The organism is Atlantibacter subterraneus (assembly GCF_007570865.1).
GTDB classification, from domain to species: domain Bacteria; phylum Pseudomonadota; class Gammaproteobacteria; order Enterobacterales; family Enterobacteriaceae; genus Atlantibacter; species Atlantibacter subterraneus.
Genome location: NZ_VLPS01000001.1, coordinates 1 through 57,671, shown reverse-complemented (window position 1 = coordinate 57,671; position 57,671 = coordinate 1). Strand labels below are relative to the sequence as shown.

Here is a 57,671-nt window from a genome sequence, read left to right as displayed (position 1 = left end):
GTAGTTTTCGATGTCGACGGTATCCAGCACCTGGCCGCCGAAGCGCTCGCCCATCAAACCGGTGCGAATGCCTTTACGGGCAGAATAGACCGCTGCCGCCGCGCCCGCCGGGCCGGAGCCGACAATCAGCACATCGTAGGCGTCACGTTTGTTCAGCGCATCCGCCGCGCGTTTTTCTGCGCCGCTGTCAACTTTGGCGACGATTTCCGTCAGCGTCATACGGCCCTGGCCAAACTCTTTCCCGTTTACGAATACTGCCGGAACGCCCATCACGCCGCGATCGGCGATTTCATTCTGGAACGCCCCGCCGTCAATCGAAGTATGTTTGATGCGCGGGTTCAGCACCGCCATCAGGTTCAGCGCCTGCACCACGTCCGGACAGTTGTGGCAGGACAGCGAGTAATAGGTTTCGAATTCAAAATCGCCGTCCAGATCGCGGATCTGCTCCAGCAGCTCCTGCGCTTCTTTCGCCGGATGACCACCGGTCCACAACAGCGCTAACACCAGCGAAGTGAACTCGTGGCCCAGCGGCGAACCGGCGAAGCGCGGTCCCTGGCTGGAGCCAGGCGTGGTAATCAGAAAAGAGGGTTTACGTACCGGCAGCGTATTGTCTTCGCGGTAGGAAACTTTGTCTGACAGTTGTTCGATTTCAGCCAACAGTTCCTTGATCTCTGCCGATTTCGCGCTGTCGTCCAGCGTGGCAAGTAACTCAACAGGCTTGGTCAGTCGCTCAAGGTAAGCCTTGAGCTGGGTTTTCATATTGGTGTCGAGCATGAGTAAATCTCCTGGGCTTTACGCTTCCTCATTTAAGCCGCCTCTTTGTTGGCTGCCTTCACTCACCCCGGTCGCTTACATCAGTAAGCTCCCGGGGATTCGCTCAGTTGCCGCCGCGATGCGACTTAAATGAGATTGCGTAAACTGTGGTTAAAACATCGGGTGCCTGAGCACCCGTTTATCTAGGGGTAATTTCCTAAGGATTTCGCGTCAGAGCAAGGCGGCTAGCCTGTGAATCCCCGGGAGCTTACATTAGTAAGTGACCGGGGTGAGCAGGCGACGCCAACGCCGCTATGGCGCGAAAGACGACGGAAATTTAAATCTTGCCAACCAGGTCTAAAGACGGAGCTAAAGTCGCATCGCCTTCTTTCCATTTAGCCGGGCACACTTCGCCTGGGTGAGAAGCAACGTACTGAGCAGCTTTCACTTTACGCAGCAGGTCAGATGCGTCACGGCCGATGCCTTCAGCGGTAACTTCAACCGCCTGGATGATGCCCTGCGGGTCAACGATGAACGTACCGCGGTCAGCCAGACCCTGGTCTTCACGCATGTTGTCGAAGTTACGGGTCAGGGCGCCAGTCGGGTCGCCGATCATCGCGTATTTGATTTTAGCGATGGTGTCGGAGCTGCTGTGCCATGCTTTGTGAGTGAAGTGGGTGTCGGTAGACACAGAGTAGATATCTACGCCCAGCTTCTGGAACTCTTCGTAATGGTCAGCCACGTCGCCCAGTTCAGTCGGGCAAACGAAGGTGAAGTCTGCCGGATAGAAGAAGAACACACTCCAGCGGCCTTCGGTATCTTTCTCGGTAACTTCTACGAATTCACCGTTTTTGAACGCCTGGTTTTTAAAAGGTTTAATTTTGGTATTAATTAAAGACATCTGTACTTCCTCCGTGTTTTCGTTGAGGTGTAAGTTAACGAATCTGAACCATCATCGCTAATGGGTTGGCGTTATCAAATCAATAAGCAATAACTAACAACCCGGCTTAGACCTTTTTGTGCTGAGCATGTGCGACACGCGTCTTTACGACCCGCCATATAAAAAGGCCACCCAATCGGGTGGCCTCCTTACCTGAAGCGCCCGGAGGCGGTTCAGCGCCAGTAGACTGGCAATGCGTTGCGCTTTACTTTACCTTAACAAGGTCGTATCAGCGCCCTGATTAGACCATTGCCAATCCATAACGGCAATCCATTGAACCACCCCTCTTTCCGATGGTTGCGATAGGTTTTATCGAACATCCGACAATTTCAGGATCAGACATGACGAAACGCTTACTTCTGCTGGCCCTCGCGCCCTTCTTTCTCCACGCCAGCGACCTCCCTGCCCCGGTAAAGGCACTTGAGCAGCAAGGCATCACCATTATCAAATCGTTTCCCGGTCCCAACGGAATGACCGGCTACCTGGGCAAATTCCAGGAGATGGGCGTCACCATTTACGTGACGCCTGACGGTAAACACGCCATTTCCGGCTATCTGTACGATGAGCAGGGTACCAACCTGAGCGAAAAACTGATCGCCCAGGAAATTTATGCTCCCGCAGGCCGGGAGCTGTGGAAGCAAATGGAAAAAGCCAGCTGGATCCAGGATGGCAAGGCCGACGCGCCGCGCACCATTTATGTGTTTGCCGATCCGTTCTGCCCGTATTGCCATCAGTTCTGGCAGCAATCGCGCCCCTGGATTGATGCAGGCAAAGTACAGATCCGCACCCTGATGGTTGGCGTGATCAAACCAGAAAGCCGCGCCACCGCAGCGGCGATCATGGGCGCGAAGGATCCGGCAAAAACCTGGCGCGACTTTGAGCAGTCCGGTGGGAAAATGGCGCTGGATATACCCGCCGCCATCGCGCCCGAACAGGCGAAAGCATTAAATATTAATCAAAAATTAATGGATGAACTGGGCGCTAACGCTACTCCGGCGATTTATTACATGAATGACGCTAATGAATTACAGCAGGTGGTCGGCTTACCCGACGCCGAAAAGCTGGCGGTAATGATGGGCGGAGAGATTAAGAAAAACTAAAATTGTCTTTAAATAATTGTCATGGCAGTCATAAAAATGGCTGCTATTTTATTTGCCCCGTCTATTATTTAATTTAATATCATAATCATGACCTATTAGGGTGACGGGGTTAATGATGGCCAATCTTCAGGATCTGAAAAAATTCGATCTTAATCTGCTGGTTATTTTCGAATGCGTTTATTTACATCGTAGCGTGAGTAAAGCCGCCGAGGCGCTGTTCCTGACGCCTTCCGCCATCAGCCAGTCCATCCAACGTCTACGCAACCAGTTGAACGACCCGCTGTTTCTGCGTGAGGGGAAAGGCATCACGCCCACCACCGTCGCCGATAATTTGCACATTTATCTTGAAGATAACCTTCAACAGCTCGAACAGACGATACGGGTCGTTCAGGGCGCGCCGCAGCGCAAAAATTTTATTATTTATTGCACTTCATTAATCGGTCTGGAATTTTTATCGCCGCTGGCGGAACAGTTTTGTCGACAGCAGGGTTTCGAACTGGTGCATTACGATATGTCTGTTTCCGCGCAGTCGGCAGAAGAACTGTTAACTTTCCGCAAAGCAGATTTAATTATTGGCAATACGCCTGTGATCGGCCATTCCGTGGTATGTACGCCGCTGTTTAATACCGATCCCATTCTGGTATGCAGTAAAGATCATCCGCGCATCGGCGACAACACCACGCTGGCAGCGTTAAAGCATGAGAAGTTTGCCAGAATTACCGGGCTTGAAGAGGGCATCAGGCAGTATGACGTTAAATTAGCGCAGGAGTTTCCTGACCGAAAAATCGTTTTTTATAGCGATTCCGCCGTTACCGTATTATCCGCCGTCGGGCAAAGCGAATTACTCTGTTTTATCGGCACCAGAGGCTATGAGCGCTTTAAAGATGTATTCAATCTCAAACGGGTCGCGCTGGCGGATGAACTTCCCGCGCTCGAATTTCATATGATGTACAACCGTTTCGCGCTGCAAAGCAGCGCGTTCAAGTTACTGCTGGATGCAATTAACCAGCGCGTAATGGCTCTGGAATAACCTTACAGGGCGGCTAACCGTGCCGCCGCCGCATCCAGCGTCGCGTCCTGTTTGGCAAAGCACAGCCGGATCAATGTGTGCGGGAACGGCGCGGCGCAAAATACCGACAGCGGGATCGCGGCGACGCCCACTTCTTCAGTCAGCCACTGGCAAAAACTTACGTCGTCTCTGTCGCTAATCGCGCGGTAATCCGCCAGTAAGAAATAAGTGCCCTCACAGGGCAGTAGCTTCAGGCGGCTGGCGGAGAGCGCATCCACAAAGCGATCGCGTTTGGCGCGGTAAAATTCCGGCAACTGCTGATAGTGGGCCGGCTCTTCCCGCAGCATATCCGCTAACGCCAGTTGGGCAGGCGTATTGACTGAAAAGGTCAAATACTGGTGCACTTTGCGCAGTTCCGCGCTAATGGGCGCAGGCGCAACGCAATACCCTACTTTCCAGCCGGTCATATGATAGGTTTTGCCGAATGACGATACCGCCACCGCCCGCTCGCGCAGTTGGGGATGCGCCAGCACGCTGGCGTGGCCGTCGGCGGCGAAACAGATATGTTCGTACACCTCATCGCTAATCACATAAATTTCCCGATCGGCAATAGCCTGCCACAGCGCGTCAAAATCGCTTTTTTGCCAGACCGTGGCGGTAGGGTTATGCGGCGTGTTCAGGATCACCAGCCGGGTGCGCGGCGACAGCGCGTCGGCGAACTGCTGCCAGTCGACGCGAAAATGCGGCGGCTGGAGCGCCAGCCGTTTTGAGACGCCCCCGCTTAACGTGATGGCCGGGGCATAGCTGTCATAGCTCGGGTCAAAACAGATGACTTCATCGCCGGGGCGCACCAGCGCGGTAATGGCGGCGTACAACGCTTCCGTCGCGCCCGCCGTGACGGTGATATCGCTGTTGGCGTCAGGACGATAACCATAAAGCGCGGCGGTTTTATCGGCAATCGCCTCGCGCAGCGGCTGCGCGCCGGTCATCGGGGCGTATTGATTGGCTCCGGCGGCAACATGAAACCCCAGCCGTTGCTGCAAAAAGCGCGGCCCGTCAAAATCCGGGAACCCCTGGGAGAGATTGATGGCCTGGTGCTGCTGCGCCAGCGCGCTCATCCGGGTGAAAATAGTGGTGCCCAGTGAAGGAAGTTTACTCTCAGGAATCAAAGGATTATTGCTCATCGTGCCGTGCCCTGCGGGAAAAATATCGCTCCACTATAGCACGACGACTCACTTTGGCAATCAAGACGTTTAGACGGCTAAATGCGCTTCCCTGCGCATGATATGCGTTAGCCCATCACCATGGTGCTTAACCGGCTGGTGCAGCAGCGCCGCCCGTCGGCATCATAAATGACGATTTCCCAGCACTGGCTTTGCCGCCCCGGATGGATGGCCCGGCAAACGCCGCGCACTTTGCCTTCGAAGATGGGCCGATGGTGAGTGGCGTTGAGCTCGGTACCCACCACGCTCTGGCCCTCTTTGGTGGTCAGAAACCCGGCCATCGAGCCGAGAGTTTCCGCCAGCGCCGCCGACGCGCCGCCGTGCAGCAGGCCAAACGGCTGAAGCGTGCGGCTGTCCACCGGCATTTCCGCCGTCAGCGACTCTGCGCCGATTTCGGTAAACACAATGCCCAGGTGAGCCACCAGGGTGCCCTCGCCCATGGCATTCAGTTCATCCAGTGTGATGTTACGTTTCCAGATCATTCAGGCTCCCAGGGTCGATCCGCCATCAATCACAATATCCTGCAAAGTGATATGGCTGGCCTGATCGGAGGCAAGAAACAGAATGGTGCTGGCGATTTCCTGCGGTTTGGCGATTTTGCCCAGCGGAATGCCGAGCTTAAACTGTTCGGCGAACCCGGCGATGCGCCGCTGTTCGGCATCATCCGTGGTCCACAGGGTGCGTTGCATATCGGTATCGGTAGATCCAGGCGACACCAGATTGACCCGCACGCCGAACGGCGCCAGCTCCAGCCCGACGGTGAGGGTCAGGCTTTTCAGCGCCGCTTTGGACGCGCCGTATGCCGACATGCCAATGCGCGGCGTATGCGCCGCGTCGGACGCCACGGTCACTATCGCCCCGCCCCGTTGCGTGCGGAATACCGGCATCAGCCGCTGATACAGATTGAACGCGCCGCCCACGTTGACCGCAAAGGTCTGCTGCCAGTCGGCCAGCGATAGCGCATCGGTCGGGCCCATGCGCAAAATCCCCGCCGCGTTGACCAGTACATCGAGGCGCGGTTGCGCGGCCAGTAACCGCTCACACACCTCGGCCACCTGACCGGCATCGGCGATATCCAACTGTTCGGTCGCGAACGGGTAATCGCCGTTAAATGCCCGATCTAAGCCGATGACCGTCGCACCCTGTTGCTGGAACGCCAGTGCGGCGGCATAGCCGATGCCTTTGCCCGCGCCGGTGACCCACACCGTTTTGCCGTCAAACATCCCGGCCATTAGCGCGCGTCCCGGGACAGCAGCGCCCACCACGCGTCAATGGTCGGCTTTTTCGCCAGCATCACGAAATCAATGTCCGGATAAACCTGCCGCCAGCGCGAAGCCAGCGCCATCATGCGCACCGAATCCAGACCGTAGTCGATCAGGTTTTCGTCATCTTCCGGCTCGTCGGATTCATCCAGCAGCGGCAGCACCAGCGCGCGCAGCTGTTGCTTGCTTTGCGGCGTCGGCAGCAAATCTGCGGTCATCACCACGCGTCCGGCGCGGCCCGCCACGTATTTCAGCGCCATCAGGTGCTCTTCGCGGCTGAAATCCGCCAGCGCATCGGCCACCATAAACGGTTGAATATCACGCATAAACGCGTCGGTGGCGGTAGTCATGCAGCCGATATGAGCGTAAACGCCGCAAATCAACAGCTGATCGCGCCCCGACGCTTTCAGCGCCTGCTCAAGCGGCGAGCGGTGAAACGCGCTGTAGCGCCACTTCACCAGCACCGTGTCGTCGCTGTCGGGGGCCAGTTCCGCCACCACGTGCTGCTGTTCCGGATAATTGTTCAGCCCCGGTCCCCACATATCGTTGAGCAGTGCGCGATCTTCCGGGCTCTGGTTGTCCGGCTGCGCGGTGTAATAGACCGGGATGCCCTGCTGTTTGCAGTAGCGGCGCAGCGCGGCGATATTAGCAATAACCTGCGCCATCATCGGGCAGTTCTCGCCCCAGAAATTGACGAAATAATCCTGCATATCGTGGATTAACAGCGCGGCGCGCGCCGGTTCAAAAGCCCACTGCACTTTGTTGTCTGGGATATCTGCCGCGCCCGGCAGGCTGTACGCGTTAAGTTTTGGGATCGCCACGGTGTTCTCCTTCATGATGCCGACTGGCGTTCCGCCAGCCGTTGACGCAACTGTTTTTTATCGACTTTGCCCACCGGCGTGAGCGGCAACTCGGCCACGCTTTCCACCCGGTCCGGCAGTTTGAAATCGGCGACGCCGAGCTCGCGCAGGTAGCGGCGGATCTCCACCGCTTTCACCGCCCGGCGGGTGACCAGGAACGCACAGCTCTTCTCGCCCATCAGGCTGTCTTCCATCGACACCAGCGCCGCCTGAATAATCGCCTCGTGGCGCAGCAGCAGGTTTTCGATCTCTTCGGCGGCGATCTTCTCACCGCCCCGATTGATCTGATCCTTCTCGCGGCCCTGAACGGTGATGTAGCCGTCCTCGTCGATGGCGATCAGATCGCCGGAGCAGTAAAAACCGTCGGCATCGAATGCCTGGGCATTGTGCTCCGGGCTCTGGTAGTAACCGCGGAAGGTGTACGGGCCGCGCGTCATCAGGCGTCCAACCTGCCCGGCAGGCAGCACGTTACCGTTTTCATCCGCCACCCAGACTTCATCGTCCGGGCACATCGGACAGCCCTGGGTATTGAAAATGCGCTCATCGCTGTCGTCCAGGCGGGTGTAGTTCACCAGCCCTTCCGCCATCCCAAAAACCTGCTGCAACTGGCAGCCGAGTTCAGCGGGAATACGCGCGGCCAGCGAATTTGACAGCCGCGCGCCGCCGACCTGCAACAGCTTGAGGGTAGCCAGCTGCGCGCGATCTTCGCCCTCCTGCAGCGCCTGTAGCCACAGGCTGACCGCCGGCGGCACCAGCGCGGTAACGTTAATCTGATGCCGGGCGATCAGCGGGAAGCAGTGGCTGGCGCTGGGATCGTTAGCCAGCACCACCGTGCCGCCCGCCAGATAAACTCCCAGCGCGCCCGGCGAACTCATCGGGTAGTTGTGGGCCGCTGGCAGGGCGCACAGATAGCGGGTATCGGCATCAAACTGGCAGATTTCGTTACTGCGGCGGATGCTGTAGTAGTAATCGTTATGGGTGCGCGGGATCAGCTTCGGCGTGCCGGTACTGCCGCCGGAAAGCTGGAAAAAGGCCACTTCATCGGCAGGCGTCGGCGTGGCGATAAAGCCCTCGGCAGGTTGTTCTAACAGCCACGCCAGACCCTGCTCGCCGCCATCGCGGTTCAGCAAGACGTGGCGGATCGACGGGGTCGCTTCACGCAGTTGCGCCAGGTAATCATCGTTGGCGAATAAGCCATGAGCGCGATCGGCAATCAACAGCGCCGGTTCGATTTGCCGGGCGTAGGCTTCCAGCTCGGTGCGCTGGTGGCTGAACAGGGCATTCACCGGTGCGACGCCAATTTTCAGCAGGGCAAAAAAAACGATATAAAACTCGGCGACGTTGCCCAACTGCACCAGCGCGGTTTCGCCACGGCGTAAACCGCGCCGCGACAGCGCCGCCGCCAGGCGGTTGGCGGCCTGGTCAAGCTCGCGGTAAGTGAGCGTGCGATCGCCGTCGATCAGTGCCACCGCGTCGTTGTCGGCGTGGCGCTGCAAAATGTCGCTTAGCGGCAAGTCGAGCCAGTAGCCTTTCTCGCGGTAGCGGGCGGCGAAATCATCCGGCCAGCGGGTATAGGGAATAATCATGACGCGCTCCTGTCGTTCAGGCCAAATACGTTGAGCATGGTGGAGAGCTTGACGCCCGTTTCATGCCATTCCGATTCCGCTACCGACGCCGGAACGATCCCCGCACCGGCGAAACAGCGGATCTGCTTGTCGTTTAACTGCGCGCAGCGGATCGCCACCGCCCACTCGCCGTTGCCCTGGTCATCGCACCAGCCGACGATCCCGCCGAACAGTTCGCGATCGAACGGCTCCAGCTCGGCGATCAGTTGACGGGCGACGGTATGCGGGAAGCCACTCAACGCAGGTGTCGGATGCAGCAGGCAGGCCAGCGACAGCGCGTTTTCCTGTTCAGCACAGGTTTCGCCACTGATGGCGGTAGCCAGATGCCACAGCGTCGGGGTGGTGATCAGCTCGGGGGTTTCCGGCACCCGCAGGCGCTGGCTGCGGGCATTGAGGATCTGGCGCATCGCCTGGGTGACCAGCTGGTGTTCGTGGCGATCTTTGCGGGAATTCAGCAGCCGATCCCCCACCAGCTTATCTTCGGTGCTGTTAGGGTGACGGCGCGCGGAGCCCGCCAGCGGCAGCGAGTAAAACTGGTTTTGCTGTTTACGCAGCAGCAGCTCCGGGCTGGCACCGACCAGCGCGCCGCCGTCCGCCAGCGGAACGTGGAAGTTGTAGCTGGCGGGGTTAAGCGCCACCAGCCGGTTCAACAGCTGATTGCGATCCAGCGCGTCGGCGGTGGTGATATCGATCAGGCGCGACAGCACCACCTTGCTGACTTCCGGCGTGGCGGTCAGCGCGGCGGCGCGTTCCACCATCGCCATAAACTGCGGTTTTTCCGGGATGGCCTGCTGCGCTATCAGCCGCAGCTGCGGCGGCGCGGCGGTACGGGCGCGGGCTAACATCGCGCGGTGGGAAAACGCCTGATAGTCGCGCGGCACAAACAGCGCCGAGGGTTTACGGGTATCGAACGGAATTGCGCCGACCACAATCGGCCTGGCACAGCCCTTGTCACGGGCGGCGGCGAACGTTGCGCGCAGCTGCTGTTGAAATTCGCCGTTAAGATCTTCGCCATCAGCGGCGGGGGTGGTCAGCCGGGACAGGCAGCCGGATGTCACCAGATTGCGATGCGGCGACATAAAGAAAAAGCTGTCAGATGAAAGGGTGACAGCGTGCTGTTGGGATTCCTCTGCCAAAGACGCCTCCATACGCTCCTCCATAAAATGATAAGGTGTTTAATAATTATTATCATTTGCGTTTGGTGGCGTAACCTAAGGGCAAAGCGCCCGATTGTCAATCCAGCGCGAGCGATTTCGGGCACAAAGCCAGCGGCAATTGTTGTTCACAGCGCTTGCAACCGGACCAGGCAATGTTGAAAATGAGAAGCATTACTAACCTTTACCGTGGGACTCTACGCCGTGAAATCACGCTTCACCTTTGGGCTGCTGCTCTCCCTGCTCGCTTTCGGATTTTCCTCACTCACTCAGGCCGCCGACTGGCCGCGCCAGATCCAGGACAGCCGGGGCACGCACACGCTTGAGCAGATGCCCCAGCGCATTGTCTCCACCAGCGTCACGCTGACCGGCTCGCTGCTGGCGATTGACGCGCCGGTGATCGCCAGCGGCGCAACTTCGCCGGGCAACCGGGTGGCGGATGGTCAGGGCTTTCTGAAACAGTGGGGCGAGGTGGCGAAGCAGCGTAACGTGCAGCGGCTGTATATCGGCGAAGCCAATGCCGAAGCGGTCGCGGCTCAGATGCCGGATCTGATTTTGATCAGCGCTACCGGCGGCGATTCGGCGTTACCGCTTTACGATCAGCTTTCCGCTATTGCCCCGACATTAATCATTAATTACGACGATAAAAGCTGGCAGCAGCTGTTAACCCAGCTTGGGGAAATCACCGGCCACGAAAAGCAGGCCGCCGAGCGCATCGCCAGTTTCGATAAGCAGTTAGCCGAAGTCAAAGCGCAGATCGTCCTGCCGCCGCAGCCGGTGAGCGCGCTGGTGTACAACCCGGCGGCGCACGGCGCGAATCTCTGGACGCCGGAGTCGGCGCAGGGGAAATTGTTACAGCAACTCGGTTTTACACAGGCCGCCCTGCCCGCTAATCTGCAAACCAGCCAGTCGCAGGGCAAACGCCATGACATCATTCAGCTCGGCGGGGAGGATCTTGCAGCGGGATTGAATGGCGAGACGCTGTTTCTGTTCGCCGGGGATGAGCGGGACGCCAAAGCACTGGCGGACAATCCGCTGTTAAAACATCTGCCTGCGGTACAGCAGCAGCGCGTTTACCCGCTGGGCACCGAAACTTTTCGTCTCGATTACTACAGCGCCAGCCAGCTGTTGACCCGGCTGACGCAGCTGTTTAAATCATGATGACTGCGCCGCTTGCGGCGCAGGTTGACGGAAGCGGCGCAGTTCATTGAGCAGCAGCGCCAGCAATACCCCCATCACCGCCAGCCCCAGACCGCTGACGCTTGCCGAGGCGGCTGGCGTCAGCAGCGTCCCGAAGGCCCCCAGCAGCGCCGCGCCGATGGCATCCCCGGTGACGTTCTGCGCCGTCCACAGCCCGTTGATGCGCCCCAGCATGTCGTCCGGCGTTTGGGTTTGAATCAGGGTGTACTGCAACAGCGAGCTGATGGCGCTGAGATAGCCGAACAGCGCAAGGCACACCACCGCCAGCCCCCACAGCGGCATTACGCCAAACGCGCCCACTGCCAGGAAGGCCGCCACGGTGGTCGCGAGCATCACTCTGCCCGGCATCGCGGTATGCGCGATGCGTCCGCTGGTCAGCGCCCCCAGCGCCGCGCCGAGCGGCACGGCGGCGTATAAAAACCCAATCTGGCTGGCGGACATCTGCCAGTGATTGGCCAGCGCCGGATACAGCACCCGCACCGCGCTCGCCATGGTCAATAATGCCCCCACCAGCGCCACGCCGCCGATCAGCGGATTACTCAACAGAAAGCGAAACGCCTGCAACAGCGCGCGCAGCGGGTGTTCGCGCTGCATCTGCGGGGCGGGCATACGCGGCAGGCTGAACAGCGGGATCAGCGTGATAAAGGTGCCCATCGCCGCCAGCCCAAAGTTCCACGCCACGCCGCCGCTTGCCAACAGCAGCCCGCCAATCATCGGGGCGATGACCGAACCGAGGCGCACTGTCAGCATGGTGATGGCCCCCGCCTGCATCACGTTCTCGCGCCCCACCAGGCCCGGCGTGGCAGCCAGCAGCGCCGTGACGCCAATCGCGCCGAAAAAGCCATCCCACAGTCCCAGCAGATAAATCGCCATTAAAGAGGGTTCCGGCAGCAGGGCGTTAATAAACAGCCCGATAAACCCCAGGCCGCAGGTGGAGCGGGCGATCAGGATCAGCCGCTTGCGCTCGTGACGGTCCGCCAGCACGCCGCCGGAAATCAATCCGATAAACATCGCTCCACCGGTCAGGGTGACCGCCAGCCCCACCAGCCACGGCGAGCCGGTCAGGGTTTGGATCTGCACCGGTACGGCCACGCCCAGTAGTCCCAGCGAAACAATGGAAATAAAGCGCGCCAAAAACACCGCCCGGAAAGCCGGATTGGTTTTGAGCAGGGAAAGATTGAGCAGCAGAGAATGTGGGTTCATTACATGGCCTTAGAGCGGAATTTTTTCTTACCGAATAACGGGGGCGTCATGCTAACATAGCCCCAATAAGAGTGATAATAACTATCATTACCAATTGTGGAATATTTGTGATGTCGCTTTTCCGGTTACCAGGGCGCACGGCTGCGCTGTTGGGCCTTATCATTTTGCTGCTACTGATGGCGGCGTTAAGCCTGTCGATTGGCGCAAAGCCGATTGAATTCTCCGTTGTGCTGGACGCGCTAAGCGGCCAGTGTCAAAGCCCCGACTGCACCATCGTGCGCGATGTGCGCCTGCCTCGCACCCTGGCGGGATTACTGGCGGGCTGCGCGCTGGGCGTAGCGGGCGCGCTGATGCAAACGCTGACCCGCAATCCCCTCGCCGACCCCGGCCTGCTGGGCGTTAATTCCGGTGCCAGTTTCGCTATCGTGGTCGGCACCGCGCTGTTAGGCCTCTCTTCCCCGATGATGCTGCTGGCCCTCGCCTTTGGCGGCGCGATGGCGGCCTCGCTGGTGGTGGCATTTACCGGCAGCGCGGGCGGCGGGCAGCTTAGCCCGGTGCGCCTGACGCTGGCAGGCGTGGCGCTGGCGGCGGTGCTGGAGGGGCTGTCCAGCGGGATCGCGCTGCTAAATCCGGTGGTATATGACCAGCTGCGTTTCTGGCAGTCCGGCTCGCTGGATATCCGCACCCTGATGACCCTGAAAGTGGTGCTGGCCCCGGTGCTCATCGGCCTGTTAATTGCGCTACTGCTGGCCCGGTCGTTAAACAGCCTGAGCATGGGCAGCGATACCGCTACCGCGCTGGGCAACCGCGTCGCGCGGACTCAACTGTCTGGACTGGTGGCGATTACCCTGCTGTGCGGCAGCGCGACCGCACTGGTCGGTCCGATCGCCTTTATCGGCCTGATGATGCCCCACCTGTCGCGCTGGCTGGTGGGCCAGGATCACCGCTGGTCGCTGCCCGCTACGCTGCTGGCAACGCCGCTGTTACTGCTGCTGGCGGATATTATTGGCCGCGTCATCGTACCGGGCGAAATCCGCGTCTCGGTAGTAAGCGCGTTTATCGGCGCGCCGGTACTGATTTATCTGGTGCGCCGTCGGCGTAATGGAGTGACGCTATGAGCCTCTCCCCTCGCCTGTTAATTGTGCTGGCGCTGTTTTGCCTGGCGGCGGCGGCGATGTCGGTATGGAGTTTATCCAGCGGCGCGCTGCCGCTTTCCGCTTCGCAGGTGATGAGCGCGCTGCTGGGCGACGGCCCGCGCCAGATTTCGCTCGTGGTGGTGGAATGGCGGTTGCCGCGGGTATTAATGGCGCTGGTGATTGGCGCGGCGCTCGGCGTCAGCGGCGCAATCTTCCAGTCACTGATGCGCAACCCGCTGGGCAGCCCGGACGTAATGGGCTTTAACATGGGCGCGTGGAGCGGGGTGTTGATTGCCATGGTGCTGTTCGGCCAGAGCTTAAGCGCCATCACCCTGGCGGCGCTCGGCGGCGGTATCGTGACCTCGCTGCTGGTGTGGGCGCTGGCCTGGCGCAACGGCATCGACACCTTCCGGCTGATTATTATCGGTATCGGCATGCGCGCCATGCTGGTGGCGTTCAATACCTGGCTGCTGTTGCAGGCGTCGCTGGAGACCGCGCTGTCCGCCGAGATGTGGAACGCCGGGTCGCTCAACGGCCTGACCTGGGGCAAAACTTTCCCGGCGGTGCCGCTGATTGCCATCGCCCTGCTGGCGGCAGCCCTGCTGGTGCGCCGGATGCGGCTGCTGGAGATGGGTGATGACAGCGCCTGCGCGCTGGGTGTGGCGGTGGAGCGTTCACGTCTGCTGCTGATGCTCACCGCCGTCACGCTCACCGCCGCCGCGACCGCGCTGGCCGGCCCGATTTCGTTTATCGCGCTGGTCGCGCCGCATATCGCCCGGCGCTTAAGCCTGACCTCGCGCTTTGGTTTATTGCAGTCGGCGCTGTGCGGCGGCACCTTGTTACTGGCCGCCGATTTATGCGCCCAGCGCCTGTTTACCCCCTACCAGCTTCCCGTAGGCGTTGTCACCGTCAGTATTGGCGGTATTTACCTCATCGCCTTGTTGATTCAGGAGTCCCGCAAGAGATGACCCAGTCCCGCCTGCATGGCGCAACGCTGACGCTCGGCTACGGCAAAAAAATCATTGCCGAGTCGCTTAACGTGTCGATTCCCGATGGCAAATTTACCGCCATTATCGGCCCGAACGGCTGCGGCAAATCGACGCTGCTGCGTACTTTAAGCCGCCTGATGAAGCCGCTAAACGGCCAGGTGTGGCTCGACGGCGAGCAAATCGAACGGTACGCCACCAAAGAGGTGGCGCGGCGCATCGGCTTACTGCCGCAAAACGCCAGCGCGCCCGGCGATATCACGGTGCAGGAACTGGTCAGCCGTGGCCGTTACCCGCATCAGCCGCTGTTTACCCGCTGGCGCGAAGAGGACGAGCGCGCCGTGAGCCGCGCCATGAAAGCCACCGGGATTGAAGCCCTCGCCAGCCAGAGCGTGGATACCCTGTCCGGCGGCCAGCGCCAGCGCGCCTGGATCGCCATGGTGCTGGCGCAGGAAACCTCGATCCTGCTGCTGGATGAACCCACCACCTGGCTGGATATCAGCCATCAAATCGATCTGCTGGAGCTGCTGAGCGCGCTGAATGAACAGCAGGGCTTTACCCTGGCGGCGGTGCTGCACGATCTCAACCAGGCGTGCCGCTATGCGAACCATATTATCGCCCTGCGTGAAGGGGTGATTGTGGCGCAAGGCGATCCGAAAGAGATTGTCACGGCGGAACTGATCGAACGCATCTACGGGATGCGCTGCATGATTATTGACGATCCGGTGGCGGGCACGCCGCTGGTGGTGCCGCTGGGACGGCGCGCATAGCCTGGTTTGGCCCTCTGGGTCAGAGGGCCATCGATTACACGATCCGCACGCCTGCGGGCATCAGGCGCTCCGGCGTCAGCAGTACGCTTTCGCTGCCGTCGTCAGTTTCCGCGCACAGCAGCATGCACTCCGAGGTTTCCCCGCGCATTTTTGCTTTCGCCAGGTTGCACAGCACTACCACCGTTTTGCCCAGCAGTTCCTGCTCGCTGTAGTACGGCACCAGGCTGGTCACCGTTTGCAGCGTGCGCTCGCCCACGTCAATCTGCGCAATGTACAGCTTGTCGGCATTGGCGTGGCGTTTCACCTCAACCACTGTGCCGGTACGCATCTCCAGCTTTGCGAAATCATCATAAGCTACCGTATCCATCATTCCTCCTTAGTAAATATTTAGTAAAATATACCAGCAAAATTTTTCCAGACCGCGCTTTGCCGATAAAATTGTTAGTCGGGTCACGGTTTGGACTCTCCTGCGGTGATGAATAACCGCGCGGTTATTTACTGGCGGTTATTTACTGAAAATAGATGCAGGAATGGCGGCTTGCTTTACAATGAGCGGGCGAAAAGGGGCAACGTCAGATAAGGAAAATGATGGCCACACTGAAAGATATCGCTGCCGAAGCGGGCGTCTCACTGGCGACGGTTTCACGGGTTTTAAACGACGATCCCTCGTTAAACGTCAAAGAAGAGACCAAGCACCGCATCCTCGAGATTGCGGAAAAGCTGGAATACAAGAGCACGACGTCGCGCAAAACCCAGACGCCTGCCGTAGGCCATCACCATATTCTGGCGCTGTACAGCTACCAGCAGGACCTGGAAATCAATGACCCTTACTATCTGGCGATCCGCCACGGGGTCGAGACCCAGTGCGAAAAGCTGGGCATTGAGCTGACCAACTGCTACCTCAATAACACCCTGCCGGATTTGAAGAAAATCACCGGGGTGCTGATCGTTGGTAAGCCCACTCGTGCCCTGCGTGAAACCATCACGGCGCACACTGATAACATCTGCTTTATTGATTTTCACGAGCCGGGCAGCAGCTATGATGCGGTAGATATCGACCTGGTGCGTATCGCTAAAGAAGTGGTCGATTTCTTTATCAGCCAGGGCGCGTCGCGGATCGGCTTTATCGGCGGCCAGGATGAGCCGGGCAAAGCCGATATCCGCGAGCGGGCGTTTGTCGAATACGGTCAGTTGAAGGGCGTAGTGTCGCCGGATGATATCTGGCGCGGCGGTTTTTCCAGCTCCTCCGGCTATGAACTGGCAAAGACCATGCTGGCGAAAGAAGATTTTCCCCCTGCGCTGTTTGTGGCCTCAGACTCCATTGCCATCGGCGTGCTGCGCGCGATCCACGAGCGCGGGCTGGCTATCCCGCAGGATATCTCCTTGATTAGCGTCAACGATATCCCCACCGCGCGGTTTACCTTCCCGCCGCTGTCCACGGTGCGCATCCATTCAGAAATGATGGGCAGCCAGGGCGTCAACCTGCTGGTGGAAAAAGCCCGCGACGGTCGCGCGCTGCCGCTGAACGTCTTTGTGCCGAGCGTCCTGAAACTGCGCGGTACCACGCGCTAGTCCTGATTTCCCGCCGGATAGCACCCGCGATTCCGGCTTCTTTGCTATTCCTCCCGCCAACGCATTCTGTGATCGAGTTAAAGTAAATCATTCCCGACGGTTTTATTTAGTAAAACTTTTACTAAAATGCTAGGCAATTACTTAGGCCGTTCAGGGAGGCGATATGAATCGCTGGGAAAATCTTCAACTGACTCATGAAAACCGGCTGCCGCCGCGCGCGTATTTTTTCTCGTACGATTCGCTGGCACAGGCTCGCACCTTCGCACGTGAAACCAGCAGCCGCTTTTTGTCGCTCAGCGGGCAGTGGAACTTCCGTTTTTTCACCCATCCGCTGCGGGTGCCGGAAAACTTTACCGCTGAATACCTCAGCGACTGGGGCTCCATTACCGTGCCGGGCATGTGGCAGATGGAAGGCCACGGAAAATTACAGTACACCGATGAAGGTTTCCCGTTCCCGATTGACGTGCCGTTCGTGCCGACCGACAACCCCACCGGGGCCTATCAGCGCACCTTCACCCTGGGTGAAAACTGGCAGGGTAAACAGACGATTATTAAATTCGACGGCGTCGAAACCTACTTTGAAGTGTATGTTAACGGCCAATACATCGGTTTTAGTAAAGGCAGCCGCTTAACGGCGGAGTTCGATATCAGCGCGGCGGTTAAAACCGGCGAAAACCTGCTGTGCGTGCGGGTGATGCAGTGGGCGGATTCCACTTACATTGAAGACCAGGACATGTGGTGGTCGGCCGGGATTTTCCGCGATGTTTACCTGGTGGGTAAACATCCGCTTCACGTGCAGGATTTCACCCTGCGCACCGACTTTAACGACGACTACATCGACGCCACCCTCTCCTGCCAGCTGGTGCTGGAAAACCTCGCCGGGCAACCTGCTGATGTTAGCGTGGACTATGCCCTGTTCGATGGCGACAAGGCGCTGTATCACGGCACCACCGGTTCCCTGACCGTCAGCCAGATCCTGGAGAGCGGTTTTAGCCTGGACGTCAACGCCCCGCAGCAGTGGTCGGCGGAAAATCCGTACCTCTACCATCTGGTGATGACGGTGAAAAACGCCGCTGGCGAGATCCTTGAAGTCATCCCCCAGCGCGTCGGCTTTCGCGATATCAAAGTGCGCGATGGCCTGTTCTACATCAACAACCATTACGTGATGCTGCACGGCGTTAACCGCCACGATAACGATCATCTCAAGGGGCGCGCCGTCGGGATGGATCGCGTGGAGAGAGATCTCCAGCTGATGAAGCAGCACAACATCAACTCGGTGCGTACCGCCCACTACCCGAACGATCCGCGCTTTTACGAGCTGTGCGATATCTACGGCCTGTTTGTGATGGCGGAAACCGACGTTGAATCCCACGGTTTCGCCAACGTCGGCAACCTGAGCCGCATCACCGACGATCCGGCCTGGGAGCACGTTTACGTCGAGCGCATCGTGCGCCACGTTCATGCTCAGAAAAACCATCCGTCGATTATCATCTGGTCGCTGGGCAATGAATCCGGCTACGGCTGTAATATTCGCGCCATGTACCGCGCCACCAAAGCGCTGGATGACACCCGGCTGGTGCATTACGAAGAGGATCGCGACGCCGAAGTGGTGGACATCATCTCGACCATGTACACCCGCGTGCCGCTGATGAACGAATTCGGCGAACATCCGCACCCGAAACCGCGCATTATCTGCGAATACGCCCATGCGATGGGCAACGGACCGGGCGGCCTGACCGAGTATCAGAACGTGTTCTATCAGCACGACTGTATTCAGGGCCATTACGTCTGGGAGTGGTGCGATCACGGCATCCAGGCCACCGATGAAAACGGCGCGGTGTGGTACAAATTCGGCGGCGACTACGGTGACTATCCCAACAACTACAACTTCTGCCTTGATGGGCTGATCTACTCCGACCAAACCCCGGGGCCGGGCCTGCGCGAGTACAAGCAGGTGATTGCGCCGGTGAAAGTGCTGGCGACGGATGCCCCGAGCGGCAAACTGCGCGTTGAAAACAAACTGTGGTTCTCGACCCTTGACGACTACACCCTGCGTATCGAAGTGCGCGCCGAAGGGGAAACGCTCTCCAGCCAGCGCCTGAAAGTGCGTGATTTAGCGCCGAACAGCGGTCGCGATATCACTCTCGATCTGCCTGAGCTGGACGCGCGTGAAACCTTCATCAACGTGATGGTCACCAAAGACTCGCGCACCCTGTACAGCGACGCCAATCACGACATCGCCGTTTACCAGTTCCCACTTAAAGCGCGCACGGCGGCACAGCCCGCGCCGTATTGCGCCAGCGCCACGCCGTTGCAGATTGCCGACGATCGCCTGAGCTATACCGTTAGCGGGCACAATTTCCGGGTGGTGTTCTCAAGGCTGAGCGGCAAGCTGACACACTGGCAGGTCAACGGCATAGATCAGATCACCCGCGAGCCGAAGATCAATTTCTTCAAACCGATGATCGACAACCATAAGCAGGAGTACGAGGGCTTATGGCAGCCCAGCCATCTGCAAATCATGCAGGAGCACCTGCGCGGATTTAGCGCAGAGCAGCGCGGCGATACGGTCGTGATCACCACCAATACGATTATCGCGCCGCCGGTGTTCGACTTTGGGATGCGCTGCACCTACCGCTGGCAAATTACCCCGCAGGGCCATATCAACGTCGAGCTACAGGGCGAGCGCTACGGCGACTATCCGCATATCGTGCCGTGCATCGGCTTTATGCTGGGCATCAACGGCCAGTTTGAGCAGGTGAATTACTACGGTCGCGGGCCGGGCGAGAACTACCCCGACAGCCAGCAGAGCAACATTATTGACGTCTGGCGCAGCACCGTTGATGAGATGTTCGAGAACTACCCGTTCCCACAGAACAACGGCAACCGCCAGCACGTACGCTGGGCCGCGTTCGCCGACCGCCACGGCAGCGGGCTGATGGTGGTGCCGCGCGCGCCGCTGAATATCAGCGCCTGGCACTACAGCGCGGAAAATCTGCACGCCGCCCAGCACTGCAATGAACTGCGCCGCAGCGATGACATCACGCTGAATATCGACGCCCAGGTCCTGGGCCTCGGCTCCAACTCCTGGGGCAGTGAAGTGCTGGACAGCTGGCGCGTGTGGCTTAACGCCTTCAGCTACGGCTTTACGCTGCTGCCGCTGGAGGGCGGCGTCGGCTCCTCGCAGGTGTTGGCGAACCAGGCGTTCGGCGACGGTTTCTTTTCCCCGGTTTCACACAGCGAGGCTGAACAATGAGAGTTCTCGATAATTTAGCGCAGTTTTCCCAGGTTTATCACAGCGGTCGGAAATGGCAGCGCTGCCTGGAAGCCATCAACAATATCGATGCGATCCGCCCCGGCGTGGCCCATTCGATTGGCGATTCGCTCAGCTATCGCGTGGAAACCAGCACCACCACCGATGCGCTGTTTATGGGCCGCCGCCGCTACTTCGAAGTGCATTACTACCTGCAGGGCCAGCAAAAAATCGAAGTCGCGCCGAAGAGCGCGTTAAAAACCGTCGCCTGCTATCGCGATGAAACTGACCGGGAATACCTGAAAGGCATCGGCGAAATCGTCCAGGTCCACGAGGGGCAGATGATCGTCTGCGATAACAGCGAGGCGTACCGCTTTATCTGCGATGCCCCGGTCAAAAAAGTGGTGCTGCTGGTGACGATTGAAGACGGTTATTTCCTGAATAAGTGATGACGCGTTATGCAACGCCGGGGGGCATCCCCCGGTTACCGCCCTTAACCGGGCGCTCTCTATCCTACAAACAACACAACCCCCTTCAGCGGTAACCGAAGGATAATGTGTGGAGATGTGTCATGTCTGATACTAAACGCAATACCATCGGCAAGTTCGGCCTGCTCTCGCTGACCTTTGCCGCCGTGTTCAGCTTCAATAACGTCATTAACAACAACATCGAACTGGGCCTGGCGTCAGCCCCGATGTTCTTCCTGGCGACGCTGTTTTACTTTATCCCGTTCTGTCTGATCATTGCCGAATTTGTATCGCTGAATAAAAACTCAGAAGCGGGCGTGTATGCGTGGGTAAAAAGCTCGCTGGGCGGTCGTTGGGCGTTTATCACCGCCTACACCTACTGGTTTGTGAACCTGTTCTTTTTTACCTCGCTGCTACCGCGCGTTATCGCCTACGCCTCCTATGCCTTTCTGGGCTATGAGTACATGTTTACGCCGATCACCACCACGGTGCTGAGCATGGTGCTGTTTGCCTTCTCTACCTGGGTTTCTACCAACGGGGCGAAAATGCTCGGGCCGATCACCTCGGTCACGTCGTCGCTGATGCTGCTGCTGACCCTCTCCTATATTTTGCTGGCCGGCGCGGCGCTGGTGGGCGGCGTCCAGCCGGCGGATCCGATTACCGTTGACGCGATGATCCCCAACTTCAACTGGGCGTTCCTCGGCATTACGACGTGGATCTTTATGGCGGCAGGCGGCGCGGAGTCGGTCGCGGTATACGTAAACGACGTCAAGGGCGGCTCGAAGTCCTTTGTTAAGGTCATCATCCTGGCCGGGATTGTGATTGGCGTGCTGTATTCGATCTCCTCGGTGCTGATTAACGTATTTATCAGCAGCAAAGAGCTGAAATTTACCGGCGGCTCGGTGCAAGTATTCCACGGTCTGGCGGCGTATTTTGGCCTGCCGGAAATCATGATGAACCGCTTTGTCGGCCTGGTGTCCTTTACCGCGATGTTCGGCTCGCTGCTGATGTGGACCGCCACCCCGGTGAAAATTTTCTTCTCGGAGATCCCGGCGGGTATTTTCGGTAAAAAGACCGTCGAGCTTAACCAGAACGGCGTACCGGCGCGTGCCGCCTGGATCCAGTTCTTAATCGTGATCCCGTTAATGATTATCCCGATGCTGGGCTCCAACACCGTTCAGGAATTGATGAACACCATTATTAATATGACCGCCGCCGCCTCGATGCTGCCGCCGCTGTTTATTATGCTGGCCTACCTGAATTTGCGCCGTAAGCTCGACCATCTGCCGCGCGATTTTAAAATGGGCTCGCGCACTACCGGAATAACGGTGGTCTCGATGCTGATCGTTATTTTCGCTATCGGTTTTGTTGCCTCCACCTTCCCTACCGGCGGCAATATTCTGACCATTATTTTCTATAACGTCGGCGGTATTGTTATTTTCCTCGGCTTTGCCTGGTGGAAGTACAGCAAATATATTAAGGGACTGACGCAGGAAGAGAAGAATATCGAGGCCGCGCCCGCCTCAAACGTTCAATAACGGATTGTTTTCCAAAAAATAATAAACGGACACACCGATGAAAAATATGCACCACTTATACGGGGCACTCGTTGCCCTGTCTTTTTGCTGCCCTGCGCTTGCTGCGGAAACGGCAAAACCGGCGGAACATGATGATACCCAAACCCCGGAAATTGCCGCTGCGTCATACCGCTTTTATGGCGAAATGGGCATTGGCGGATATATGGATCTGGAAAATGAATACAAGCATAAATATAGCGACGGGACCTATATCGAGGGCGGGCTGGAAATAAAAAACGGCCACTGGTTCGGGCTTATTTACGGCGAGGGCTGGACGGTGCAGGCTGATCATCAGGGCAACGCCTGGGTGCCCGATCACAGCTGGGGTGGTTTTGAAGGCGGGCTTAACCGTCTTTACGGCGGCTATAAAACTGATGACAGCACTGAAATTATGCTCAGCCTGCGCCAGGACTCGTCACTGGACGATCTGCAATGGTGGGGCGACTTTACTCCGGATCTGGGCTACGTGATCCCCAACACTCGCGACATCATGTACGCCCTGAAGGTGCAAAACCTGGCGGGGAAATTCCGCTACAGCGTGACCGCCACGCCCGCCGGGCATCATGACGAAGGCAAAGCCTGGCTGCACTTCGGCAAGTACGATCGCTATGACGATAAATATACCTACCCGGCGATGGTGAACGGCTATATCCAGTACGACATCGCCAAAGACGTTACCTGGATGAACGGCCTGGAAGTCACCGACGGCACCGGCCAGCTGTTTCTGACCGGCATTCTGTCGCCCAACCTGGCGGCCCGCGCGTGGCATCACACCGGACGCGCCAACGGCCAGCACGTCCCCGGCACGGAAACCGGCTTTATGGCCAGCGCCATGGTCGAAGCGCTAAAGGGCGTTTACCTCTCTACCGCTTACAGCTACGCCAGACACCGCCCGGATAATGCCGCCGAAGAAACCACCTCCTTTATGCAGTTCGGCATCTGGTACGAGTACGGCGGCGGGCGCTTCGCCACGGCTGCCGATAGCCGTTTCTATATGAAAAACGCCTCTGGCGACCCTGCCGACCAGGTGTTCCTGATGCAATATTTCTACTGGTAATAAGGACAGCTTTATTATGACCATCAAGACGCCCCTCGCCCCGCTGGCCTGCGCGCTGCTGCTGAGTTTCTCTGCCCACGCGGTGACCGCCGATGATTTTAAAAACGTCATCAACCGTACCGGCGCGCCGCAGTACATGCACGATTACGACTACGATGACCACCAGCGCTTTAACCCGTTTTTCGATCTCGGCGCGTGGCACGGGCACCTGCTGCCCGATGGCCCGGCGACTCAGGGCGGCTTCCCTGGCCCGGCGCTGCTCACTGAAGAGTACATCAACTTTATGGCGACCAACTTCGATCGCCTGACGGTGTACCAGAATGGCAAAAAAGTGGACTTCACGATGCAGGCCTACAGCCTGCCCGGCGCACTGGTGCAGACGCTCACCGCCCCTGGCGTCAGGGTCGAGATGACCCTGCGCTTCGCCAGCGCCCATACTTCGCTGCTGGAAACCAAAATCACCAGCAATACGCCGCTTACGCTGGTGTGGGATGGCGAACTGCTGGAAAAGCTGGAAGCCAAAGAAGGCAAGCCGCTGTCGGATAAAACCATCGATGCCGCTTACCCGGACTATCAACGCCGCCTCAGCGCCACCCACGACGGCCTGACGGTGAGCTTCGGCAAAGTGCGTGACGATTCGGCGCTCATGACGTCCGGAGAGTCGCAGTATCAGGTCCATAAATCCCTGCCAGCAGAGACCAAAATCGACGGACACCGCTTTACCAGCACCGCGCGGATTAGCGGCTCCACCACGCTGTACACCACCTATTCGCATCTGCTGACCCGCGATCAGGTTCAGGCTGAAAAAGCCGTTATCCGCGATATCCTGGCGCGTCCGGCGCATTATATGGCGGCCTCGCAGCAGCGCTGGAACGGCTATCTGCAAAAAGGGCTGACCAATCCCGACGCCACGCCGGAGCAGACCCGCGTGGCGGTAAAAGCCATTGAAACCCTCAACGGCAACTGGCGCGCGCCGGGCGGCGCGGTGCAGCACAATACCGTGACGCCGTCAGTCACCGGGCGCTGGTTCTCCGGCAACCAGACCTGGCCGTGGGATACCTGGAAACAGGCTTACGCGATGGCGCACTTCAACCCGGAGATCGCCAAAGAGAATATCCGCGCGGTGTTTTCCTGGCAGATCCAGGCGGATGACAAGGTACGCCCGCAGGATGCCGGATTTGTGCCGGATCTGATCGCCTGGAACCTCAGCCCGGAACGCGGCGGCGACGGCAGCAACTGGAACGAGCGCAACACCAAACCGAGCCTGGCCGCCTGGTCGGTGATGGAGGTGTACCGCGCCACTCACGATAAAGCCTGGCTGGAAGAGATGTACCCGAAACTGGTGGCCTATCACGACTGGTGGCTACGCAACCGGGATCACAACGCCAACGGGGTACCGGAATACGGCGCGACCCGAGATAAGGCGCACAACACCCCTGGCGGCGAGATGCTGTTTACCCTGAAAAAATCGGGCCATGAAGAGACGCTCTCCGGGCTGCAAACCTATGAAGCGGTCACCGGGAAAGGCGATTACGACAGCCTGGAGATCCCGGCGCAGGTGGCGGCATCCTGGGAATCGGGGCGCGATGATGCGGCTGCGTTTGGTTTTATCGACAAAGAACAGCTGGATAAATACGTGGCAAACGGCGGTAAGCGCAGCGACTGGACGGTGAAATTCGCTGAAAACCGCGATAAGGCCGGCAACCTGCTGGGTTATTCGCTGCTCCAGGAGTCGGTGGATCAGGCCAGCTATATGTACAGCGATAACCACTACCTGGCGGAGATGGCGACGATCCTCGGCAAGCCCGACGACGCCCGCCATTACCAGGCGCTGGCGAACAAACTGGCGGAATACATCAACACCTGCATGTTCGATCCGCAAACCAAATTCTATTACGACATCCGTATCGAAGAACAACCGCTGGCTAACGGCTGCGCCGGAAAGCCGATAGTCGAGCGCGGCAAAGGGCCGGAAGGCTGGTCGCCACTGTTTAACGGTGCGGCGACGCAGCAGCACGCCGATGCGGTGGTGTCAGTGATGCTGGATAAAAACGAGTTCAATACCTTTGTACCACTGGGTACCGCCGCGTTAACCAACCCGGCGTTTGGCGCGGATATCTACTGGCGAGGCCGGGTGTGGGTCGATCAATTCTGGTTCGGCCTGAAGGGCATGGAGCGCTACGGCCATCGCGAAGAGGCGCTGAAACTGGCGGACGCGTTCTTTAAGCACGCGAAGGGGCTGACATCTGACGGGCCGATTCAGGAGAACTATAACCCGTTGACCGGCGCACAGCAGGGCGCGCCCAATTTTTCCTGGAGCGCTGCTCATCTGTATATGTTGTATAACGAGTTTTTCCGCAAGCAGTAATGCGCAGCCCTCTCCTCTTGCGGGGAGAGGGTTCACGTCTTAGTTGTGATTTAACGCCCGCGCAATCGCCGGGCCTATCACCTCAAACACCTTCGGCGATACCACCTCCACATGCGCACAATCCAGCGAATGCACCGTCATCTGGGTAAGCCAGTTTGACCAGCCGTCGATCGCGCTCATGCCGTTGGGTACGGTTTTTTCGGCCACAAACAGCGTGGTCGGCCCACGGTACGGCAGGGTGTGCGCCGAAGTCAGCAGGCGGATGGCGTCTGCGTAGTTCCCTTCGATGGTGGAAAACAACCGCTCGCTGCCCTGCCCGCGCTGGGCGGCGATAAAAGCTTCACGCTCGCGTTCAATTTCCGCCAGCACTTCCGGGTCAGGCTGCTCGCCCTTCTGCGCCCAGTTTTGGGTTTCCGGCGGCCAGGTGTCGAGCAAGCCCAGCCAGGCCACCTGCTCCCCCGCCGCTTCGAGACGCGCCGCCAGGTTTTGCGCCAGGGTGCCCCCCAGCGAGTATCCCAGCAGATAGTAAGGCCCGCTGGGCTGGGCGCGGCGTAGTTCGGCAAACTGCATTTCGCACAGATGATCGAAATCCCGCGCGCTCGCCATCGGGCCATCCGGGCGCGGTGACTGAATGCCGGTAATCGCCCATTGCGGGCCTAAGTAGCGTTGCAGCACGCTGAATTGCCAGGCGAAGCCGGATGCAGGATGGAAGCAAAACAGGCGCGGCCCGCTACCCTCACGTAGCGGCAACAGCGCGCCGAAACCCGCCTCTTGCGCAGCACCGTCCGGGGCGCTCAGGCGCGCCGCCAGTTTTTCCACCGTCGAGGCTTCCATCACCTGGCCGACCGTAACCTCAATGCCCAGCGTCTCGCGCAGATCCGCCGCCAGACGCATCGCCAGCAGCGAATGCCCGCCCAGGGCGAAGAAATCAGCGCTGACGTGACCAACCTCGCAATTCAGCAGCCGGGCGAACGCTCCGGCGATGGTCTGTTCAAGTTCGGACTGCGGCGCGCGGCCCGTTGCGGCGCGGGCCAGCTCCGGCAGCGGCAGCGCTTTGCGGTCCAGCTTGCCGTTGGCGCTCAGCGGCATTTCCGCCAGCTGGATCACCATCACCGGCACCATATGGGCGGGCAGCAACGTTTCCAACTGGCGGCGCAGGGCGTCGATATCCAGCGGCAAACCGCTTGCCGACACCACATAGCCCACCAGCTGGCGGGCGTCGCCTTCACTGGCTGCCGCCTGGTTCAATACGCAGGCGTGGGTGACCGCCTGGGCGATATCCGCCAGCGACATCAGCGCGCTGTCGATATCCCCTAACTCAATGCGCTGGCCGCGCAGTTTAAGCTGAAAATCGCTGCGTCCAAGGTATTCAACTGCCCCGTCAGCCAGATAGCGCGCCACGTCGCCGGTGCGGTACATCCGCTCGCCAGGGGCGAACGGGTCAGCGATAAAGCGGCTGGCGGTGAGATCGGCGCGGCCCAGATAGCCCTGCGCCAGCTGCACGCCGGTCAGGTATAAATCCCCCGCCACGCCGGGCGGCACCGGGCGCATCGCCCCGTCCAGCACCCGTAAGCCGGTATTCCACACCGGGTAGCCAATCGGCACGCTGTTGCCCTTTACCGCCGCCAGCGCCGCGCCGTAAGCCGGATACCAGCTCACGTCCACGGCGGCCTCGGTAGGGCCGTACAGATTGTGCAGCGCCACGCCGGTCAGGGTTTCCCACTGGCGGCACAGCTCGGTCGGCAGTGCCTCACCGCTACAGAACACCTGGCGCAGAGAGCGGCAGCAGGCGATGGCCTGCGGCGTGGTTAGCGCGCCGACGAACGCCGCCAGCATCGACGGCACAAAATGGGTGGTCGTGACGTTCCAGCGGGCAAACAGCGCCTGCAATGCCTGCGGATCGCGGTGCGCCTCTGGCGGAGCCATCACCAGCTGCGCGCCCACCATAAACGGCCAGAAAAATTCCCACACCGAGACATCAAAACTGCACGGGGTTTTCTGCAATACCACATCGCCCGCTGCCATCGGATAGTGGTTTTGCATCCACCACAGGCGGTTAACGATAGCGGCCTGGCCGACCATCACGCCCTTTGGACGCCCCGTCGAGCCGGAGGTGAAAATCACGTAGGCGGTGTGCTCCGGGCGCGAGAGATCCAGCGCGGGCGCGTCGGAGGCCGCCAGCGGCGCGTCGTAAATCATCAGCGGCTGGGGGGTGAGCCCGGCAAAACGCGCTTCCAGCGCCGCGCTGGTGATCACCCGGCGCGGCCTGGCGTCCTCGAGCATCATCTGCAAACGGTCGTCGGGGTAGCCGGTATCCAGCGGCAGCCAGGCTGCGCCGATCTCGACAATCGCCTGTAAGGCCAGCGATAACAACACCGAACGGGGCAGCGCCACCGCCACCACATCGCCGGGCTGGACGCCCTGCGCCCGTAATTCTATGGCCAGCGCCTGTACCTGCTGGCGCATTTCGCGATAGTTGAACTGGTAGTTGTCGTCCGCTAAGGCAGGCGCATCGGGGGTTTTCAGCGCCTGGCGGGCAATCGCCGCCGAAAGGGTATCGGCGGGCAGCATCATGCCAGTGTCGTTGATGCGTTCAATCAGCTGCGCTTCATGGGGGAGCACCACCCCGGCTTCGCAGCAGGCCAGCTGCGGGTTTGCCGCGAACTGGCTCAGCAGCAGCGGCAGACGGGCGATATGCTGCTCCAGGATCGCGTCATCATAGCGTTGCGCATTGGCCAACACTTCCAGTCCCAGCGCGCCCTGCTCGTCCTGATATAGCGCCAGCTCGATGTCGTTAACCGGGCCGGACGCCAGCTGGTGGGTAATGCCGTTGATGCCGCCGACGTCCAGCCGGTAGTCGAACATTTTGAAGTTGAACACCGTGCCGTACAGCGGCGTCAGTTGGGTGACGCGTCCGGCGTCGCGCAGGATCTGCTCGGCGTCATAGCGCTGATGGCGACGCGCGCTCTTCATCTGGCGCGCCAGGCTGGCGGCCAGTTCCGGCAGGGTTCCTGTTGTTGGGATGCGCACCGCCAGCGGCAGCACGTTCAGCACCGGGCCGGTCGCGCACAACGCCGCCGACCCCATCCGGCGCATAAAAATCACCCCGGCGGCGAAGTCGTTGCGCCCGCTCAGGCGGCCAATCCACAGGGAAACCAGCGCAAAAGCCATGTCGGCAGGATTGATGCCGGGGGCGTGCGCCAGCAGCGCCTGAATCTGGCTGTTGTCGAACTGCACGCTGCGGCGAATCAGCTGCGCGGACGGCTCGCGGGTGGTGAGCGGCTCGTCTGACAGCGTGGCGGGTTCCGGCAAGCTGGCAAGCTGCTCCGCCCAGAAAGCGCGGTCTTTTTCGCAGGCCGCGGAAGCCTGGTACTGCTGATACTCCTCTACCACCTCGTAAAACGGGGTAAACGGCGAGGCATCCGGCGTCTGGCCTTCGCGCCAGGCGCGGTAAATATCGGCGATCCGGCGGGTAATGGCGGTAAAGCTAAAGCCATCCAGCAGCAAATGGTGATAGCGCTGATACCAGAACCAGCGGGTGTCGCTCAGGCGCAACAGCTGGTGATGCCAGGGCGCTTTTCCCGCCGAGCGGCGCAGATCCTGCTGTAAATCCTGATGCATCAGCGCCAGCGCGGCCTGTGGCGGATCGGCGTGATGGCGTAAGTCAACGCATTCGGGCTGCGGGAATGTTATCGACTCATCGACCCACTGGCGCGGTTCGCCGTCGATTTCGGCAAAGCGCATCCGCAGGGTATCGGCCTCGCCCATCCCGGCGACGATGGCTTGCGCCAGCAGCGGCGCGTCCAGGTCGCCATTGAGTTCAATGTAGTGCGCCACGCTCCAGGCTGCGGGCTGCTGGCTCAGGGCGTCAGCCACCCAAATCCCCGGCTGGGCGGCAATCAGCGGTAAGGTCACGGAAGGGATTTTCATGCTGCTCCCCCTCTGGCATACGCGGCGGGATGCAAATCGCCGCCGCGCTGTTCCAGCCAGGCGACGCATTCCGCATGCGGGCGCGGCGGCACAACGATGGCCCAACCGGCAGGCAACGCGCAGGCTTCCGGCCACAGGCTGAGCTGACCGAGCTGATTCTTTAACAGATAAAAATGCCCCTGCGGATCGTCGAAGGGATGGGTGTATTCCATAGCAAACTCCTGAAATTCAGCGCGCCGTAAGCACTTTGTCGCCCCACAGGGTAATCAGCCCTTCCGTTAGGCCGCCGCGCCAGCACAGCGCATCGTGGCCGCCGTCGACTTCGCGCCAGAACAGCTGCTGTTGGGTGCGTTGCAGCAGGGAACAGAGCCGGAGGTTGGCCTGGTGGATCACCGGCTCGCGCTTGCCCGCTTCAAGGAAAATCCGCAGCGACGCCTGGCCCAGCGCGCCCTGTTCAAGCTGCGAAATCAGCCAGCCCTGCTGGGTTTCGCGCCCCGGCCACCAGTACGAGCCCGACTGGCTCAGCACGCAGCCGAAGCGCTCCGGCCAGTTAAGGCCCGCGTACAGGGAAGAGAGGCCACCAAAGCTCTGGCCCGCCACCACGGTGGTAGACGGGTCGTCGCGCCACGGGGCGAGATGTTGGATCTGCGGCAGCAGCTCGTCCTGCACCGCCTGCCAGAACGCAGGGTTACAGGGCAGCTCTGCGCCGCGATGGGCGGTGTCGATGGCGTCAATCAGCACATACACCGCCGGGGGTAACAGGCCCCGATCGGTCAGGGATTGCAGCGCGGGCCAGACCGGCATGCTTTGCGCCCAGAACTGGCCATCGAGCAGCAACGCCAGCGGACGATTGCCGCCGTTCTCTTCCCCGGTGGTAAACACCCAGACCTTGCGGGTGTTGGCGAGTTTTTCGCTCTGCCAGTCGATGCACAGCGGCGGCTGATGCGGCGTATCCGGCGCGTCCCAGCCGGGCTGCTGCGGCGCGCGCGGCATCTCCAGTGCGCACACCGGGTGGCCGCGTCCGCCGCGCCACTGGCGTGGATTAAACGGGTCGACCTGCGCCTGCGGGAACAGCTTACGCCAGCCCGCGCGCAGCGCCATCGGGGAAGGAAGATCGTCAGTGAAGGCTTCCGGCGGGAAATCGTCCGTCGCGGTTGACGGGATAAGGCAGTAACTGCCGCGCCAGCTATCGGTGAGTTCGAGTTGATAATGCCAGGCATCGGTGCCGGGATGGCGCGCGAGCGTCACCGGACGCGCCCGCTGATGATGGTCCGTGACGCCGGTAATATTCAGCCACACCCGCTGTACGGCGGAATGCCGCTCATCGCCAGCCGGATCGCGCCACCAGAATGTTACCCGACATTTGCCCTTTTCCAACGGCTCAATGCAGGGAATGCCCTGCCGCTGGCGTGCTTGCCACCACGCCTCACTTCCTGTTTCGAGCAACATCTCAACCATCAACCTTATGAATTATATGGCATTAAAAAATTACCGTAAGAAATGTTTGATAATATTATTGATAATTATTCGTATTTGCAATAGCGTATTGGCGCGCATTATCCCGTTGTTTTTGTTCACTCACTGGCGTTTACCTGGCAGTCACCTTTGGTGCGCCAAAAATTTGTTAGACGACATCATGCTGCTATCCGCCCCTGGCACGGAAAAAGCGAGACGCAGCAGAGAAAAGCAGGCAAAAAAATGAATAAGAAAATTCACTACTCCCTCGCCATGTTAATCAATCTGGGGATTTACGGCGCGGCTATGCCGGTTCTGGCTGCCGAAACCACGACCTCAGAAGATGGCGCACAAGCACACGAAGACACCATGGTCGTTACCGCCGCCGAGCAAAATTTGCAGGCACCGGGCGTATCGACCATTACCGCAGAAGAGATCCGTAAAAACCCGCCGGCGCGCGATGTGTCGGAAATTATCCGCACTATGCCGGGCGTCAACCTGACCGGCAACTCCACCAGCGGCCAGCGCGGCAACAATCGTCAGATTGATATTCGCGGTATGGGCCCGGAAAACACCCTGATCCTGATTGACGGCAAACCGGTCAGCAGCCGTAACTCGGTACGTCTGGGCTGGCGCGGCGAGCGCGACACCCGTGGCGATACCGGCTGGGTGCCGCCGGAAATGATCGAACGCATCGAAGTGCTGCGCGGCCCGGCGGCGGCGCGTTACGGCGACGGCGCAGCGGGCGGCGTGGTGAACATCATCACTAAACGCAGCGCCAATGAGTGGCACGGCACCTGGGATACCTACCTGAACGCGCCGCAGCATAAGCAGGAAGGCTCCACCAAACGCACCAACTTCAGCCTGACCGGCCCGCTGGGCGATAGCGTTAGCTTCCGCCTGTACGGCAATCTGGATAAAACCCAGGCCGACGCGTGGGACATCAACAAAGGCCATCAATCCGAGCGTACCGGCACCTATGCCAACACCCTGCCCGCCGGACGTGAAGGCGTTGAAAACAAAGACGTCAACGGACAACTGCGCTGGGAATTCGCCCCGATGCAGTCGCTGGAATTTGAAGCGGGCTATGGCCGCCAGGGCAACCTGTACGCGGGCGATACCCAGAACACCAACAGCAACGCGCTGGTGAAGAGCAACTACGGTAAAGAGACTAACCGTCTGTATCGCCAGGACTACTCCCTCACCTGGAACGGCGGCTGGGACAACGGCGTGACATCGAGCACCTGGGCGCAGTACGAGAAAACCCGTAACTCGCGCACCAATGAAGGTCTGGCGGGCGGCACCGAAGGGATTTTCTCTGATGCGCTGAAATCTGATATCGATTTAAGCGATGTGACGTTGCACAGCGAAGTTAACCTGCCGCTCGACGTGCTGGTGAACCAGACGCTGACCCTGGGCACCGAATGGACCCAGCAGCGCATGAAGGACCGCTCGTCCAACGTACAGTCGCTGATTGAAGGCGGCCCGATCCCGGGCGTCGACAGCACCAACCGCAACCCGTACTCCAGCGCGGAAATTTTCTCGCTGTTCGCCGAAAACAACATGGAGCTGACCGACAGCACCATCCTGACGCCGGGGCTGCGTTTCGATCATCACTCTATCGTGGGCGACAACTGGAGCCCGGCACTGAACCTGTCCCAGGGCCTGACCGACGACATCACCCTGAAGATGGGCATCGCCCGCGCCTATAAAGCGCCGAGCCTGTACCAGACCAACCCGAACTACATCCTGTACAGCCGCGGTCAGGGCTGCTACGCCAGCGCAGGCGGCTGCTACATGATGGGCAACAACAATCTGGATGCCGAAACCAGCATCAACAAAGAGATTGGCCTGGAGTACAAGCATGAAGGCTGGCTGGCGGGCGTGACCTGGTTCCGCAACGACTACCGCGACAAGATTGAAGCAGGCTATGCGCCGATTGGCCGCACCAGCAACGGCCGCACCACCACCGATATCTACCAGTGGGAAAACGTGCCGAAAGCCGTGGTTGAAGGGCTGGAAGGGACGCTGAACGTGCCGGTGACCGACACCGTTCAGTGGAGCAACAACATGACCTGGATGCTGGAGAGTAAGAACAAAACCACCGGCGATCGTCTGTCGATCATCCCGGAGTTTACGTTGAACTCCACGCTGAGCTGGCAGGTTCGCCAGGATATCTCCCTGCAGAGTACCCTGACCTGGTATGGCCGTCAGAAGCCGAAGATGTACAACTACAAGGGCCAGCGCGTTGGCTATCCTGAAACGAAGGAAGTGAGCCCTTACAGCATCGTCGGCCTGAGCGGCACCTGGGACGCCACGAAAAACGTCAGCTTCACCGCTGGTATCGACAACGTATTCGACAAACGCCAGTGGCGCGCGGGCAATGCCCAGACCACCGGCAACGCCAACACCAACTCCTGGATGTATGGCGCGGGTGCGGAAACCTATAACGAACCGGGCCGGACTTACTTCGTGAGTGTGAATACCCACTTCTGATGTAATAGCCTGATTGACAAGGGGAACTGCGGTTCCCCTTTTTTATTGGCGGCCAGGCCCCGGTTATGTAACAGTTATTTGTCCTTTCACCGCGCCGGAACCCGATGAATACCGAACTCACCACGCTAGCGTTAAATCAGCGCACGCTGTTTTGCCTGCGCTTTGCGCCGGACAGTTTTGCCGCGCAGGATCTGCTGTGGCTACCGCATCACCCAATGCTGGCCCGGGCGGTAATGTCGCGCAAAGCGGAGCATCTCGCCGGGCGCATCGCGGCGGTCCACGCGTTGCGCCATGCGGGCGGCCCCGCGACGCCGCCGGGGATTGGCGCGCACCGCGAGCCGCTGTGGCCGGCAGGCTTTACCGGCAGCATTACCCATGCAGGCAATCTGGCGCTGGCGGCGGTGAAACCCACCGGCGAGCGCTTTTCCAGCCTGGGGATTGATTACCAGCCGCTGCTCACCGCTAACGATGCACAAAAACTGGCCGACGGCGTGCTGTCTGGCGATGAGCGGGCGCGGATTCAGGCGGCGTCCGTTCCCTTTCATCTGGCGCTCAGCCAGATTTTTTCAGCTAAAGAGAGCCTGTTCAAAGCGCTGTTCCCCGCGGTGCAAAACTGGTTTGGATTTGAGTGCGCGCAGGCGGTAGCGCTGACTTCTGACACGGTGACGCTGGAACTTACCTGCTCACTGGGCCCATTTCAGATGGGGTCGCGCTTTACCCTCGGCTGGTTGCCGTTTGGCGACGGCATCGTCACCCTCGCCGACCTGTAGCGCCACCCCGGCGTAAAACGTCACTTTCAAGTGAAAAAACCAGATATTCGAATGTGTTATCCGAAATGCGCAGCCTCACAGAACCGACACTCACCCCAATAACCACACAACAAACATGATTATCGTCAATTTTTCCTGATGACCAGACGGTAATGATACGGCGGCTAGGCGTTCGCGTGTATTCACAAGGAAAATGAAATGGATAAGTTCGATACGCAGGACAACCGTCCGGGCATCGGCGCGTATATCGCGCTGGCGTTCGCGGCGGTGTTCTTTTCAGGATTATTGGGAGGGAAAGAGTGGTACGGGGTGTTTGATTTCACCACCCTGAACGGCGCATTCGGTAAAGTGGTCAGCAAAGTCAGCCTGAACGGCGATGAGCTGGTCACCGCCACCAGCGCGTTTCGCGGCACCGGCGGCCATGGCGCGATGGACGGCTTTCTGTTCGCGCTGGGACTGATCCCCGCCGTGATGTTCGCGCTGGGCATGATTAATGTGCTGGAGCACTACGGCGCGCTGCGGGCTGCAAGACGGCTACTCACTCCGCTGCTGCGCCCGCTGCTGGGCATCCCCGGCACCGCCGGGCTGGCGATGATTGGCAGCCTGCAAAGCACGGATGTTGGCGCGTCGTTAACCCGCAACCTGGCCGATGAAGGGCAAATCACCGAGAGCGAAAAGGACATTTTCGCCATGTTCCAGTTCTCTGCGGGCGCGATGATCACTAACTTCTTCTCCTCTGGCGCGGTGCTGTTTACCCTGGTGGCCGCTGACGGCACCACGGCGGTCCCCGCCTCCATCGGCGCGTGCGTGGCGGTGATGTTTATTATGAAAATCGTTGGCGCGAATATTCTGCGTCTGATCCTCAAATTCAGCGATAACAAAGCTCAACAGCGTCTGGACACCCAGGGAGAAGCATCATGAGTGCGCAGGGAAATGCCAAACCGGTTATCACCGATGTGTTTGTTGAAGGCGCGCGCAAGGGCTGGGGCATCGCCACGTCCAGTACGCTGCCTAACGTCGTCATGGCTTTTATCATCATCAAGGCGCTGGAAATCACCGGCGCGCTAAAAGGGCTGGGCATGGTGTTCGCGCCGCTGATGGGGCTGTTCGGCCTGCCGGGCGAGGCCGCCGCGGTGCTGATTGGCGGCTGGATGTCGATGGGCGGCGGGATCGGCGTCGCCATCGGCCTGTTTGAAAAAGGCATTATTACCGGCGAGCATCTGGCGATCCTCGCCCCGGCTATTTATTTAATGGGCTCGCAGGTGCAATATCTCGGGCGCATTCTCGGCGTGATTGGCACCCGCGCCAAACGTATTCCGCTGATGATCGCAATCTCTGTGGTCAATGCATTTATCGCCATGCTGCTTATGCGCGTGATTATTTAAGGAGAGACAAATGGATTTGAAATTATGGACTGACGAGCTGCGTCAGCTGGTTAACGTCGACTGCGGCACCGGGACGATTGAGGGCGTAGCGCAGGTAGCGGATATTCTGGCGTCGATGTGGGCAAAAGAGGGCTGGCAGTGCGAGAAAGTCGATCTCGGCAGCGCAGTCGGGCCGGGCGTACTGGTGACCAACAAGCCTCACGCCACCCATTTTGATGTGCTGCTGATCGGCCACCTGGATACCGTGTTCCCTGCCGGAACTGTGGCGCAGCGCCCGATGAGCCAGGACGAGACGCGCATTTACGGCCCGGGCTCGTCAGATATGAAGAGCGGTCTGCTGAATATTCTTTGGGCGATGCGCGGAATGGAGAAAAGCGACCTGCAACGTCTGTCGATTGCCGTTGCCATGAACCCGGATGAAGAGACCGGCTCGGTGCATTCTCACCAGTGGCTGGGGGAACTGGCGGAGCGCTCGCGCCACGTGCTGGTGTGCGAAGCGGCGCGGGCGGACGGTTCGCTGGTCAATGCGCGTAAAGGTCTGGCGGGTTATGAACTGACCTTTACCGGCGTCGCGGCCCACGCGGGCAACGATCCGGAAAAAGGCCGTTCGGCGGTGACGGCACTGGCGCACAGTATCCTGGCGATTAACGCGCTGGCGGACCCGGAACGCGGCACCACGCTCAACGTCGGCGTGGTCAGTGGCGGCGACGCGTCGAACATCGTCGCCTCCTGGGCGAAAGCGGAAGTCGATCTGCGCTTCTGGGAGAACAGCGAAGATGAGCGGGTTAACCGCGCGCTGCTCGACCTGTGTGAAACAGGCTTTATGGAAGGCGTGACCACCACCATTACCCGCCTGAACCATAAACCGGCGATGGCGATCAACGCGCAAACCGAAGCGCTGATGAAAATCGTCGAACGCGCCGGTGAAGAGGAAGGCGTGGCGATTAGCTGGAAAGCAGTCGGCGGCGGCAGCGATGCCAACTACACCTCCGCGCTGGGTATTCCGACGCTGGATGGTTTTGGCCCGATTGGCGCGGGCTTCCACAGCCCTGCCGAATATCTGGAGATCGCCTCGGTGGAGCCGCGCATCCGCCTGCTGCGTCGCGTTGTCAGTATGTTGTAATGACTTTCCCCGCAGCCGTTTCCCGGCTGCGGGGCTTGCGCGGTTATTCCGCCGCCAGTAAATCCCCTAAGCGCTGTATCTGCCCGCCGTTCGCATCATAGTTATCCACCGCCAGCCAGCGCGTTAGCGCGGCGTTGATGCGCGGCCATTCGCTGTCCAGCATCGATAACCAGTCGGTATCCCGGTTGCGGCCATTCCTGACCATCGCCTGACGAAAGCGTCCTTCCCAGCTGAATCCCAGACGCTCTGCCGCCGCACGAGACGCAGCGTTCAGCGAGTCGCATTTCCACTCCACCCGGCGATAGCCTGCGCCAAAAGCCGCCGTTAACAGCAGCCACTGCGCCTCGGTGCTCATCAGGGTGCGTTTCATCTTCGGCGACCAGGTGACGTGGCCGATTTCCACTACTCCGTTGACCGGGTCGATGCGCATAAAGCACACCACGCCCACCGCCCGCCCGCTGGCCTGGTCAATGACCGCCCAGGGGATCAGGCTGTTATCCGCGACTTTGCCCTGCACCCAGTGCCACGTCGCCTGACGGGTATCGGGCCGCGACGCGCCGAGCCACGTCCAGTCGCGATCGTCCGCCGCCTGCTGGTAGGCAAGAAACAGATCGTCGCAATGTCGTTCGGCGTTCAGCGGCTCCAGACGGCAGACCCGCCCCTGAAGCGGCGTGCGGGGCAACGGCTGCGCGCCATGCCAGCCGGGAACCACATCGCCGACCGGCTGACCATAAGCGTTAATTTCGGGCATAGATTTCTCCGGTTGAGGAAGCCTTCTCCGGCCAGCGCAGGCAGGACCGTTTCTCGTGGTGAATTTCAAACGGTACGACCCACAGCTTCAAGGTATCGGAAAAGGCAAAGTGATAAGGCATAGGTTCAGTAAATTGATCGTGGAAGGGATAGATCAGAAACATCTCGCCGTTGCCGCCTAAATACTTATGCCCATAGGCAAAAAGCTGATAAAAATCGTCCTGGTCCAGCCCGACATTGCCATTGCGAGCCGGAAAGATCATCTTCCATTTAGTGTCCATGACGAGGCTTATTTCATTACTGCTAATGTGCTTGACGATCAGATCCGGTTTGAGGGTAAAGCGTTCGTTACCGTTATAGTTGACCAGTGTCTCACTATACACCTGAGCCTGTAACTGAAAGGGCTTACCAATTTCCGCACCCAGCCGTTGCGCGACGTATTGCTCAAACACCGCTTCCATAGGAAATAACAACGAAAACGCCTGGGCGTCGCCATGCATCGATAAGGGGCTGGCGTCATCAAGAATTAATCGCGCCCAGTCCAGGGGCGTTTGATAATGTTTCATATTGCGGTCGGCGCGCAGGGAAGCAAAGTCCCGGGCAATATTCCTGCTGGGAGGAATTTCGGCAAAGACAAAACGTAATTCCTGCGCCCAGCGTCGGGTTGGTTGAGAAAGCGCAAAGCCGCTAATTTTATCAAGGGCGCTGTGCAGCAAACGGTTGGCGGCGTTATCCGGTGAAAACTCCTCATACTCAACAAAAAAACGCTGTTTCTGAATAAGGTTATGGCGCAGATGCCTGTTCATCAGCCATCGTCCTTTCAGAAAATTAAGATTTTGCTGTTCGGTGCGGTATTCCGATCGTAATCCTTTACGTATCAACTGGCTGAGACTATCGAGGAACTGGCAGACGAAAATTTCCAGCATCGGCATTTTTTCTGCCTGGACCCGCGCCTGCTCCAGAACAAGATGACGAAACCCCGGCAAAAAGCTCAGCATGGTAAAAAGTGCCTGCCGCGCTGTAGCCTGCGCCATAGCTTTACCAATCTTCGGTAAAATTTCGATTTGCACACCATGCGGAGTATGTAAAACCCCCGCGTAATTCTGCATATAAAGTAACTTCACGCCCCGTCGGGATATCAGCGAAATACATCCCTGATGATGGCTGTCGGACAGACAGCAGGATTCAAGATAACTAAACGCGGCAGCGCCAATAGCGACAGCGCCTGCCACGGGTTCCGCGCTAAGTCTGTCATATTCAAAGACGGTAATGACGCGGGTCATATCACGCCTCGTTATCTTGTTCGTCATTGACCGTCTGGTATATGCCGCGCCACGCCAGCGGATTACGCCAGACCTCGTCGTCAGTATTCTTTAATTGATAACGTTTGATGGCAGAGTGATGCAGTGTGTCGGCATATTCTTCGCCAAACAGCGCGGCATGATCGGTTTCTATCTCATCAATAAATTGCAGATGCTGCGGCTTTTGGTTATCCGCCAGTACCAGACGGATCTTTCCCCAGTCATCAAAGAAATACTCTTGCAGCAAAGGGACTATTTTTTTCTGGAACACGACCTGTAATTCACTAAAAGCCAGTTCCCGATCGTCAGCAACCGCTTTAACCGGCATAAGAAACGCATGTCCCAGGGTGTGATCGCGGTCGTAAAGCGCTTCGATACGCAAATTGAGTTTTTCCAGTAAAGGTTCTAAATCGATGCCCTTTATTTTTACGCCGCTCAGTAAACCGATATTCGGCATCATCTCAATAAAATCAAAACGGCGGCGCAGTGCGGTATCCATCAACGCCAGCGAACGGTCGGCGGTATTCATAGCCCCGATGATGTCAACGTTCGCCGGGACGCTAAACGGTTTACGGCTATAGCTTAGTTGCACTGAGAGTTCATTCTCCATTCCGGCGCGCTTATCCACTTCGATTAACGAGATCAGTTCTCCAAATATTTTTGAAATATTGCCGCGGTTAATTTCATCAATAAACATGGCGTAACGATGCTGCGGATCGAGCCTGGCCAGATTGCACAATGCCTTAAATACGCCTGGTTTATTAAAGTAATTGGTTTTTTTATCTTCGTCGGTTTCGACGCAGATCCCTTCGATAAACTCTTCGTAGCCATAAGATTGATGGAAGGTAGCGGTAGCGTAACGACGAACCGGTTCAGATTGCTGGGTATCTGATTTAATTTTATTGTAGAGCTTAACAATATCTTCTATTTCAGCCAGTTGCGAGTGAACCAGAATCCATTCAACTCTTTTACCCTGCATTTTATCCAGCTTATCAAAGATGCCCGGTTCAAAGCGGTCTTTAATATTTAGCGTCTTCGATTCCGCAATAGAGTATTTTTGTAAGTAATACCATGCGTTGTTTTTTAACCCGCTGTTGTCGCCGCGGCCGTTCAATAACGATTTACGCTGATACCAGCTATGATCAACGATCTCTTGCACAGTAGCTTTATAAGACAGATCGATAAGCACCAGCGCAATAACGCCCATCCATGTCAGCTCGTTAAGCTGGTTATCTATCCACGTCGCATCGGACACCACGCTTTCAGAGGTATATTTTTTCATTTCTTGTTGAAGGAAAAACGTTTTTCCGGTGCCTGGCGGGCCGTAATAGATTTGATTGCGCGGCGGGTCGATTTTAATAATGGCGGTATCATTCGGCGTGCGGGTAGTTTCCGTTTTGACGACAATATCGACTTGTCCGGCCTTCAGATTATCGTTTTCCACGATCAGCAAATATAAGTACCACAACGCCATATTGACCAGTAACGGGTTCATTTCCGGCAGGCGTTGGTTAAACACAGCTTTTAGTTCATGGTTATTGGCCAGCCAGTTGCCGCTGAGTTTAAGGCCCAATGAAAAATGACTATTCAGGAAATGCGCGACACGATTAAACAGATCCTGATTGATAATGGTCGAACAGCGTTGCGGATCCATGGCGGCAAATACCCGATTAATGGTTGCCTTATGCATTACCCTTACCCGATGCTCTGTTTTCCATTTCCTGAAATGTTGATGTATACGCTCATACTGCTCAATGCTGGGGTTTTCACGGATCGCTTCTGTCAATGTCAGTAGCTCTGGCGTCAGCTGCGTGAATTCATCCCATGACAAACGGCCCAGACGCATGCTGGATACGCCATTTTCCTGCGAATACCAGAGCGTTTGAATGTACTGTTCATCGAGAGGCGTTCGCTCGGTCATGGCCTTTGTTAGTTGAAAATAATTCTCGGCCCATTGGCTGTCCGCAATACCGTTTTCATCGATTAACCGTTGAAACAGTTTGCGTAAATCAATTTGACCTTTTTGTATTAGCTGTAGTACTTCACCTTCCATGATTGGCTCCGGCGCTGAATGGGTTACGGCAACGGAAGTTATACTCCTTAACCCCGACGCCGAAAACCCAGCACCAAGCACAAAGTTGCGCATTCTCCGCCAAAGCTTCAGGGAAGGCCCGTTACGCGTTTTTCAGACTTGTCTTTCATCTGTAACATTTCCCCCTCTGACTATACTTTTTAAGGTTAACGCCTATAAAAGTGAGCCACTATGCCTCTTACGCCTTTTACCGCTTCCGACCCCTATACCCTGGGGATTGAGCTTGAACTGCAAATCGTCACGCCGCCGGGCTGGGATTTGAGTCAGGACTCCTCTACGTTGATTGATGAAATTGCGGGCCAGATTAGCGCGGGGGAAGTTAAACACGACATCACCGAAAGCATGCTGGAGATCGCCACGGGGGTGTGCAAAGACATTCACCAGGCCAGCAGCCAGTTTTCCGCGCTACAGCAGGTGATCCTGGCCGTTGCGGGCCGCCACCATCTGGCAATTTGCGGCGGCGGGACGCACCCGTATCAGAAATGGCAGCGCCAGGAGATCTGCAAGAGCGAGCGCTACACCCGCACGCTGGAAAGCTTCGGATACCTGATGCAGCAGGCCACGGTGTTTGGTCAGCATGTGCATATTGGCTGTCGCAACGGCGATGACGCGATTTATCTGCTGCACGGTTTATCGCGCTTCGTGCCGCACGTGATCGCCCTGTGCGCCGCGTCGCCGTGGATCCAGGGCACCGACACCCAGTTTGCCTCATCGCGGCTGAACATCTTTTCCGCCTTCCCGGATAACGGCCCCGCGCCGTTTGTTGAAAACTGGCAGCAGTTCGAGACCATGTATCACCATCTGGAACGCAGCCGGATCATTGAGTCGATTAAGGATTTGCACTGGGATATCCGCCCCAGCCCCGGCTTCGGCACCGTGGAGGTGCGGGTGATGGATACGCCGCTGACCATGACGCGCGCGATCAATGTTGCCGGCTTCCTTCAGGCGTTGGCTAACTGGCTGCTGGAGGAGCGCCCGTTCAAGCCGCAGCGCGACGACTATCTGCTGTATCGCTTTAACCGCTTCCAGGCATGCCGCTACGGTCTGAAGGGCACCTTAACCGACGTCTGTACCGGTGAGCATTCTCTGATTGCCGACGACATTCTGCGCCATATCCCAATACTGATGCCTTACGCCCAGCGGTTGAACGGCGAAAGCGCGCTGCTGGATATCGAGCAAATCGTGCGCACCAGCCACAGCGACGCGGCGCTGATGCGCGAGTTTATTGCCAATGGCGGCGTACTGTCGGAAATGGTCAAACGAATGACGGAAATCTGGGCAGCCCCGCTGTAATGATGTTGTCTTATGCCTGGAATACCCTTTCCAGGCATAAGCAAAAGTTATTTCTAAGTTGATTAATTAGCGCTGCAAACGATTATTCACCGACCGGGAAATAACGAAAGCTTTATTAATCTGGATCGTTAAATTAACTCCAAAGAGTTATTCAAAATATTCCATCGAATGGAATTTCTAATAGCTGGGCCATTAGCGCTAAAGTAAATAAATCCTCCCTCCGATAAGCCTTAAATCAACCTGCCATTATAAGAGGGAAACTTCCATGTTATGGATATACCGTATTTCGATGAAAATGAAATTATTCATCGCGCTGTTGCCATTATTGCTGGCGCTATTGTGGCTGGGAGGTTCCGGGATTGCCGAACGCGTTGCCGCGCAGAGGCAGATGGAAAATATGGCAACCCTGACCCAGCTTGCCATTAAAGCCGGAGAAGTGGTCCACGAATTGCAAAAAGAGCGCGGCATGAGCGCTGGCTATCTGGGGGCAAAAGGCCAGGGATTTCGCGATGAACTGGCGGCCCAGCGCCAGTTAACCGACCAGGCGCTGACGCGTTTTGATAACGCGTTTGCCAGCCTCGACAAAACGCGTCTTTCCGGGCACATCGCCGATGCGCTGGCACGTTTCGAACAAACTCGCCAGCAATTTACCGCTCTGCGTCAGCAGGTCAGCGATGTCGCTATTGAAACCAATCGCGCGCTGGCGAATTACACCGAGAGCGTCACCACCTTATTAAATATTGTTTCCGATATCAGCCACCTCTCCCCTTCCGGCGAAATAGTGAATCAGCTGGCGGGTTATTTCAGTCTGCTGAATGCCAAAGAGCAGGCCGGAATTGAACGCGCGCTGTTGTCGAATATTTTTTCCGCCGACCAGTTTGCTCCGGGCCAGTTTCAACGCCTGAGCAATGTGGTGGGCAAACAGGAGGCGTGGCTGAATGCGGCGCGGCGTTTTCTCACCCCGGACCAGGCCAGGGCGCTGGATGCCGCACTGGCGCAGCCGAAGGCCGCCGACGCGCTGGCCCTGCGTGATGCGGCTATCGCCAAAGCCGACGTGGGCGGGTTTGGCGTGCAGGCCACCAGCTGGTTCGCTATTCAGACCCAACGTATCGAGATTTTAAAAACCCAGGAAGACGCTTCTGCCAGCAACCTGCTGACCACTGCCGCGCGGCTGGCGGATGAGGCGCACACCGCCTGGCTGCGTTTCCTGGCTGTCAGCCTGCTGGCGCTGATCGTGGCGCTAAGTATTGCCGCGACTGTCGCGCGCAGCATTCACCGCCAGTTGCGATCGACGCTGCGGGAGATTGCCGAAATGGAGGGCGATTTAACCCGTCGCCTGACGGTGCCCGGCAGCGATGAGCTGTCGTCGCTCAATCGCGCCTATAACCACGCGATTGAAAATATTCAGCATATCGTCAGCGAGATTAAATCCGGGGCCACGGTGCTGCGCCACGCCAGCGCTAACATCGCCGACGGCAACCAGAACCTGGCCCAGCGCACCGATGAACAGGCGGCCTCGCTGGTGGAAACCGCCGCCAGCATGGAGCAGATTTCCACTACCATCAATCTGACGGCGGACAGCGCCCGCGAAGCCGAAAAACTGACCCTTGCCATGCAGCAGGAGGTCAGCCAGGCCAATACCGTGGCGGCGCAGGCCAGCCAGAGCATGGAAGCGATCCGCGCCTCCAGCGAGCAGATTTCCAGCATCATCAAGTCGATTGACGATATCTCATTCCAGACTAACCTGCTGGCGCTGAATGCGGCGGTGGAAGCAGCGCGCGCCGGGGAAGCCGGGCGCGGTTTTGCGGTGGTGGCGACGGAAGTGCGCAACCTGTCGCAGCGCTGCGCCACGCAGGCCCAGCAAATCCGCGAGCTGGTGAATGAGAATATGGCGAAGATTGGCGAAGGGGTGGATCGGGTGACGGCGTCCGGCAAAGCGTTGCAGCAGGCCGCCGAGCAGAGCGACCGGATGCGTGATTACATCAGCGATATCGCCCGCGCCGCCGGGGAACAGTCGCTGGGCGTCGCGCAAGTGCATCTGGCGCTCAGCCAGCTGGAACAGGTAACCCAGCAAAACGCCGCGCTGGTCTCCCAGGCCGCCAGCGAAAGCCTGAGTCTGGATCAGCAAAGCGCCGCCATGACGGAGTTAGTCGACCGCTTTGTGGCGTGAACCACGTCGCCCCGCGCGGGGCGACATATTCAGGATTAGCCCATCCAGATCGTGACGGCGTAGCGCCAGCGGGTGTCGTTCAACAGGAACTGCGGCTGGACGCTCGGCGTCCAGGAGTCGTCGCCGCCGATGCCCATATGCTGCCCGTCGAGGGTGATCCACACCCCCTCTTCCGGCTGCATCCGGTGCCAGTGGTCGACGTGCATAAGCTGTTCGGTGCCGAAAGGTTGCAGCGAGAAATGGAAATCCCCTTCCACGTGCCATTGGCCCCACTGGAGTTGCCGGGTATCGCAGCGCAGGCCGTTTTCCGTCGGGAAAATATACGGTGTATGCATCTGTTCAACCGGTAATTCCCAGCGGGAGAAACGCGCGCTGCTTTTACGGTCCGGGTAGTTTTCGTGCGGGCCGAGGCCCAGCCAGGAGACCTGCGCCGGCTGCGGTTTCACCTGGAAACGCAGCCCGATGCGCGCCAGCGGCGGCACGTCCCCGGCCCGCTCGCCGCTCGCCGCGATATGCAGTTTCCCGGCGTCGTCAAACCGCATTTCCCAGCGCGACACCAGCACCTCGCCCTGCGCGTTACGGTAGTGCCAGACGCTTTCAATCATTACCTCATGGGCGCGCGCTTCGGCGTCGCAGCGGATGCAGGTGGTTTGAAGATCGTACAGCCCGGCGCTTTTCCAGCGCTCCACCCAGGCGTTGGGGTCGATGCGATCCACTTCGCTGACGCCGATATCGTTATCCAGCGGGGCGCGCACAAACTGATCCGCGAGCGGCGACAGCAGCTGCGGCTCGCCATCGATTTCCCATTGGGCGATCCGCCCGCTGGAACGTTCAACCTGCCAGCGCTGATTGTTGTACTGCACGGTGAAGGCATCATCCGTTACCACCAGCAACGGCGCAGCGCCGCGCGGCGTTTGCGGCGCGATAACCAGCGGGGCGGCCAGGGCAAACTGCTGCCAGGCGACGCGGTGCCCGGCGTCCGACCAGGCCGTGGCGTTGGGTTGAATCACGTCCAGGTGGAGCCAGACGTCGCGGGCGTTGTCCGGCAGCGCCAGCGTATCGGCCAGCGTCAGTAGCGCATCGGCCTCCGGGGCCAGATCCAGCGCTACTTCCCCTTGCGCCACTACCTGCCCCGCGCTCTCGACCCGCCAGGCCAGCGTTTCGTTATCGGTATTACGGAATAAATATTCGCTGGCGATGCGCACGGTTAACGGCTGCTGGCTGACCAGCGCAAACCGGAAAAACTGCTGCGCGTGTTTGGCTTCAATCAGCGAAGGATGCGGGGTGCGATCCGGGAATACCAGGCCGTTCATGCAGAACTGGCGATCGTTGGGTTTGTCGCCGAAATCGCCGCCGTAGGCCCAGCCGGTGCTGCCGTCATCGAAGGTTTTGACAATCGCCTGGTCGGCCCAGTCCCAGACAAAGCCGCCCTGCAGGCGCGGATAATCCCGGAACGCCTGCCAGTAGGCGGCGTAATTGCCCAGGCTGTTACCCATGGCGTGGGCGTATTCGCAGAGGATCAGCGGGCGCTGCTCCCCCGGCAGGCTGAGCCATTTTTTGATGCTCCACTTCGGTACCGCCGGGAACGGCTGATCCTGTTCGACGCGGGCATACATCGGGCAGATGATGTCAGTGGCGGCAGTATCCGCGCCGCCACCTTCGTACTGTACCGGGCGCGACGGATCGGCGGTTTTCACCCAGCGGTACAGCGCATCGTGGGTTGCGCCGTGGCCGGATTCATTGCCCAGCGACCAGATGATAATGCTGGGGTGATTACGGTGGCACTGCACCATCCGGGTGACGCGGGTGCTGAAGGCCGCGAACCACGACGGATCGTCCGACAGGCGGTTCATCGGCTCCATGCCGTGGGTTTCGATATTGGCTTCATCCACCACGTACAGGCCGTAGCGGGTACAGAGTTGATACCAGCGTTCGACGTTCGGATAGTGGGAGCAGCGCACGGCGTTAAAGTTGTTCTGCTTCATCAGCAGGATATCCTGGATCATATCCTGCTCGGTGACCACCTGGCCGCGCTCGGGATGATGTTCATGACGGTTAACGCCGCGGATCAGCAGCGGCTTGCCGTTCAGTTTCAGCAGGCCGTTGTCGATCTCTATGCGCCGGAAGCCGACGTCGCAGGCTTCGGTTTCCAGCAGTCTGTCGCCCTGCCACAGCGCCGCCACCAGCCGGTAGCAGTGCGGGGTTTCAGCGCTCCACTTTTTCGGCTCGCGCACCGGCAGGCGGTAACCGCCGCGCTCGGGATAGTTGCCGCGCTCGTCCACCGGCGCGCTGCCCGGTTTACCGCGCAGCTGTGCCACCTGCTGGTCGCCATCCCACAGGGTGAGTTCGACGGTTAAGTTCGCCAGCTGCGCGGCGGGTGCGGCAAAGCGCAACGCGACATTCACCACCGCGTCGCGGTACGTATCATCAAGCTGCGGCGTGGCCTGCAAATCCGCCAGATGGCAGTCGGGTTTATTCAGCAGCGACACCGAACGGAAAATGCCGCTCATCCGCCACATATCCTGATCTTCCAGCCAGGTGCCCGCGCTCCAGCGCATCACCATCACGCACAGCCGGTTTTCGCCCGCCGTGAGGAACGGCGTCAGGTCGAATTCCGCAGGCAGGCGGCTGTCCTGGGAATAGCCCACCCAGACGCCGTTACACCACAGATGAAACGCCGAGTTGACGCCATCAAAGATAATCCGCGTCTGGCCGTTATCCCGCCACTGCGGGTCGAGGGTGAAGGTGCGCGAATAGCAGCCGGTAGGGTTGTGCGACGGGACGCGCGGCGGCTGAGTATCAATGGGGTAGCGCACGTTAGTGTAAATCGGTGCGTCATAACCCGCCATCTGCCAGTTTGACGGCACGTTAAGCGGCGCGCTGTCCGGCAAATCGCCGTCAATCCACGCCGCATCCACCGCCTGCGGGCTGGCGGCGTAGTGAAATTGCCAGACGCCGTCCAGCGACTGGTAGCGGGCGCTGGCTTCGGCATCGCGCGCGGCTTCCACGCTATGCCAGCTGGAGAATGCGGGGTGCGCGTCCAGCCGGTTGAGATGAGTGATGGTGGGGTTTTGCCAGTCCTGGCGCGCCAGGATCTCACTGAAGGTGGGTTGTTGCTGATTCATCGGAGTTCGTCGCCTTAAATGTCATACGTACTACATATAACGACCGTTATCGCGTAATCGCGCATTTTCAGCAATTATGGCGCAGCAACTCTCCGGCAGTTCTCACAGAAATGGCGGATAAAGCGGGTAAAATGTCGTAGCCAACTCATTTCGTGTTAACGCACGACATTTTCCCAGGAAAACACCATGACCCGACGCGTCGCCACCCTTGATGATGTCGCCAGAGCCGCTGGCGTCTCTCTGCAAACCGTTTCGCGGGTATTAAACAGCCCGAATAAAGTGGCGGCACGCACTCAGGATGCGGTGCACAAAGCGATGCGCGAACTGCACTACGTGCCAAACCGCTCCGCCCAGTTGCTGGCCGGAAAAGTGCTACCCGCTATCGGCCTGATCAGCGCGTCGCTAACGCTACATGCGCCGTCGCAAATCGCCGCGTCGGTGAAAACCCACGCCCAGGCGCGCGGGCTGGACGTGTCGATCGCGATGCTCAATCAGACGGATTATGGCTCGTTGCAGGCGGCGCTGGCGGAGTGCCGGGCGCAGAACATTGGCGGCGCGATCGTCAATCTGCCGCTGGAGAGCGCGATGGCGGAACAGCTGGCGCGGGACAACCCGGATATCCACTGCCTGTTTCTCGACGTGCCGCCGGACAGCGACGTCGCCAGTTTGTTGTTCGACCACCAGCAGGGCTGCCGGGCCATCGTCGATCATCTATGGGGTTTAGGACATCGGGAGTTTGGTTTTTTAGCCGGGCCGGAGAGCGCTATCTCGGCGCGGCTGCGGCTGCACGCCTGGCGCGATGCGCTGCACCGCAACGGCGGCCATCAGGCCATTACCGCATTCGGCGACTGGAGCGCGGGCAGCGGGTTTATCCGCACCGTGGAGATGCTGGCGCAGCAGCCGACGCTGTCAGCGATTGTAGTGGCGAACGATCAGATGGCGCTGGGGGTATTAAGCGCGCTGGCGCAGCTGGACCGCCGGGAGATTTCGGTCACCGGCTACGACGATACGCCGGACAGCCAGTATTTCCAGCCGGCGTTGACCACCGTGGCTCAGGATTTCCACCTGCTGGGCGAGCGCGCCGTCGCGCTGTTAGCCGAGCCCGCACGTCGCCATCATCGCCTGCCGACGCGGCTGATCGTCCGGCAATCCACCGCGCCGAAATCCAGCGCCGCGCCGCGCGATACGCTGATCGCCCAGATCAAAGCGCTTGCCCGACAGCTGTAGCTAGATGCGTTCGAGGGAAAACCAGCGCCGCCAGATAAAGCGAATAACGACATATTCCAGCGCGCCCAGCAGTAGAAACCAGATACAAAAAATAATGGTGTAAAGCTGGTTTAAATCTACCAGATGGAAGGTCTCCATAAGCTGTTTTGCCAGCGACACCGTCAGCGCAGGCGCGGGCAACAACAGACAGGAGAGAAAAGCCAGCAGCAAAATACCGCCTGCGGTCACCAGCGTTTCGAGTGGATGTTTCATTGGATGTTACGCCCGAGTTAAAACGGGCATTGTCCGGGAATTTGTCGGGCCTTGCAAACCGTGGCGCTAATGGATGGCATTGTCGCCGCCGTGACGGCGATAGCTACCAGGCGACATATTGAATTTGCGGGTAAACAGCCGGGTAAACGACTGCTGGGATTCAAAGCCGTATTTCAGGGAGATATCCAGCACGCGCGCGTCGGTGCTGCGTAAGTCCTGCGCCGCCAGCCGCAGCTTTTTCTCGCGGATGTAGCGCCCGAGACTTTCGCCGGTGTGATGCTGAAAGAGCCGCTGCAAATGCCATTTTGAATAGCCCGCGTGGCGTGCGATCTCATCAATGCGCAGCGGTTTATGCAAATTGTCATCAATCCAGCCGGTAATGGTTTCAATAACCTGAGCGGGTAGTTCCATGCCTGTTCCCCTTTACTCGCCGTTAAAAACATTTATCCCCTGCTCACTTCGATGTACAACGCCGTCTTTTGTTACCTGAAAAGTTGAGTTCCCGCACAGGTTACAGAAAACCCTACGTCAGACATTGATAATGAGTGAGTAAACACTCATTATAGAAACGATGCGTAAAGCGTCAACCGGTTTTTGAGTACTTCTGGCGGCTTGCAGCCATGCGGCCTCCGTGTTTCAATCTGCGGTCCTGATGACTGGAGGGTAATGTTAGTGGCTCGTCCCCGTAGTGAAGATAAGAGAATGGCGCTGCTTGATGCGGCAACCGAAGCCATCGCCAGCGCTGGCATTGGTGCCTCTACCGCGATGATTGCCCGCGGCGCGGGCGTGGCGGAAGGCACCCTGTTCCGCTATTTCGCTACCAAAGACGTGTTACTCAACGCGCTGTATTTGCATCTCAAAGTCGAGTTTGGCCGTTCTATCCTCGAACAGCCCGACCGCCCGGCAGACAGTAAAGGGCTGACCCGCTACATCTGGGATCGGCTGATCGACTGGGGCCTCGCCCATCCAGTCGCCCACCAGGCAATGCGCCAGCTGGCGATCAGCGACAAAATCACCGAAGAAACCGAGCAGCAGGTCAATGACAGCAATCCTGAACTGCATCAGATGTGTGAAAAATCCATTCTGCCGCTGTTTTTAAGCCCGCCGTTTCGCCGCTTTGGCGACACTATCTTCTTTGCGATGGCGGAAACCACCATGGAATTCGCCACCCGCGAACCGGCGCGTACCGAGGAGTTTAAAACCGTAGGCTACGAAGCGATGTGGCGCGCGCTGGGCCGCCAGGACGTGTGATAATTTGTGCATTGCGGGGATGTTCACGAATTTTCACAGGCTCGTGTGAAGTAAAAAAATCCCCTCATCAATAATTTATAGATTAATTTCAATTAGTTAATCATTCTTACTCACGCATTCAGGATGATAATATTTGTGAGACCTGTCGTGGGAATGTGAAGCCCGCTTTTGAATAATGATCCCATTCGAAAGCAGAGCGACAGGAAACAGCCTCATGGCCCTTCTTACCGGCGTTATCGCCGATGATTTTACCGGCGCGACCGACATCGCCGGATTTATGGCACAGCAGGGATTGCAGGTAACGCTGCTGCCCGGCGTCCCTTCCCCCGATGCCCGCTGGCAGGACGACGCCGACGTCATTGTTATCTCCCTGAAAAGCCGCTCGCTGCCCGCAGAAGAGGCGATTCGCCAGACGCTGTGCTGCGCCCAGTGGCTGACAGAATCAGCCGGTGCCCGGCAGATCTATTTCAAATACTGTTCCACCTTCGACTCCACGCCGGACGGCAATATCGGCCCGGTCAGCGACGCGCTGATGGCCCAGACGCCGTGCCGCGCCATCATTCACAGCCCGGCGCTGCCGCAGAATGGCCGCACCCTGGTACACGGACATCTGTTTGTGAACGGCGCGCTGCTAAACCAGTCCGGTATGGAAAATCACCCGATTAACCCGATGTGGGACGCCCGGCTGGTCGAGCTGCTGAAACCGCAAACTGACGGCAAGGCGGCGGTGATCGATCTTGTCACGGTGCGCGCCGGTTTCGCTGCGCTGCGCGCACGCTATCAGGCGCTTGCCGACCAGGGATTCCGCCATATCGTGGTGGATGCGCTAACCGAAGACGACCTGGCGATCCAGGCTGCGGCGTTTGGCGATTTACCGCTGCTGGCGGGCGGTTCCGGCCTCGGCGGCGCACTGGCGGCGCGCGCATCGACACAGGCCACGGCTGACGGGCGTTTTACCTTCCCCGAGGATAAAAAAGCGGTGGTGCTGTCCGGCAGTTGCTCGGTGATGACTAACCGCCAGGTCAACGCCTATAAAGCACAGGCCCCGGCGCTGGCGCTGGACGTTGCCTCCTGCATCAGCGATGACCCGCAGTACATCGCCACTCTCGCCGACTGGGTAGAAGCGCACAGCGGTAGCGCCCTCGCGCCGCTGGTGTACGCCACCCAGCCGCCGGAGCAGCTTAAGGCCACTCAACAGCGCTTCGGGGAACGCGCCGCCAGCGCCGCCGTCGAACGCACGTTCGCCCAACTGGCCACCCGGTTGCGGGAGCGCGGCTTCAATACCTTTATCGTGGCGGGCGGTGAAACCTCCGGCACTACGGTGGATGCGCTGAAGGTCAAGCGCCTGAAGGTAGGCCGCCCCATCGTCCCCGGCGTGCCCTGGGTGCAGGACAGCGCGCAACAGCTCTCGCTGGCGCTGAAATCCGGCAATTTTGGCGATGAAGATTTCTTTTTCCGTGCACAGGAGTACCAGGCATGAGTCGTTACGCCATGAGCGCCGAAGAGACCGCGCTGCGTCAGCAACTGGTTCATTATGGCCGCTCGCTGTTCCAGCGCGGCTACAGCAGCGGCGGTTCCGGGAATATCAGCGTCAAACTGCCCGATGGCGGCTTTCTGGTCACCCCGACCAATTCCTGCCTTGGAGAGTTAGAGATCGACAGTCTGAGCCGGCTGGACGCCAGCGGCGAGCACATTGGCGGCGACCGTCCGTCCAAAGAAGTCCCGATGCATATGGCGTTTTATCAGCGCCGTCCGGCCTGCGGCGCGGTGGTACATCTGCATTCGCCGTGGCTGACCGCCCTCGCCTGCCTGCCCTGCGAGACGCCGGAAAACTGCCTGCCGCCGCTGACGCCCTATTACGTGATGCGCATTGGCAAGCTGCCGCTGCTGCCCTATTTCCGCCCGGGGCATCAGGATATCGCCGTGGCGCTGTATGAATCCGCAGGCCAGCACACCGCGGCGCTGCTGGCCAACCACGGCCCGGTGGTATGCGGCGGCACGCTGCGCGAAGCGGTATTCAATATTGAAGAACTGGAAGACAGCGCCCGTATCTGGCTGACCTTAAAACCGCTGGGCCACGTTCCGCTAAGCGATGCCGCCATCGCGGAACTGGAGCAGGTCTACCGAGCAAAAATGGGGTAACGGCAATGATCCCGGAACAACGACGCGACTTTATCTATCGCTACGTACATGAAAAAAATGTCGCCTCCTTTAACGAGCTGGCGGAATTGATGAACGTGTCGCACATGACCGTGCGCCGCGACATCCTCGCGCTGGAAGAAGAAGGCAAAGTGGTGCTGATCAACGGCGGCATCAAGCTGAACAATTTGCTCAAGCTGGAACTACCGTGGCGCGAAAAAGCGGAACTCAACCATGACGTGAAGCGCAAAATGGGCGAGCTGGCGGCGATGCTGATCGAACCGGGCCAGACGATTTATCTCGATGCGGGCACCTCGATTTTTGAAGTCGCCAAAGCGGTGGCGGCCAGCAACTGCTTCAACCTGACGGTGGTGACTAACGATTTCTCCATCAGTCATTATCTGATGGATATGCCGCACATCACTCTGTATCACACCGGCGGCCTGGTTGAAAAACGCAACCGTTCGTGCCTGGGGAAAAGCGCGGCGAACTTCCTCAGCACCATCAATATCGACGTGGCGTTTATCAGCTCCTCCTCCTGGGATCTGGAACGCGGCATGTCGACGCCGGATGAAGGCAAGGCGTCGGTGAAAGAGATGGTGTTGCAGGTGTCGAAACGGCGGGTGCTGGTGTCGGACAGCAGTAAATTCGGCAAATACGCCATGTTCCATATCTGCGCTCTGTCGCAGCTCACCGACATTATTTGCGACACGGCGCTGCCGGATGACGCGCGCCAGACGCTGGCGGCGCAAAACCTCAAGCTGCACCTGGTGTCCACCGAAAGGGAGCAAAACCATGCCTAAGTTCGCCGCGAATATCAGCTGGCTGTTCACCGAACTGCCGTTTGTCGAGCGCTTCGCCCGCGCCCGTGAAGCCGGTTTTACCGGCGTCGAGTGCCTGTTCCCCTATGAGGTGCCGCTCGCAGAATTGTGCGATGCACAGCGGCACAGCGGCCTGCCGGTGGTGTTAATCAACGCGCCACCCGGCGACTGGGCGCGAGGCGCACGCGGGCTGGCGGCGCAACCGGACTGTGACGAGGCGTTTATTGACGCAATCCTGTTAGCCCGCGAATACGCCAGCGCCCTAGGCTGCCGCCAGGTGCACGTTATGGCGGGCCATCGGGTAAATAGCCTGAGTGAACAGCAGCAGTACCTATTATTAATACATCGATTACGCCAGGCGGCCAATTTACTGGCTGAGAAAAATATCAGTGTTTTAATTGAACCGTTAAATAAAGAGGATATGCCGGGCTATTTTGTGAATAGTTTCCCGCTGGCTGAAAAAATTATTCACGATGTCGGGTGCGATAATATCGGTTTACAGTTCGATATTTATCACTGCCAGAAACTGCACGGCAACATTATTAATAATATACAGCGTTATCTACCGATTACCCGCCATTATCAGGTCGCCTCTTCGCCTGGTCGCAATGAACCGGGAAGCGGTGAATTAAATGACGACTGGATTTTTTCGCAAATCGACAACATGAACTATCACGGCTGGGTGGGTTGTGAATATCAACCGCTAACACCGCCAGGTGCCGATATTCACTGGTTAGCGCCGTATAAATAAAATAACACTCTGACCCTGAGGAATGAATTATGTCCGATCGCGTGATTATTTCGCTGGCGCCCGTCGCCGCGGATTGCCCCCGAGTAGAACCCAATGAAGTGGCGGATGAGATTTTAGCCTGCGTGGAGGCCGGTGCCGCCATCGTGCATCTCCACGTGCGCGACCCGCAGGGGAAACTGACTCCCGACACCCGCTATTTTGAGCAGACCATCGCCCCGGTGATGGCGCAGTCTGACCTGATTATTCAGGCCTCGACCGGCGGCGTATCGCAGATGACTATTGCCGAACGCTGCGCGCCGCTGGCCTGCCGGGGCGTGGAAATGGCTTCGCTGAACGTCGGCTCGGTGAACCTCGGCGATAACGTCTACTTTAACCCGACGCCGGACGTGGAATACTGCTCGCGCCATATTGTTGAGCGCGGCATTATTCCCGAATTTGAAGTCTTTGAGATTGGCATGATTAATAATATTCTGGCGCTCCAGCAGAAAATTAATTTCACCCAGCCGATGCTGTTTAATATTGTGTTAGGTCATCGCGGCAGTACCCCCGCCACTATCGACGCCTTAATTGCCATGCGCAGTATGATCCCGCGCGACGCCTTATGGGGAATTACCCATTTTGGCCGCCGCGACTTTGGATTAATTGCCGCCGCCGTGGGCATGGGTGCCTGTGAAGTCAGAATCGGATTTGAAGACAGCTATTATATTAACGCCAGCGAAACCGTGACCCGAAATGTATTACTGGTGGAAAAACTCGCCACGTTAATTCGCAGCCAGGATAAAGAAGTGGCAACGCCGGAATATGCGCGGAAGCTGCTGAATATTCGCCACCGTTAATTGCGCTAATAATAATACTCACGCCTCCGGGAGGCATCACAATGACCATCAACGCAGCAGTTTATAAGGCTGGCCTCGCGGCCAGCGCCGCTGGCGCGCTTATTGCCGTGGTCGGCGCGCTTATGCAGGCCACCAACGTCTGGCATGGCGGCCTGGTATTAGGGGTAACCGGTTTTGCCATCGGCGCGGGTTTCTGGCCTGCGCTACGCAGCTATCAGTTTACTTTGTGGATCATCGCCGGTTTTGTCGCCGCGATGGTGTACGCCAGCGAGCTGATTATCTGGGGCGGCTTTAATATCACCCACAAATGGATCGTGTTCCTGGTGATCCAGGCCACCATGTTCAGCATGGGCACCAAGCTGACTATTCAGGATTTTATCGATGTCGCCAAAATGCCGTGGGCGGTATTCGTCGGCACCTTCTGCCACTTCCTGATCATGCCGCTGCTCGGCTTTGCGCTGACCATTATGTTTGATTTCCCGCCAGAGGTGGCGGTTGGCATTCTGCTGATCGGTGCCTGTCCAAGCGGGCTGTCGTCCACGGTGATGGTGTATATCGCCAATGCCAATCTGGCGCTGGCGGTCTCCATCTGCGCGGTCTCCACCCTCGCCGCCACCATTATGACGCCGCTGTGGGTCAACCTGCTGGCCGGCTCGCTGATCGACATCAAGCTGATGTCGATGATTATGGACGTGATCAAAATCGTGCTGATCCCGATTGGCGCGGCGATCCTCAACGATTACCTGAAAAGCTATGCCTCGCTGCGCGGTCGGCGCATCGTGCAGGGGCTGGCGGCCCTCAGCGCCTGCTGGCTGCTGTTTATGGCGTTCGGCGGCTGGAACAGCCTGTTTGAAAGCGCCTCGGCGGACGCCCAGATGTTTGCCGTGGTGGCAAACTTCTTTGCCGGTGGGATTATATGGAGCCTGTTCTATAACTGGCTGACCCAGCAGAAACCGAAAATCCAGAGCTATATGCCGAAGGTGTCGATGATCGGGATTATTTTCTTCACCACCACCGCCGCCGCTGCCGGACGCGACAATCTGATGCAGGTGGGCTTCTTACTCTGCGTCGCCATGCTGCTGCACAACCTCGGCGGTTTCTCCATCGGCTATCTGATGAGCCGCTTTGTTTTCCGCATGGATGTGCAGTCCGCCCGCACCGTGGCCTTTGAAGTGGGCCTGCAAAACGGCGGGATGGCCTCTGGCCTGGCGGCGGCGATGGGCAAGCTGGCGACGGTTGGGCTGGCCTCGGCGGTAATGACGCCGCTTGGCAACGTCAGCGGATCGCTGCTCGCCAACTACTGGCGCAAAAAAGACGCCCGCGCCGCAAAGCCTGCCGCCCAGAGCAGCGCGGCGGCGGAAAAGCCTTATTCTTCTGAACAGACCTTATAGGGATAACCATGAAAACTCTGACCTTACAACAGGCGCGGCAGGCGGTGGATTATGCGCTGCATCTGGCGCAGGACGTTTACGCGCAGCGCCCGCTCAGCGTGGCGGTAAGCGACGCCAACGGCGATCTGCTGGCCTTCGCCCGCATGGACGGCGCAAAGCTGCTGACCATCGAACTGACCCAGCGCAAAGCCCGCACCAGTAGCCGTCTGGGCTGCACCACCCAGGCGTTTTTACAGCGCCTGCAAACCGAACAGCTGGATATCGGCTACTTTGGCGACCCGCTGTTCACGGCGCTGCCGGGCGGCATTCCGCTAACCGACGGTAGCCGCTGCATTGGCGCGGTGGCGATTGGCGGCCTGTCCGCTAAAGAAGATCACGAAGCGGCGCAGGCCGTCGCCCACTATCTCAATGAGGAGATCCCGGCATGAAAAAGGTAGCCCTGTTCCACACCAGTTCCGCGACGCTTGCGATGATGCAGCAGTTGATTGGCGACATCATGTCCGATGCCGAGGTGATGCATATCATTGAAGAGTCGATGATTAAGCAGGTGATGAAAAACGGCGGCGTAACGCCGGATATCAGTGCCCGCATCGCCGGGTATATTCAGGTAGCGGAAAAAGCCGGTTGCGAGATTTTTATGACCGCTTGTTCCTCGATTGGCGGCGCGGTGGAGCAGTGCCAGTTTATGACGCCGCTACAGCTGGCGCGTATAGATTGCGCGATGGTGGACGCCGCTATCGCCAAAGGCGGAAGGCTGGCGGTGCTGGCAACGGTGGGCACGACGCTGGAGCCGACGCTGGCGTATGTGAAGCGCAAAGCCGCCGAGGCGGGTAAGACGCCGGAAATCACGCCGCTGCTGATGTCAGAGGCGTTTACCGCGCTGCTGGCGGGGGACATGGCGAAGCATGACGCGATTGTCGCACAGGGGCTGAAGCAGGCATTCGCCAGCAGTGATGTGGTGATGCTGGCGCAGGCGTCGATGGCGCGGGTATTGCAGCAGTTGCCGGAACCACCGGTGCCGGTGCTGACGTCACCGGAGAGTGGGATTAAGTGGCTTAGCGCTGTAGCGAAATAAAGGATAGAGGTGGTAGGGTTCCGTTCGCTCAGACTAAGTTCATCTATGCGGCTTCAGTGACGGCGAACGTGTCAGGGACGCTCGCCGCCGCGTCCCCGACACCCCAGGCTCCCGGCCAGCAAAATCGGCGGCTACGCCGCTGCCCTCGGCTCCATCTCCTCGCTTCAGGTCGGTCGTGATGCTACATCCTGTAGCTCACGACCTCAGACCCGCATCCCTGCGGGTCTGACCTGGCTCGTCAATTACGCCTCGGCGATTTTGATGCCGGACCAACACCCCCAACTGTAAGCGGATTTGTTTTTCAGCGACAACATTGTCTCTGTCAGTCTTCGGGATTACAGCGAGGGTTTTCACTCCCCATCGAAATCGCCGAGGCGTTCGCGGGAGGCCGGGGCTGGCGGCAGGGATGCCGCCAGAGGGTGCGAGCTACAGGATGTAGCATCGCGCCCGACCCGAAGCCGGACGCGATAAGCCGAGGACAAATTTGCCGGGAGCAAATTTGAACGCCGCTCGCGGCGGCCCC

General features: G+C 58.8%; 48 protein-coding genes (1 of these 48 running past the window's edge). 29 read left to right on the top strand and 19 right to left on the bottom strand.

The window, feature by feature from the left end:
* Positions 1-774: the start of an alkyl hydroperoxide reductase subunit F gene (gene ahpF, locus FND52_RS00240; RefSeq protein WP_144128959.1), read on the bottom strand. Its footprint begins 792 nt before the window's first position; only the first 774 of its 1,566 coding nucleotides appear in the window; it begins with the start codon at positions 772-774; its stop codon lies beyond the left edge, outside the window.
* Between the two features lie 316 nt (positions 775-1,090).
* Positions 1,091-1,654, bottom strand: a complete 564-nt coding sequence (gene ahpC / locus FND52_RS00235; RefSeq protein ID WP_125294595.1) for an alkyl hydroperoxide reductase subunit C — start codon at positions 1,652-1,654, stop codon at positions 1,091-1,093.
* A 380-nt stretch (positions 1,655-2,034) separates the two neighbouring features.
* Here ahpC and dsbG point away from each other — a divergent pair, with 380 nt between their 5' ends.
* Positions 2,035-2,793 carry a thiol:disulfide interchange protein DsbG gene (gene dsbG / locus FND52_RS00230; RefSeq protein WP_144128958.1) on the top strand — a complete coding sequence of 253 codons (759 nt, stop codon included), beginning with the start codon at positions 2,035-2,037 and terminating at the stop codon, positions 2,791-2,793.
* Between the two features lie 112 nt (positions 2,794-2,905).
* Complete coding sequence (gene citR / locus FND52_RS00225) at positions 2,906-3,823, top strand: DNA-binding transcriptional repressor CitR (RefSeq protein ID WP_244290525.1); 918 nt, start codon at positions 2,906-2,908, stop codon at positions 3,821-3,823.
* Positions 3,824-3,825: 2 nt separating this feature from the next.
* On the opposite strand, the gene FND52_RS00220 is transcribed toward citR, so the two are convergent.
* The 6 genes from FND52_RS00220 to entC all read right to left on the bottom strand — a co-directional run bounded on the left by FND52_RS00220 (position 3,826) and on the right by entC (position 9,920).
* Positions 3,826-4,986 carry a pyridoxal phosphate-dependent aminotransferase gene (locus FND52_RS00220; protein WP_144128957.1) on the bottom strand — a complete coding sequence of 387 codons (1,161 nt, stop codon included), beginning with the start codon at positions 4,984-4,986 and terminating at the stop codon, positions 3,826-3,828.
* Positions 4,987-5,093: 107 nt separating this feature from the next.
* Complete coding sequence (gene entH / locus FND52_RS00215) at positions 5,094-5,507, bottom strand: proofreading thioesterase EntH (RefSeq protein WP_144128956.1); 414 nt, start codon at positions 5,505-5,507, stop codon at positions 5,094-5,096.
* The gene (gene entA, locus FND52_RS00210; RefSeq protein ID WP_144128955.1) at positions 5,508-6,257 is read right to left on the bottom strand and encodes a 2,3-dihydro-2,3-dihydroxybenzoate dehydrogenase EntA; all 750 of its coding nucleotides are present in this window, start codon (positions 6,255-6,257) and stop codon (positions 5,508-5,510) included.
* Positions 6,257-7,108: an isochorismatase family protein gene (locus FND52_RS00205; RefSeq protein WP_144128954.1), complete on the bottom strand. Its 852-nt coding sequence runs from the start codon at positions 7,106-7,108 to the stop codon at positions 6,257-6,259. The genes entA and FND52_RS00205 overlap by 1 nt, the downstream gene beginning before the upstream one ends.
* Before the next feature lie 11 nt (positions 7,109-7,119).
* Positions 7,120-8,733 carry a (2,3-dihydroxybenzoyl)adenylate synthase gene (locus FND52_RS00200; protein ID WP_144128953.1) on the bottom strand — a complete coding sequence of 538 codons (1,614 nt, stop codon included), beginning with the start codon at positions 8,731-8,733 and terminating at the stop codon, positions 7,120-7,122.
* The gene (gene entC / locus FND52_RS00195) at positions 8,730-9,920 is read right to left on the bottom strand and encodes an isochorismate synthase EntC (protein WP_144128952.1); all 1,191 of its coding nucleotides are present in this window, start codon (positions 9,918-9,920) and stop codon (positions 8,730-8,732) included. Before entC ends, FND52_RS00200 begins: the two co-directional genes overlap by 4 nt.
* A gap of 210 nt (positions 9,921-10,130) precedes the next feature.
* Here entC and fepB point away from each other — a divergent pair, with 210 nt between their 5' ends.
* Complete coding sequence (fepB, locus tag FND52_RS00190; protein ID WP_376739522.1) at positions 10,131-11,087, top strand: Fe2+-enterobactin ABC transporter substrate-binding protein; 957 nt, start codon at positions 10,131-10,133, stop codon at positions 11,085-11,087.
* Here the strand turns inward: fepB and entS are convergent.
* A complete protein-coding gene (entS, locus tag FND52_RS00185) occupies positions 11,082-12,329 on the bottom strand; it encodes an enterobactin transporter EntS (protein WP_125294604.1) in 1,248 nt (415 codons plus the stop codon). The genes fepB and entS overlap by 6 nt on opposite strands.
* A gap of 110 nt (positions 12,330-12,439) precedes the next feature.
* Between entS and fepD the strand changes: the two genes are divergently transcribed.
* Genes fepD through fepC form a run of 3 tightly spaced genes read left to right on the top strand, consistent with a single transcriptional unit; the run spans position 12,440 to position 15,221 of the window.
* A complete protein-coding gene (gene fepD, locus FND52_RS00180) occupies positions 12,440-13,447 on the top strand; it encodes a Fe(3+)-siderophore ABC transporter permease (protein WP_144128951.1) in 1,008 nt (335 codons plus the stop codon).
* Complete coding sequence (gene fepG / locus FND52_RS00175) at positions 13,444-14,433, top strand: iron-enterobactin ABC transporter permease (protein WP_125294606.1); 990 nt, start codon at positions 13,444-13,446, stop codon at positions 14,431-14,433. The genes fepD and fepG overlap by 4 nt, the downstream gene beginning before the upstream one ends.
* On the top strand, positions 14,430-15,221 hold the full coding sequence (fepC, locus tag FND52_RS00170; RefSeq protein ID WP_144128950.1) for an iron-enterobactin ABC transporter ATP-binding protein: 792 nt from the start codon (positions 14,430-14,432) through the stop codon (positions 15,219-15,221). The genes fepG and fepC overlap by 4 nt, the downstream gene beginning before the upstream one ends.
* A gap of 34 nt (positions 15,222-15,255) precedes the next feature.
* Here the strand turns inward: fepC and FND52_RS00165 are convergent, their stop codons facing one another.
* A complete protein-coding gene (locus FND52_RS00165) occupies positions 15,256-15,588 on the bottom strand; it encodes a tRNA-binding protein (protein ID WP_125294608.1) in 333 nt (110 codons plus the stop codon).
* 221 nt (positions 15,589-15,809) lie between these two features.
* Between FND52_RS00165 and ebgR the strand changes: the two genes are divergently transcribed.
* The 6 genes from ebgR (at position 15,810) to ygjK (ending at position 25,515) form a co-directional block, all read left to right on the top strand.
* A complete protein-coding gene (gene ebgR, locus FND52_RS00160; RefSeq protein WP_125294609.1) occupies positions 15,810-16,793 on the top strand; it encodes a transcriptional regulator EbgR in 984 nt (327 codons plus the stop codon).
* Between the two features lie 163 nt (positions 16,794-16,956).
* The gene (gene ebgA / locus FND52_RS00155) at positions 16,957-20,049 is read left to right on the top strand and encodes a beta-galactosidase subunit alpha (protein ID WP_144128949.1); all 3,093 of its coding nucleotides are present in this window, start codon (positions 16,957-16,959) and stop codon (positions 20,047-20,049) included.
* Positions 20,046-20,495 (top strand): beta-galactosidase subunit beta, encoded by a 450-nt coding sequence (locus FND52_RS00150; protein ID WP_144128948.1) that lies wholly within the window; start codon positions 20,046-20,048, stop codon positions 20,493-20,495. The genes ebgA and FND52_RS00150 overlap by 4 nt, the downstream gene beginning before the upstream one ends.
* 122 nt (positions 20,496-20,617) lie before the next feature.
* The gene (locus tag FND52_RS00145; RefSeq protein ID WP_125294612.1) at positions 20,618-22,051 is read left to right on the top strand and encodes an amino acid permease; all 1,434 of its coding nucleotides are present in this window, start codon (positions 20,618-20,620) and stop codon (positions 22,049-22,051) included.
* A gap of 37 nt (positions 22,052-22,088) precedes the next feature.
* Positions 22,089-23,147, top strand: coding sequence for a protein YgjJ (ygjJ, locus tag FND52_RS00140; protein WP_125294613.1), 1,059 nt, complete (start codon positions 22,089-22,091; stop codon positions 23,145-23,147).
* Between the two features lie 16 nt (positions 23,148-23,163).
* The gene (ygjK, locus tag FND52_RS00135; protein ID WP_144128947.1) at positions 23,164-25,515 is read left to right on the top strand and encodes an alpha-glucosidase; all 2,352 of its coding nucleotides are present in this window, start codon (positions 23,164-23,166) and stop codon (positions 25,513-25,515) included.
* 39 nt (positions 25,516-25,554) lie between these two features.
* Here ygjK and FND52_RS00130 read toward each other — a convergent pair whose 3' ends face one another.
* From FND52_RS00130 to fes, 3 genes are read right to left on the bottom strand one after another with little or no spacing between them, the layout of a single operon-like run.
* The gene (locus tag FND52_RS00130; protein ID WP_144128946.1) at positions 25,555-29,445 is read right to left on the bottom strand and encodes an enterobactin synthase subunit F; all 3,891 of its coding nucleotides are present in this window, start codon (positions 29,443-29,445) and stop codon (positions 25,555-25,557) included.
* On the bottom strand, positions 29,442-29,657 hold the full coding sequence (locus tag FND52_RS00125) for an MbtH family protein (RefSeq protein WP_144128945.1): 216 nt from the start codon (positions 29,655-29,657) through the stop codon (positions 29,442-29,444). The genes FND52_RS00130 and FND52_RS00125 overlap by 4 nt, the downstream gene beginning before the upstream one ends.
* Positions 29,658-29,673: 16 nt before the next feature.
* Positions 29,674-30,903 (bottom strand): enterochelin esterase, encoded by a 1,230-nt coding sequence (gene fes / locus FND52_RS00120; RefSeq protein WP_144128944.1) that lies wholly within the window; start codon positions 30,901-30,903, stop codon positions 29,674-29,676.
* A gap of 240 nt (positions 30,904-31,143) precedes the next feature.
* On the opposite strand from fes, the gene FND52_RS00115 reads away from it, so the two are divergent.
* From FND52_RS00115 to FND52_RS00095, 5 genes are all read left to right on the top strand, one after another.
* On the top strand, positions 31,144-33,396 hold the full coding sequence (locus FND52_RS00115) for a TonB-dependent siderophore receptor (protein ID WP_144128943.1): 2,253 nt from the start codon (positions 31,144-31,146) through the stop codon (positions 33,394-33,396).
* A gap of 104 nt (positions 33,397-33,500) precedes the next feature.
* A complete protein-coding gene (locus FND52_RS00110; RefSeq protein ID WP_144128942.1) occupies positions 33,501-34,166 on the top strand; it encodes a 4'-phosphopantetheinyl transferase family protein in 666 nt (221 codons plus the stop codon).
* 198 nt (positions 34,167-34,364) lie between these two features.
* Positions 34,365-35,087: a nucleoside recognition domain-containing protein gene (locus tag FND52_RS00105; protein WP_125294620.1), complete on the top strand. Its 723-nt coding sequence runs from the start codon at positions 34,365-34,367 to the stop codon at positions 35,085-35,087.
* Complete coding sequence (locus tag FND52_RS00100; RefSeq protein WP_125294621.1) at positions 35,084-35,551, top strand: YjiG family protein; 468 nt, start codon at positions 35,084-35,086, stop codon at positions 35,549-35,551. Before FND52_RS00105 ends, FND52_RS00100 begins: the two co-directional genes overlap by 4 nt.
* Positions 35,552-35,561: 10 nt before the next feature.
* Positions 35,562-36,674, top strand: coding sequence for a M20 family metallopeptidase (locus tag FND52_RS00095; RefSeq protein WP_125294622.1), 1,113 nt, complete (start codon positions 35,562-35,564; stop codon positions 36,672-36,674).
* 43 nt (positions 36,675-36,717) lie between these two features.
* Here the strand turns inward: FND52_RS00095 and FND52_RS00090 are convergent, their stop codons facing one another.
* Genes FND52_RS00090 through FND52_RS21995 form a run of 3 tightly spaced genes read right to left on the bottom strand, consistent with a single transcriptional unit; the run spans position 36,718 to position 40,778 of the window.
* The gene (locus FND52_RS00090; protein WP_144128941.1) at positions 36,718-37,425 is read right to left on the bottom strand and encodes a GNAT family N-acetyltransferase; all 708 of its coding nucleotides are present in this window, start codon (positions 37,423-37,425) and stop codon (positions 36,718-36,720) included.
* A complete protein-coding gene (locus FND52_RS00085; RefSeq protein WP_144128940.1) occupies positions 37,412-38,707 on the bottom strand; it encodes an McrC family protein in 1,296 nt (431 codons plus the stop codon). Before FND52_RS00085 ends, FND52_RS00090 begins: the two co-directional genes overlap by 14 nt.
* Position 38,708: 1 nt before the next feature.
* Positions 38,709-40,778 (bottom strand): McrB family protein, encoded by a 2,070-nt coding sequence (locus FND52_RS21995; RefSeq protein ID WP_425277901.1) that lies wholly within the window; start codon positions 40,776-40,778, stop codon positions 38,709-38,711.
* Positions 40,779-40,988: 210 nt separating this feature from the next.
* Between FND52_RS21995 and FND52_RS00075 the strand changes: the two genes are divergently transcribed.
* Entirely contained in the window at positions 40,989-42,110 is a 1,122-nt protein-coding gene (locus FND52_RS00075) for a YbdK family carboxylate-amine ligase (protein ID WP_144128938.1), read from the top strand.
* A gap of 265 nt (positions 42,111-42,375) precedes the next feature.
* Entirely contained in the window at positions 42,376-44,280 is a 1,905-nt protein-coding gene (locus FND52_RS00070; protein ID WP_144128937.1) for a methyl-accepting chemotaxis protein, read from the top strand.
* 35 nt (positions 44,281-44,315) lie between these two features.
* Here FND52_RS00070 and FND52_RS00065 read toward each other — a convergent pair whose 3' ends face one another.
* Positions 44,316-47,405, bottom strand: coding sequence for a beta-galactosidase (locus FND52_RS00065; RefSeq protein ID WP_144128936.1), 3,090 nt, complete (start codon positions 47,403-47,405; stop codon positions 44,316-44,318).
* Positions 47,406-47,591: 186 nt separating this feature from the next.
* On the opposite strand from FND52_RS00065, the gene FND52_RS00060 reads away from it, so the two are divergent.
* A complete protein-coding gene (locus FND52_RS00060) occupies positions 47,592-48,632 on the top strand; it encodes a LacI family DNA-binding transcriptional regulator (protein WP_144128935.1) in 1,041 nt (346 codons plus the stop codon).
* Here the strand turns inward: FND52_RS00060 and FND52_RS00055 are convergent, their stop codons facing one another.
* Together FND52_RS00055 and FND52_RS00050 are read right to left on the bottom strand one after the other, a co-directional pair.
* Positions 48,633-48,884 carry a DUF1158 domain-containing protein gene (locus tag FND52_RS00055; protein ID WP_125294628.1) on the bottom strand — a complete coding sequence of 84 codons (252 nt, stop codon included), beginning with the start codon at positions 48,882-48,884 and terminating at the stop codon, positions 48,633-48,635. It lies immediately after the preceding gene.
* A 66-nt stretch (positions 48,885-48,950) separates the two neighbouring features.
* On the bottom strand, positions 48,951-49,295 hold the full coding sequence (locus tag FND52_RS00050) for a RamA family antibiotic efflux transcriptional regulator (protein WP_125294629.1): 345 nt from the start codon (positions 49,293-49,295) through the stop codon (positions 48,951-48,953).
* A gap of 255 nt (positions 49,296-49,550) precedes the next feature.
* Between FND52_RS00050 and FND52_RS00045 the strand changes: the two genes are divergently transcribed.
* The 9 genes from FND52_RS00045 to FND52_RS00005 all read left to right on the top strand — a co-directional run bounded on the left by FND52_RS00045 (position 49,551) and on the right by FND52_RS00005 (position 57,148).
* Positions 49,551-50,135, top strand: a complete 585-nt coding sequence (locus tag FND52_RS00045; protein WP_125294630.1) for a TetR/AcrR family transcriptional regulator — start codon at positions 49,551-49,553, stop codon at positions 50,133-50,135.
* Between the two features lie 214 nt (positions 50,136-50,349).
* On the top strand, positions 50,350-51,615 hold the full coding sequence (gene otnK, locus FND52_RS00040; RefSeq protein ID WP_144128934.1) for a 3-oxo-tetronate kinase: 1,266 nt from the start codon (positions 50,350-50,352) through the stop codon (positions 51,613-51,615).
* Complete coding sequence (gene otnC / locus FND52_RS00035; RefSeq protein WP_225989935.1) at positions 51,612-52,277, top strand: 3-oxo-tetronate 4-phosphate decarboxylase; 666 nt, start codon at positions 51,612-51,614, stop codon at positions 52,275-52,277. The genes otnK and otnC overlap by 4 nt, the downstream gene beginning before the upstream one ends.
* A 5-nt stretch (positions 52,278-52,282) precedes the next feature.
* Positions 52,283-53,077, top strand: a complete 795-nt coding sequence (locus tag FND52_RS00030) for a DeoR/GlpR family DNA-binding transcription regulator (protein WP_144128933.1) — start codon at positions 52,283-52,285, stop codon at positions 53,075-53,077.
* Complete coding sequence (locus FND52_RS00025) at positions 53,070-53,846, top strand: hydroxypyruvate isomerase family protein (RefSeq protein WP_144128932.1); 777 nt, start codon at positions 53,070-53,072, stop codon at positions 53,844-53,846. Before FND52_RS00030 ends, FND52_RS00025 begins: the two co-directional genes overlap by 8 nt.
* A 29-nt stretch (positions 53,847-53,875) precedes the next feature.
* Positions 53,876-54,682 carry a beta-keto acid cleavage family enzyme gene (locus FND52_RS00020; protein ID WP_144128931.1) on the top strand — a complete coding sequence of 269 codons (807 nt, stop codon included), beginning with the start codon at positions 53,876-53,878 and terminating at the stop codon, positions 54,680-54,682.
* Positions 54,683-54,723: 41 nt separating this feature from the next.
* Complete coding sequence (locus FND52_RS00015) at positions 54,724-56,073, top strand: bile acid:sodium symporter family protein (protein WP_144128930.1); 1,350 nt, start codon at positions 54,724-54,726, stop codon at positions 56,071-56,073.
* A gap of 8 nt (positions 56,074-56,081) precedes the next feature.
* The gene (locus FND52_RS00010; protein WP_125294636.1) at positions 56,082-56,501 is read left to right on the top strand and encodes a GlcG/HbpS family heme-binding protein; all 420 of its coding nucleotides are present in this window, start codon (positions 56,082-56,084) and stop codon (positions 56,499-56,501) included.
* The gene (locus FND52_RS00005; protein ID WP_144128929.1) at positions 56,498-57,148 is read left to right on the top strand and encodes an aspartate/glutamate racemase family protein; all 651 of its coding nucleotides are present in this window, start codon (positions 56,498-56,500) and stop codon (positions 57,146-57,148) included. Before FND52_RS00010 ends, FND52_RS00005 begins: the two co-directional genes overlap by 4 nt.
* Positions 57,149-57,671 lie beyond the last annotated feature (523 nt).

Bases quoted from the DNA above. Each gene is read 5' to 3' on its own strand.
- ahpC (WP_125294595.1), bottom strand. From the start codon at position 1,654: ATGTCTTTAATTAATACCAAAATTAAACCTTTTAAAAACCAGGCGTTC.
- dsbG (WP_144128958.1), top strand. From the start codon at position 2,035: ATGACGAAACGCTTACTTCTGCTGGCCCTCGCGCCCTTCTTTCTCCAC.
- citR (WP_244290525.1), top strand. From the start codon at position 2,906: ATGATGGCCAATCTTCAGGATCTGAAAAAATTCGATCTTAATCTGCTG.
- FND52_RS00220 (WP_144128957.1), bottom strand. From the start codon at position 4,986: ATGAGCAATAATCCTTTGATTCCTGAGAGTAAACTTCCTTCACTGGGC.
- entH (WP_144128956.1), bottom strand. From the start codon at position 5,507: ATGATCTGGAAACGTAACATCACACTGGATGAACTGAATGCCATGGGC.
- entA (WP_144128955.1), bottom strand. From the start codon at position 6,257: ATGGCCGGGATGTTTGACGGCAAAACGGTGTGGGTCACCGGCGCGGGC.
- FND52_RS00200 (WP_144128953.1), bottom strand. From the start codon at position 8,733: ATGATTATTCCCTATACCCGCTGGCCGGATGATTTCGCCGCCCGCTAC.
- entC (WP_144128952.1), bottom strand. From the start codon at position 9,920: ATGGAGGCGTCTTTGGCAGAGGAATCCCAACAGCACGCTGTCACCCTT.
- entS (WP_125294604.1), bottom strand. From the start codon at position 12,329: ATGAACCCACATTCTCTGCTGCTCAATCTTTCCCTGCTCAAAACCAAT.
- fepD (WP_144128951.1), top strand. From the start codon at position 12,440: ATGTCGCTTTTCCGGTTACCAGGGCGCACGGCTGCGCTGTTGGGCCTT.
- fepG (WP_125294606.1), top strand. From the start codon at position 13,444: ATGAGCCTCTCCCCTCGCCTGTTAATTGTGCTGGCGCTGTTTTGCCTG.
- fepC (WP_144128950.1), top strand. From the start codon at position 14,430: ATGACCCAGTCCCGCCTGCATGGCGCAACGCTGACGCTCGGCTACGGC.
- FND52_RS00165 (WP_125294608.1), bottom strand. From the start codon at position 15,588: ATGGATACGGTAGCTTATGATGATTTCGCAAAGCTGGAGATGCGTACC.
- ebgR (WP_125294609.1), top strand. From the start codon at position 15,810: ATGGCCACACTGAAAGATATCGCTGCCGAAGCGGGCGTCTCACTGGCG.
- ebgA (WP_144128949.1), top strand. From the start codon at position 16,957: ATGAATCGCTGGGAAAATCTTCAACTGACTCATGAAAACCGGCTGCCG.
- FND52_RS00150 (WP_144128948.1), top strand. From the start codon at position 20,046: ATGAGAGTTCTCGATAATTTAGCGCAGTTTTCCCAGGTTTATCACAGC.
- FND52_RS00145 (WP_125294612.1), top strand. From the start codon at position 20,618: ATGTCTGATACTAAACGCAATACCATCGGCAAGTTCGGCCTGCTCTCG.
- ygjJ (WP_125294613.1), top strand. From the start codon at position 22,089: ATGAAAAATATGCACCACTTATACGGGGCACTCGTTGCCCTGTCTTTT.
- ygjK (WP_144128947.1), top strand. From the start codon at position 23,164: ATGACCATCAAGACGCCCCTCGCCCCGCTGGCCTGCGCGCTGCTGCTG.
- FND52_RS00130 (WP_144128946.1), bottom strand. From the start codon at position 29,445: ATGAAAATCCCTTCCGTGACCTTACCGCTGATTGCCGCCCAGCCGGGG.
- FND52_RS00125 (WP_144128945.1), bottom strand. From the start codon at position 29,657: ATGGAATACACCCATCCCTTCGACGATCCGCAGGGGCATTTTTATCTG.
- fes (WP_144128944.1), bottom strand. From the start codon at position 30,903: ATGGTTGAGATGTTGCTCGAAACAGGAAGTGAGGCGTGGTGGCAAGCA.
- FND52_RS00115 (WP_144128943.1), top strand. From the start codon at position 31,144: ATGAATAAGAAAATTCACTACTCCCTCGCCATGTTAATCAATCTGGGG.
- FND52_RS00110 (WP_144128942.1), top strand. From the start codon at position 33,501: ATGAATACCGAACTCACCACGCTAGCGTTAAATCAGCGCACGCTGTTT.
- FND52_RS00105 (WP_125294620.1), top strand. From the start codon at position 34,365: ATGGATAAGTTCGATACGCAGGACAACCGTCCGGGCATCGGCGCGTAT.
- FND52_RS00100 (WP_125294621.1), top strand. From the start codon at position 35,084: ATGAGTGCGCAGGGAAATGCCAAACCGGTTATCACCGATGTGTTTGTT.
- FND52_RS00095 (WP_125294622.1), top strand. From the start codon at position 35,562: ATGGATTTGAAATTATGGACTGACGAGCTGCGTCAGCTGGTTAACGTC.
- FND52_RS00090 (WP_144128941.1), bottom strand. From the start codon at position 37,425: ATGCCCGAAATTAACGCTTATGGTCAGCCGGTCGGCGATGTGGTTCCC.
- FND52_RS00085 (WP_144128940.1), bottom strand. From the start codon at position 38,707: ATGACCCGCGTCATTACCGTCTTTGAATATGACAGACTTAGCGCGGAA.
- FND52_RS21995 (WP_425277901.1), bottom strand. From the start codon at position 40,778: ATGGAAGGTGAAGTACTACAGCTAATACAAAAAGGTCAAATTGATTTA.
- FND52_RS00075 (WP_144128938.1), top strand. From the start codon at position 40,989: ATGCCTCTTACGCCTTTTACCGCTTCCGACCCCTATACCCTGGGGATT.
- FND52_RS00070 (WP_144128937.1), top strand. From the start codon at position 42,376: ATGTTATGGATATACCGTATTTCGATGAAAATGAAATTATTCATCGCG.
- FND52_RS00065 (WP_144128936.1), bottom strand. From the start codon at position 47,405: ATGAATCAGCAACAACCCACCTTCAGTGAGATCCTGGCGCGCCAGGAC.
- FND52_RS00060 (WP_144128935.1), top strand. From the start codon at position 47,592: ATGACCCGACGCGTCGCCACCCTTGATGATGTCGCCAGAGCCGCTGGC.
- FND52_RS00055 (WP_125294628.1), bottom strand. From the start codon at position 48,884: ATGAAACATCCACTCGAAACGCTGGTGACCGCAGGCGGTATTTTGCTG.
- FND52_RS00050 (WP_125294629.1), bottom strand. From the start codon at position 49,295: ATGGAACTACCCGCTCAGGTTATTGAAACCATTACCGGCTGGATTGAT.
- FND52_RS00045 (WP_125294630.1), top strand. From the start codon at position 49,551: ATGTTAGTGGCTCGTCCCCGTAGTGAAGATAAGAGAATGGCGCTGCTT.
- otnK (WP_144128934.1), top strand. From the start codon at position 50,350: ATGGCCCTTCTTACCGGCGTTATCGCCGATGATTTTACCGGCGCGACC.
- otnC (WP_225989935.1), top strand. From the start codon at position 51,612: ATGAGTCGTTACGCCATGAGCGCCGAAGAGACCGCGCTGCGTCAGCAA.
- FND52_RS00030 (WP_144128933.1), top strand. From the start codon at position 52,283: ATGATCCCGGAACAACGACGCGACTTTATCTATCGCTACGTACATGAA.
- FND52_RS00025 (WP_144128932.1), top strand. From the start codon at position 53,070: ATGCCTAAGTTCGCCGCGAATATCAGCTGGCTGTTCACCGAACTGCCG.
- FND52_RS00020 (WP_144128931.1), top strand. From the start codon at position 53,876: ATGTCCGATCGCGTGATTATTTCGCTGGCGCCCGTCGCCGCGGATTGC.
- FND52_RS00015 (WP_144128930.1), top strand. From the start codon at position 54,724: ATGACCATCAACGCAGCAGTTTATAAGGCTGGCCTCGCGGCCAGCGCC.
- FND52_RS00010 (WP_125294636.1), top strand. From the start codon at position 56,082: ATGAAAACTCTGACCTTACAACAGGCGCGGCAGGCGGTGGATTATGCG.
- FND52_RS00005 (WP_144128929.1), top strand. From the start codon at position 56,498: ATGAAAAAGGTAGCCCTGTTCCACACCAGTTCCGCGACGCTTGCGATG.